Source organism: Pantoea sp. A4 (genome assembly GCF_000295955.2).
Lineage (GTDB): Bacteria > Pseudomonadota > Gammaproteobacteria > Enterobacterales > Enterobacteriaceae > Pantoea > Pantoea multigeneris.
Window position 1 is genome coordinate 1 of record NZ_ALXE01000008.1, and the last position, 51,390, is coordinate 51,390.

Here is a 51,390-nt window from a genome sequence, read left to right on the forward strand (position 1 = left end):
AATCTCCTTATTCAGCCGCTGTTCCGTGCTTCTGCGGGCGGTCCCGGAAGCAAAACGCGGCAAACCTTCACAAAATCCGCCCGGGCTGTCAACCGCACCAAAAGTGAGAATTATCTTAAAATCCAGTGGGGTTGATGGCCGCTGTAATCAGGCCGCAGCGATTAATCCCGGAAAGGGAAAAATAGCGACGGGATATGTCGCAAACCCGAGGAAGGGGGTGGGATATGGCAGAAAATAAATACGTCAGGCGCGGTACGGGGGTTTTATGTTACTCGCGATGATTTGTGATCAAGGTCACTAAATAGAGTGTCCGCTGTTTTTCCTGTCGCGCGGATATATCAGCCAAAAAGCTTAATTCCCCACGCGGAATGTCACAACCGCAATCACCTTCCTGGCATAACAGAAAGGCTGCTGATGTATTCCAGCATAAAGAGAAAGGTAATACCGGCGGAGAATTGATAAGAGGAATTTCTCGCTATATTGCCGAACGCGACGATATCGCCAAAATCCGGCTTAATTTGAATCCTAATGATAAAACTGTTTTATGGAAATCGTTGAATTTATACCCAGAATTTTCTTACTTAGTGGGATCGATATGCTATATTCCACGAAAATTCCGACTCCTGTTACTGGGCCTGGGTTATGAACAACTATGACGATTTGCAGCGTTTTAAGGAGAAAACGCAAACTCTGGATATCGCCTTCAAGGATATGTCTGGGCAATCGCAGGAAGCAGAACAGGGCCAGTGGTCTTTGCTGCGGCAATTGACGCCAGCGGAACAGCAGGTTCCGTTTGCCGGACAGCGCATTGATGTGCCGCAACCACAGCCAATCAATATCGAAGCCTTCACGGTGGCCGCACAGCAGGCCAGCTCAGTGCCAGTCTCTTCTGCCCGAGGCAATCTGCTGGAGAGCCTGGCGGCGACACTGCCGTCGGAGAGTGCGCAGCAAGCCCCCGCAGCCGCTCGTTCACTGTTTCCACCACCGCAATCTGCCACACCGGCTCCGGTGGCTGCGCCTGTGCTCAGCGCCATGCCTTTAGCCGCTCCGGCCCAGCCGGTGCCTGTGGAAGCTCCGATTGCGGTGAGTGCGCCGCAACCCGCCATGACAACACCTAACACTGCGCGCGGTGCGTTGTTCCGTTCACGCGTCAGCGAGCCTGTAAGTTTGTCCAAAGAGACATTATTAAAACCGTTACTGGAGAAGATAGCGCTATGCCATTAGTTTGTGTGTGTTCGCCAAAAGGTGGGGTAGGGAAGACCACAGTGGCGGCCAATCTGGCCTGGAGCCTGGCCCGTGCGGGCAGCAAAGTACTGGCGATAGACTTCGACGTGCAGAACGCATTGCGTCTGCATTTCGGCGTGCCGCTCAGTGACGGGCGCGGCTTTGTCGCGCGTTCAGAAGAGCACAGTGACTGGAGCCAGTCGATCCTCACCACCGGCGGCAACATCTTTGTGCTGCCGTATGGTGATGTGACGGAAGAGCAGCGCGAGCGTTTTGAAGATCGCCTGGCCCGTGACCCACACTTCTTGCAGCGCGGCCTGGATACCGTATTACGCTATCCAGGACTGGTGATTATTGCCGACTTCCCGCCAGGGCCGGGTCCGGCCATTAAAGCCATCAGCGCGCTGGCAGATATGCATCTGGTCGTCATGCTAGCGGATACCGCTTCCGTCTCACTGCTGCCGCAAATCGAAAATAACCGCATGATCGGTCAGCCGCTGAATAATAAACACGGACACTATTTTGTCCTGAACCAAAGTGATAACCGTCGCAATATTAATCGTGATGTGACCGCCTTTATGCAACAGCGCCTGGGCGAGCAATTAGTTGGCGTGATTAATCGCGATGAAAGCGTCGGCGAAGCCAATGCGTCGCAGCAGTCCGTTTACGATTTTAGCCCGGCCTCCGCGGCCGCGTTTGATATTGAGCTGATCAGTAAGCGCATTGCCAGTTTATTAAACGTCACCGTGGGCAATGGCGAAGTTCAGGCACCTATTCGCACCAGCCACTATTAACTAACCACGAATCCGTCGGCTTTATAGCGAAGCACGACATATAAAACGTTACGCCTGCGTGACGAACAGCAGCCAGATTGATTCTGGCTGATCGGTTAACCGCGTTTTTTCAGGGTGAACTATGAATAAAATCGGGTTTTACTTGCTCCTGCTGGTGTTAGCACCCGTAGCGGCGGTAATCGTTATTACGCCGATGGATAGCCAGAAACAATATATTTTTGGCCTGATTAGCATTGCGATGATGTTTGCGATGAATTTCAGCAAAAGCCGCCAAATATCCGTGGTGATGGTGATGCTTTCGGCGCTGATGTCAACGCGCTACATCTGGTGGCGTACCACGGAAACGCTGCACTTCAATTCAGAAATTGAAGCCATTCTGGGTATTGCGCTCTATATTGCCGAACTGTATGTCTGGGTGATCCTCATCCTCGGCTTCTTGCAAACCACCTGGCCCCTGAAGCGCACCATCGAACCGCTGCCGGATGATGTCAGCCTGTGGCCCACGGTCGATGTGTATGTGCCCAGTTATAATGAAAGCCTGGATGTGGTGCGTGATACCGTGCTGGCGGCGCAATGTATTGACTACCCGCGAGACAAGCTAAAAATCTACCTGCTGGATGATGGCAAACGCAGCGAGTTTGCGGTGTTCGCGGCGGATGTGGGCGTGGGCTACATCACGCGAGATGATAACCGCCACGCGAAAGCTGGCAATCTTAACCACGCCATGAGCATCACCAAGGGTGAGCTGATCTGCGTGTTTGACTGCGACCACGTTGCCACCCGCACCTTCTTGCAGGCCACCGTCGGGCCGTTCCTGAAAGATCCGAAGCTGGCGCTGATGCAGACGCCGCACTACTTCTACTCTCCCGATCCGTTTGAACGTAACCTGCGCGCTGCGCGCAGCATTCCCAATGAAGGTGCCCTGTTCTATGGCCCGGTGCAGCAGGGGAATGATAACTGGAATGCTACCTTCTTCTGCGGCTCTTGTGCGGTGATTCGCCGTACGGCGCTGGAAGAAGTGGGCGGCTTTGCTACCGAAACCGTGACTGAAGATGCGCACACCGCACTGAAGATGCAGCGCCGTGGCTGGGGTTCAGCGTTTCTCGCGATTCCACTGGCGGCCGGTCTGGCGACTGAGCGTCTGGGCCTGCACGTGATCCAGCGTACCCGCTGGGCGCGAGGCATGACGCAGATTTTCCGCGTTGATAACCCGCTGCTAGGCCGCGGATTGACCTGGCAACAGCGTCTTTGTTACCTCAACGCCATGCTGCACTTCCAGTTTGGCCTGCCGCGCGTCATCTTCCTGGTGGCCCCGCTGGCTTACTTGCTGTTTAACCTCAACATTATTCACTCCTCGGCCTCGTTGATCTTCGCCTATGTGCTGCCGCACCTGGTGATGTCGGTAGGGGTTAACTCGCGGATGAATGGTCGTTTCCGTTACACCTTCTGGGGTGAAATCTACGAAACGGTGATGTGCTTCCACCTGGTGATCCCTACTTTCCTTACCATGCTGTCGCCGAAGCACGGCAAATTCAACGTGACCGATAAGGGCGGATTGCTCGATCAGGGCTTCTTTGATTTCCACATCGTGCGTCCACATGTGATTGTGGCGGTGTTGCTCACTATTGGCATCGTTGCCGGGGTAGTGCGTGCGGTGGCCCATGACTATTTTGGCGTCGATCCCTACGTGATTGCACTCAACGTCGGCTGGGCCTTGTTCAGCCTGATCATTCTGATGGCGGCGATTGCCGTTGCGCGTGAGACCAAACAGGTACGTAAAACCATCCGTATTGATGTGCAGATCCCGGCGATTATTCACTACGCCAGCGGCATCAGTTCACGCACGCAAACCTGCAACCTCTCCATGGGCGGCGCGCAGTTGGATGCGCCAGACAGCCGCCATTTGCAGGATGAAATCGAAGAGATCGATCTGTTGCTGCACTCCGGCACCATCACCATTCCGGTGAGTAAAATCTCCGCCGATGAGCAGACCATTCGCCTGAGTTTTAAAGCAATTCCCCTGGCGCGCCGCCGTGAGCTGGTGCGTGTGGTACTGGCCCGTGCGGATGCCTGGATCCAGCCGCAATACAAACAGGATAACCCGCTGGTTTCCTTAGGAACGCTGGTCCGTACCGTGTTCGAGCTGTTCTGGTTGACCTGGAAAGATCGCCGTACCAAACGCAAAAATGTGACCAAAGAGGATGGCGTGGCATGAAGAAAATGACCCGAACGCTGCTGGTCACTTCGCTGTCCGCAGCGCTGTTCCTCTCACCGGCGTGGGCGGATAGCCCGCCCGATCAGCAACTTGAGCAAGCCGCCGCATCGCTGCCGTGGCAGCCGGGCGCACAGCCAGAAGCGGATGTGCCGCCCCCGGTCACGCTAAATCAGCCGATCAGCAGTGAAATTACCGTGGGCCAGATGGGGCAGACCCAGGGCATTACGCTGGCCGGTAGCCAACTGCAATCCGGTATTGTTTTTACCCTGCCGGGTGATGAGGTGATCACCAATGCGCACCTGAGCCTGACGCTACGCGTCTCACCTGCATTGGCGGCGCACAATACCTCGCTGCAGCTGATGCTGAATGGTCAACCCTTAGGCACCTTGCCGCTGGGTTCCAGTGACAGCGATACCAACAGCTATCAGCTGGATATTCCTGCGGCGATGGTGGTGGCCAGCAATAACCTCAGCTTCAAAGTGAACGATGCCGATAAGCTGGTGTGCGAAAAAGACAGTGCGCAGTACCAGGTCACGATCCTGCCTTCCAGTACGTTGAGTATGGAAGGGCAGCAGTTGAATATCGGCACTGACCTGCGCAATTTCCCGCGCCCGTTCCTTGACCCGCAGCGAATGACAGCCGCCAGCGTCACCATCGGTTTTGGCGATAATCTGTCGCCGGATGCGGTGAGCGCTGCTGCGCTGGTGGCTTCCTGGCTGGGCATTCAGAGTGATTACCGGGGGATTCGTTTCCCGGTGGTGCAGGGACAGTTGCCCGAGAAAAACGGCATTTTGTTTGGGCATCCGGGGGAGAAAATTGGCAACCTGACCTTCCCGCAGCAGGAAGGGCCGGTGTTGCAGTTGGTGGATAACCCCAACAACCCGGTCTACAAACTGCTGCTGGTCAGTGGCCGAGATGACAGCCAGTTACGTCAGGCCGCTTATCGCCTGACCAGCCGTCCTATTGGCAGCGAAGGCAGCCAGTTGGCCGTGCAGCCACAGCCCATCGCTTTCCGTAAACCTTATGATGCGCCGCGTTGGATTAACACCAACCGTCCGGTGCGTCTGAGCGAGCTGCTGCGTAAAGATCAAAGCCTGACCAGTAACGGCATCTGGCATGAACCGCTGCGCGTTAACTTCCGCGCCGCGCCGGATCTGTTCCTGTGGGATGGCGACACCGTGCCGGTGAATCTGCACTATCGCTTCCCGACGGAAAACTGGATCGACGAAGACCACTCCTATCTCAACGTGATGCTTAACGGCACTTTCCTGCGCAACCTGACGGTGAATAAAGTCGGTCTGCTTGAGAGCGCATGGCATCGGCTGGGGGGGGATGCTCGCCAGGAGCGCTATGAGCTGAAGCTCGATCCGTACCTGATCTATGGCGACAACCAGTTAGGGCTCTATTTCAACATTAAACCGCGTGCGGATGCGCCGTGCGGTGTGTTGATGAACAACAACATTAAAAGCCGGATTGAGGATGACTCATGGATTGACCTGAGCCATACCCGTCACTTCAGCATGTTGCCGAACCTCTCCTATTTTGTCGGTGCGTCTTTCCCGTTCACGCGGCTGGCAGACTTCGGCCAGACCGTGCTGCTGCTGCCGGAGAAACCGACGCTGGCGGAGATCGGCACCGTGCTTGATCTGGCTGCGCGTGCCGGTAACTCCACCGGTGCCGCGTTGACGCAAAATCAGGTGCTGTTTGGCCTGCCGAAGGGGGGAACTAACCTCGCTCGCCTGCAACGCAGCGATGTGCTGGCAGTGAGCACCACCAGCAACAGCGCCTTTAACCAGGCGATGCTGCAATCGTCGCCGTTTGAAACCAGTGGTACCACACTGGGGGTAAAAGAGCCGGGCACGCTGGATCGCCTGCGCAGTTGGTTAACCGGCGACTGGTCGCGTCAGCAATTAGATGCCGATCGCTACTTCTCCTCTAATGAGGCGTGGCGCGGGTTTATCAGCTATCGCTCCCCGTGGAACCCGGATCGCCTGGTGGTGATGACGGTGGCAACCAGTGACGAGCAGCTACAGCGGTTGCACAGCGACTTAAGCTCTGCACGCATTAATGCCGGTATTCGTGGCGATGCCGCAGTGATCACCGATGAAAATGGCATTCGCAGCTTCCGCGTGGGGCCACAGTTCCCGAGCGGTGAACTGCCGTGGTACATGCTGGTGGTGTGGTATGCCAACCAGCATTCCGTGCTGTTGGCGCTGGCGGCATTGATCGTCTCCGCACTGGTCGGTGGTAGTACTTTCGCCCTGTTACGTCGCCATGCACGGCGTCGTTTGCACGGCAATGATGATAGCAACAGCGGCAGGAAGTAAGGGTAACACCATGAAAAAAAGACAATTAAGTGCCGGCATTCGTCATGCTCTGCTGCTGGGAGGAGCGCTGGCGTTTACCCAACCGCTATGGGCAGCGGAGAGCAACAATCCTGCGTTGCAGGCGCTGTTCGATCAGGCGGCGTACTGGCACCAGAAAGCCCATGACGATCTGGCGAAAGCCGCGCTGCAAAAAGTGTTAATGGTGGATGCCAATAACGTCCAGGCGCTCTACCTGCTGGCGCTCTACTCGGCGCAGGGCGGAGATAACGTCGCCGCGACGCAGTGGCGCACGCGTTTAGCCGGGGTTTCACCTGGTGACCCGCGTTTAACCGATCTGGATAACGCGCGTCAGCTACAAACCATTCCCCAGGCGCAGTTGGCGCTGGCGCGCCAGCAAGCCCGTAGCGGGAATACCGCCGCTGCACTGCAAAGCTGGCGCAATACCTTTAGCGGCAATACGCCTCCGCCGAGTGTGGCGGCTGAATATTATCTGACGATGGCGGGCGATCGCACCCTGCTACCGCAGGCGGTGGAAGCCCTGCGTCAGTTCTCGGCGCAAAATCCGCAGGACAGCAACGCACGTCTGGCGCTGGGCAAAGCTCTGACCTACCAGGAGTCGACCCGCCGTGAAGGTATTGAGCTACTGGCGGGTATGGCAGATGGCAGCCCGGATGCTGACCGTTCGCTGCGCCAGGCGCTGCTGTGGCTGGGGCCGCAATCTTCTGACGCGGCGCTGTATCAAAACTTCCAGCAGCGTCACCCGGAAGACAGCGCGGTGATGGACTATTACCGTAAAAACGTGGGTGGGGCGGAAAAAGGCGCGGGATTTAACGCGCTGAACAGCGGCAACACCCGCGCGGCGGAAAGCAACTTTGAGAACGTGCTCCAGGCTAACCCGCAGGATGCCGATGCGCTGGCCGGTCTGGGCTATGTCGCTCAGCGCGATGGCCGCTATGCGGAAGCCGCAGACTACCTGCAACGTGCCGCGCAGTTGGGCGGCGCTTCCGGGCCAGAAAGACAAAAACAGGCGGATGATGCGCGCTTCTATGGCCAGCTTGCCAGCGCGCAGCAGGCGCTGAAAAGCGGGAACACCGCGCAGGCGCTGGCGCTGAGTGAGCCACTGACTAAGGCAGAAGGCGAGCAGGGCGTGGCGGCACAGCTGTTCCGCGCCGATGCGTTGCGTCGTAGCAATCAGCTCGATCAGGCCGAGCAAACCTATCGCACGCTGCTGCAAAATAATCCGGATAACCGCAGCGCCAAAGAGGGGCTGTTCTACGTGCTGCGCCAGCAAAATCGTGGCGCGGAAGCGAATACTTTACTCTCCTCGCTGCCGGAAAGCGTGCGCCAAAGCATGGCCCCGCGTGGCGATAGCAGCGACCCGATTCGCGCTAACGCGAAGCGCCAACTGGCGGCAGGCAATAGCGCTGCCGCAATCGCCACCTTGCAACAGGGGCTACAGCGCTACCCTAATGATGGCTGGATGCGCCTCGATCTGGCACGTATCTACCGCGCCCAGGGCAATACCGACCTCGCCGCCAACGTAATGGCGCCAGCGATGCGTCAGGGTGCCAGTAGCAATGAGCTGTATGCAGGCGCGCTGAACGCCAGCGAGAGCGGCGCATGGCAGCAGGCCAGCATGCTGTTGTCGCGCATCCCGCCGCGCGCGCGCAGTAACGATATGCGCCAGTTAGCGCAACGGGTTAACTTCAACCTGCAAATGGCGACCGCCGATCAGTATCTGGCTCAGGGGTCCAACGCGGCAGCAGCCAACACCTTGCGCGCACTGGCACAAACGCCGCCAACCAATCCGGCCGATGCCAGGAACCTGGCACAAAAACTGGCTCAGGCAGGGGATCTCACCAGCGCCGTGGCCGTGGTTCGCGGCAATATGCAGCGTGGCGTGCAGGGCAATGCCGGGGATTATGCCGCGCAGGTGGCAGTGCTTAATCAGGCGGGGTTGACCAGTGAAGCGCAGAATTTCCTCAGCAATCCTGAGTTGCAGGCGCGCAGCACCTCGACGCAGCTGGCGGGGATTCGTAATGGCTACCTGATCAATGAAGTTGATACGCTGCGTGAGCAGAAACAGTACGCCGCCGCCTATGACAAACTGATTGGCGCACTGCAACACGATCCGCAAAACCGCGATCTGATTTTTGCCATGGCGCGGTTGTATCAGTCCGGCAAGATGAACAAGGAAGCTGGGGTGGTTTACAACTACCTGATGACGCAGGACACCCCCACTCAGGATGCACGCGTGGGCGCAATCAACGTTGCGCTGGCGGGCGGCAATGTTGAAGGGGCCAATAGCCTGGCGCGTGACCTGCACAATGACAATTCGCCGGATCGCCTGCTGCTGCTGGCGCGTGTTGCCGAGGCCAATGGCGAACATGCGCAGGCTATGGGCTATCTGCGCACGGCACGCGGCCGTTTAATTGGCCTGCAAGGTGCGCAGACCGGTTCGGTGCCCACCGTCGGCGGCATGACGCTGGCGGATAATCCATTTATTAACCGCAGCACCTCACCCGTGGGGCGTACGCCATCGGCTTATGGTGCAGTGATGCCGTGGCAGCAGCCGCCTTCTGGTCAAAACACGCCCGATGCTGTAGCCAGCAATACACCGGTTTCACAGCAGAGCCAGACCCTGCATCAGATCGACACCATGATGGACGATCTGCGTGATAAAACCGGCACCTGGGTGCAGGGCGAAATGCAGATTCGTGGGCGTGATGGTGAGTCCGGTTTGAGCAAGCTGACGGAAGCGAAAGCGCCACTCACCTTCTCTACCGTGCCGTTTAAAGATGCGCGCTTCTCCTTCACCATGACGCCGGTTTCCCTCACCGCAGGCAGTGCCGCAGGCGATGCATGGCGTCGTTTTGGCACCAACGCGCTGGAACAGGGCAAGGTGGTGGCCGCGGGTGACGCCAAAATTGATGATGTTCCCAGCTCTTCAACCGATTCGCAGTCCGCTTCTGGCGTAGAACTGAACCTTGCGTTGCAGGGCGACAGCTACAAAATCGACCTCGGCAGCACCCCGCTGGGCCAGGATCTCTCTACGCTGGTAGGAGGAATTCAGTGGTCGCCGAAGCTGACTGACTTCCTGACGCTGATCCTCACCGGCGAGCGCCGTGCGGTGACTGACAGCCTGCTCTCCTATGTCGGTACCGAAGATAAAACCACCGGTAAGAAGTGGGGGCGCGTCACTAAAAACGGCGGTAATGCGCTGTTGAGCTATGACAACGGGGATGCCGGTTTCTATGTTGGCGGGGGCGCTTATAGCTACATCGGTGAAAACGTCGCCAGCAACAACGAGATTCAGGGGCTGGCAGGCGCTTACGTGCGTCCGTTCCATGACGACGATCGTGAGCTGAAGGTGGGGATGAGCCTCTCCTGGATGGACTACTCGAAAAACCTCAGCTACTTCAGCTACGGTCAGGGTGGCTACTTCAGCCCGCAAAACTATGCTTCCGTCTCCTTCCCGGTGGATTTCACGCGTAAGTTTGACGACTTGCAGGTGAACATTGGCGGTTCGGTGGGCTATCAGTCTTACAGCCAGGATCGCAGTGCCTACTTCCCGAACGATCCTTCGTTGCAGTCGCAGATGGCGACACTGGCAGCGGCGGGTGACGTGAAAAGTGCTTATTACACCGGCGACAGTAAAAGCGGCATTGGCTACAACCTGCACGCCGGGGCAGATTATAAAATTAACCGCGATTTAAGCATCGGGGGTCAGTTAGGTTACGACACCTTCGGTGACTACAACGAGAGCACAGCACATCTGTGGTTCCGCTATATGTTCGGAGACAATTAATGAGTGAACAACCGGGCTGGTTTGACCTGGTCAGCGTGATGATTGATGGCATGATTGCCAATGCTGGCGAGCAGGAAGCGGGTGATTTCCTGCGTGAAATGGGCGTAACGCTGGCCGCGCGCTATCCTTTGCCGGAGGCGCGCACGGTGCAGGATCTCGAACGCGAGATTAACCTGCTGCTGGCGCGTTTTGGCTGGGGCTTTGCCCAGCTTCAGCCGCAAAGCAATGCGTTGCTGCTGCAGCATCACGCGCTGCCTGCGGGTGGAACAGAGCAGTGGCGTAATGCCATGGCCGCTGTGCTTGCTGGCCTGTATGCGGGCTGGTTACAGGCGCAGGGAGGAAGCGCGGCAGTACCGCTGATGCTGGAACTGAATGACGGCAGTACGCTGCATTTTCGTTATCAATAGGATGTCTGAATGAGACTAAAGCCGTGGTGGCTCCGCGTGGTGTTATGTTGCGTGGTGTGGGTAGTGAGTGCGCAAGCGATGGCCGATGGCTGGAGCAGTTACAAAAGCCGTTTTCTTACCCCGGACGGGCGGATTATCGATACCGCTAACAACAACGTCAGCCACACGGAAGGGCAGGGCTACGGAATGCTGCTGGCGGTTGCGTACAACGATCGCGCCACTTTTCAGCAGCTCTGGACGTGGACCCGCACTCATCTGCGTAATCCACAGAATGACCTGTTCTACTGGCGCTACACCCCTAACGTCACCAATCCGGTGGCGGATAAGAATGATGCCAGCGATGGCGATGTGTTGATCGCCTGGGCATTGCAGCGGGCAGCGCAAAAGTGGCAGGTAAGCGACTATCAGCAGGCTTCCGATCAGATCCAAAAGGCGATTGTGAAGCAGACGGTGATTGAGTTTGCTGGGCGCACGGTGATGCTGCCAGCGGCGCAGGGGTTTAATAAAACCAGCTATATTGTGCTCAACCCGTCCTATTTCCTGTTTGCCGCCTGGGAGGATTTTGCCCGGCACAGCCATTTGCAGGTGTGGACCCGGCTGATTGATGACGGGATGAGCCTGCTGGATGCGATGCATTTTGGCAACACCGCGCTTCCGCTGGACTGGGTAGCCTTGAACGCCGATGGTTCGGTGGCCCCGGCGCTGGGCTATCCACCGCGCTTTAGCTACGATGCGATTCGCATTCCGCTTAATGTCTGGTGGTACGATCCGCAAAGCCTGCGACTGGTGCCGTTCCAGCAGGTGTGGCAGCGTTATGGCCGCCTCAGCACGCCCGCCTGGTTTGATGTGTTAGCCAATACGTCAGCCCCGTACAATATGGATGGCGGTTTGCTGGCCATACGCGACCTGACGCTGAATGCCAGCGATAACCTCGGTGATACCCTGTCCGCAAACCAAAACTACTTTTCTGCCAGCCTGCAACTGTTGGTTTATCTGGCCCGACAGGCACATGCGTCTGATTCTTAATCTGCACTGCCCGGCATTTTGGCCGGGCAAAGTCGGTAAAAAAAACGGTTTCAGGGATATACTTAGCAAGACTTTTCCTGTCTGATAGCTGACCCGGAAGCTGGAGAATATTTTGCGTGTAAGTCGCTCCTTAACGATAAAGCAGATGGCGGTGGTTTCCGCTATTGCGCTGATCACCATCTCAATTTTTATCGTCGTACAGCTCTTTCATTTTGTGCAGCAGCGCAGGATTGATTACGCTCAGCAGATGGAAAATATCGCCCATACGGTACGTCAGCCACTGTCTGAAGCAGTCTTAAAGGCGGATATTCCCCAGGCCGAACATATTCTTAACTCCCTTAAGCCCGCAGGCATTCTTTCGCGCGCTGATGTGGTGCTACCCACGGCTTTCCAGGCGCTGCACGCTGATTTTTCACCGGAAAAACCGGTGCCACAGCTGGTCTCCCGCCTGTTTGAACTGCCGGTGCAAATTACGCTGCCGCTTTACTCCGTGGAACATACCGGCTTGCCGAAACCGCTGGCCTATCTGGTGCTACAGGCGGATTCCACCCGGGTCTATCAGTTTATCCTGAGCACGCTCTCCACCATGATCACCACCTATCTGCTCCTGGCACTGGTGCTGTCGGTGGCGATCAGCTGGTGCATCAATCGGCTGATGGTGCATCCGCTGCGGGACATCGCCAGAGAGTTGCAGGAGTTGCCTCCGCAGGCGATTCTGGCGCACAAGCTGACGCTGCCGCCAGGACACCGTGACGATGAGCTGGGCATGTTGATTCGCAGCTATAACCGCAATCAGCAAGTGGTGGAATCGGTCCATGACGAGATGAGCCGCCTGACCACCCACTACCCGGTGACCGACTTGCCCAACCGGGCGCTGTTCCTGGCACTGCTCGATCAGTATCACCAGCAAAGCCGTCGTGACTTTGGCTTGATGGTGATTCGCATTGAAACGCTGCTGGAAGCCAATGGCGTGGTGAGCAACGACCAGCGCGAGACGTTAACGCTGACGCTGGCGGAAAAAATTCGTTCGCAGCTCGACGGACACACGCTGTTGGCGCAAACCAGCCCCAGTGATTTCGTTCTGCTGATGAAACGCGCGAATACCCCGTTCCGCGCCATGCGTCTGGCAAGAAGCCTGATGATTCGCCTGAATCAGCCCGTAGCGTTGCAGCAATTGCAGCTGCGGCCAAACGTCAGTATCGGCTTAGGGTTAAACAATGGGCCTGATTTGGCCGCCAGCGAACTCTTACGGCGTGCCACTTCCGCCATGATGTCTGCCCGTCATCAGGGTAAAAATCAGGTGCTGTTCTTCGATCCGGCATTAACGGAGAAAGCTCAGAAGCGGCTGACCCAGGAGCACGATATTTTACAGGGTCTGCATGACGACCACTTCCGGCTCTACCTCCAGCCACAGATTGATATGCGCACGGGCGAGCTGGTAGGCGCTGAAGCCTTACTGCGCATGCGTCAGCCCGATGGCAGCTATGGCCTGTCAGAAGAGTTTATTGCCAGCGCCGAAGAGATCGGGGTGATCTCCGCCATTGGGCGCTGGGTGTTTGAAGAGTCCTGCCGGATTCTGGCGGGGTGGCAGAAGCAGGGCATTACGCTGCCACTCAGCGTCAACATCTCGGCGGTGCAGCTCCGTGACAACAGCATGGTGGCGCATCTACAAGGATTATTACAACAGCACCGTATTCAGCCGGGCAGTTTTGTGCTGGAAGTGACAGAAACCGCCAAAATTGGTGATACCGCTCAGGCGCTCTCGCTGCTGCGCAGCCTGCAACAGTCAGGTGTGATGGTCGCGTTGGACGATTTTGGTATCGGCTACTCAAACCTTAATTATCTGCAACACTTTAAGTCTCTGCCGGTCGACAAACTTAAGATGGATCGAAGTTTCGTTGCCGAGCTTCCCGAGGATGACACCATGCTGAAGGTGGTGGTCGCGATTGCTGAAATCCTTCAGCTTGAGATCATTGCCGAAGGTGTGGAGACCCACGAACAGCGTGACTGGCTTCTGGCACGCGGGGTGCGCGTGGCGCAGGGGTATCTCTATTCTGAGGCACTACCGCTGGATCGCTTCAATCCCGAATGGCTGGATAACCGTTTCCGCCCTAAAAAGTAACCTTAGTTACTGATTAGCCTAGATAAATTTGTAAATAATGCTTGTGCTGAAGCGAGTCAGCTCATACTCTGGTCTTTCCCTCTCACTAAGTGGGTGTAACCAGGTATTAATTTTATCTGATAAGTGCTATGACTTGGTTACCAATAATATCCTGGATATTCGGTGCCACCTGATATGCGTGCCCGATGTTCATCTTTTTTCTGACGTGGGCGTCGTGATATGAAAAGTTCGTTGTTTAAAAGTCTCTATTTTCAGGTGATCGTCGCCATCCTTATCGGTGTACTGCTCGGCCATTACTACCCCGATCTCGCTACTCAAATGAAACCGCTGGGCGATGGCTTCGTCAAACTGATTAAAATGATCATAGCCCCGGTAATTTTCTGTACGGTGGTTACCGGTATTGCTGGCATGGAGAGCATGAAGGCGGTGGGCCGCACCGGAGCGGTGGCGCTGCTCTACTTTGAAGTGGTCAGTACCATTGCGCTGATCATTGGTCTGGTGGTGGTAAACGTTCTGCAGCCAGGTGCAGGCATGAACGTAGACCCGGCAACGCTGGATGCCAAAGCGGTCGCTATGTACGCTCAGCAGGCAGAGCAGCAGGGTGTGGTTGCCTTCCTGTTGGATGTGATCCCGAACAGCGTCATCGGTGCTTTTGCCAGCGGTAACATCCTGCAAGTGCTGCTGTTTGCTGTGCTGTTTGGTTTCTCACTGCACCGTATCGGCAATGCTGGCACCATCATGTTTAACGTGATTGAGAGTTTTTCTCGCGTTATTTTCGGCATCATCAACATGGTTATGCGCCTTGCGCCACTGGGTGCATTCGGTGCGATGGCGTTCACCATTGGTAAATATGGCGTAGGTTCTCTGGTCCAGCTCGGCCAGCTGATCGTCTGCTTCTATATTACCTGTGTGCTGTTCGTGGTGGTGGTGCTGGGGCTGATTGCCCGTGTTGCTGGCTTCAATATCTTCCGCTTTATTGCCTACATTAAAGAAGAGTTATTGATTGTATTAGGCACCTCCTCTTCGGAGTCAGCGTTGCCACGTATGCTGGATAAGATGGAGCGTCTGGGCTGTAAGAAATCGGTGGTGGGGTTAGTTATCCCAACCGGTTACTCCTTTAACCTCGATGGCACCTCCATCTACCTGACGATGGCGGCGGTGTTTATTGCACAGGCGACCAACGCCCACATGGACATCATGCATCAGATTACCCTGCTGGTGGTGTTGCTGCTCTCCTCAAAAGGCGCAGCCGGGGTAACCGGAAGTGGCTTTATCGTGCTGGCAGCCACGCTTTCTGCGGTTGGGCATTTACCGGTCGCGGGTCTGGCGCTGATTCTGGGTATCGATCGCTTTATGTCAGAAGCGCGTGCCTTGACCAACCTGGTGGGTAACGGCGTTGCGACCGTTGTGGTAGCAAAATGGGTCGGTCAGTTGGATGAAAAGCAGCTGAACGACACGCTGACCCATAAAAATAAGCAAAACTCTTTGTCATAAACGAAAAATTAATCGATAAAACCCATTAATTGCCGTGAAATGCCCGCTGTCACTTGCCCTGACAGCGGGCATTTGCATAATAAACCCCTCGATTTTTTTTGATGTTTTTTCACTTTGTTGCGTGACATCCTGGCCGCGCTGTGGTCAAAGACTCTGTGACTAGCTGCGTTTATGGCTGGCAGCGGAGGATACGTGCCAGTGATGACAACTTTTTATTGCTTTGAGTAGGGGTTCACATGCAGGGCACCAGAATGCGGCTTTTGGTTGGTGGGGTAGTGCTGGCTGTAACCAGCTTTGGTCTTCAGGCAGAAACGCTCCAACCCGATCCCGCGTGGCAGCAAGGGAAACTGGAAAACGGCCTCAACTGGCAGTTACTGACAACGCCGCAACGTCCTAGCGATCGTGTCGAAGTGCGCATGGTGGTGAATACCGGCTCGCTGATGGAAAGTTCCCAGCAAACCGGCTTTAGCCATTTGATAAGCCGCATGGCGATGGTGCATAACGGCGCGCTCGATCCTAACGAGCAGCGCGCACTCTGGCAGCAGGCGATGAATCCGGTGCGGGCACTGCCCCCGGTCATCACCTCTTATGATTACACACAGTACAACCTCAGCCTGCCCAATAACCGCCCAGAGTTACTCAAGGAAGCCTTGAAGTGGCTGGCCGCGACCGCAGGTGGCATGACCATCAATGACCAGGTAGTCAATACGGCCCTCAGCGCTTCAGACGCTACCGTGACCTCGCCTGCCAATACCCAGGATATCTGGTGGCGCTATCGCCTGAAAGGCTCGGCGCTATTAGCCCATGACCCGGCGACGGCACCGCGCGCGCCGGTCGATTTAACCCAGCTGACGCAGTTCTACCAGCAGTGGTACACCCCAGACGCGATCACGCTTTACGTGGTGGGAAATGTGGATAACCGCAGCCTGGCGGAGCAAATCACCAAGGTGTTCTCTCCGCTCCAGGGCAAACGGACGACACCATCGCCAATGCCGACGCTGTCCCCGCTGCCACAACAGCCGGTGAACCTGGTGGCTGATACCCGCGCACAGGATCGTCTGGCCATTGTGTGGGATGCCGCCTGGCAGCCGATTCGCGATTCGCAAAACCTGCAACACTACTGGCAGGGCGATTTAGCGCGTGAAGCGCTGTTCTGGCACCTGCAACGTGCCCTGGGCGATAGCAAAGCGCAGGGTGCGCAGCTCGGGTTTGATTGCCGAGTGTTATACCAGCGTGCGCAGTGTGCGATTAATCTGGACAGCCGCAATGATGTGCTGGAACACAACCTGAAGCTGGTGGCAGATGAGCTGGCGCATGTGCGTGACAATGGCCTGCCACAGGATGAGTTTGATGCGCTGATGGCGCAAAAACTGCTGGAACTGAACAAGCTGTTTGCCACCTACGCCCGCACGGATACCGATATTCTGGTCGGTCAACGCTTACGCTCGCAGCAAAATGGCGTGGTGGATATTGCGCCTGAGCAGTATCAAAAGCTGCGCCAGGCGTTCCTGGCTAGCCTGACGCGTGACCAACTGAATCAGGAACTGCATCAGCAGTTGACCCAACCCTTGACGCTGATCCTGACTCAGCCACAGGGTGAAGCTGAAATCAACGTGCAGCTGCTTCAGGCTGACTGGAACAAGGTCATGGCACCCCCTGTCGTGGCAGAGAGCAGCAGCGATGCCCCCACGGCTGCACCCGCCGCCGCCGTTAACTGATCTCCCCCCTGCGCGATGCACTCAGCATCGCGCGTTATCGTCTGCTATCAATGACCCGGTTCTGTCTTGCTGACAAAACCGGTCATAAAGTTATCTGTAAAAACGCCGATACCTTCCGCTGGACCGCCGATTCAGGCTCTCGCCACTAACCAGGAAAAGACCATGGTGATGAAGGATTTTAGTCTCCGGCAACCCTCGTCAAATGACGATATACCACCGCAGGGCAGCGCGCGTTACTGGCAGCAATGTCAGCGGCTCTATACTTTCCAGCCGATATATCAGGTCTCTGGCAAGCTGTTAGCCATTGAGCTATTAACGGCAGTGACCCATCCTGCCGCACCGGAGCAGCGCCTCTCTCCGGAGCACTATTTTGGCGCTTTAGAGATTGGCCAGCGGCTCGATGTCGTGTTTGATCAGCTGTCACAACTGGCGCAGTGGGGCGCTTTCTTCCGTGGCGGCGAGGTGGTGGCATCGGTCAACATTGACGGGCCAACCCTGATGGCGATTCAGGGGCATACGGCTATCCGTCGTCTGATTGCCCGCCTACCGTGGGTACGTTTCGAATTGACCGAGCACCATGTGTTGCCGCAGGAAGAGATGGTGGCGCAGATGCCGGAACTCGGCCCGCTGTGGCTGGATGACTTTGGCTCAGGCATGGCGAACTTCTCCGCCCTGACGGAGCTGAAATATGACTACATCAAGCTGTCACGGGAGCTTTTCATCCTGCTGCGCAAGACCGAAGAGGGGCGTAATCTGTTTTCCATGCTACTGGCGCTGATCAACCGTTATTGCAATGGCGTGATTGTTGAAGGGGTCGAAACGGAAGAAGAGTGGCAGATGGTACGTGCTTCACCCGCGATGGCGGCACAGGGCTATTACTTCTCACGACCGGTGCCTTTCTCGGAGTTAACCCGGCTCGCGATGCAGCTCCCCTGACCATTGCCGCTCACTCGTCTATCTTTAAACAGACAGAACAAGGCGAGGAGGGGTGCAATGTCGCGGACGAGGAAGATTTTCAGCTGGATCATCGGGATTTTTTTGTTGCTGGTTGTGGTGATTGTGGTTTTCATCGCCACATTTGACTGGAATCGCCTGAAGCCAACCATCAACCAAAAAGTCTCCGCTGAGCTAAATCGCCAGTTTGCCATTCGCGGCGATCTCGGCGTTGCCTGGGAGCGTCACCGTGATGAGCCTGGCTGGCGTCAGTGGGTGCCGTGGCCGCATGTGCATGCGGAAGATATTGTGCTCGGTAATCCGCCGGAGATTGGCGAGGTGACGATGGTGCATCTGGAACGTGTTGATGCCACGCTTGCGCCACTGGCACTGCTGCATAAGCAGGTCTATTTACCCTGGATCAAGCTGCAACAGCCGGATGCGCGTCTGATTCAAACCGCAGATAAAAAAAATAACTGGACCTTCACCCTCGCCAGCAGCGGCGATGCTAAGGCATCTGCACCTTCTGCGTGGAGTTTCCGTCTGGATAATATTCTGTTCGACCAGGGGGTTATTCGCTATCGCGATGCCATCAACAAAGCGGATGTGACGGTAAAAGTGAATCCGCTCGGGAAACCCGTGCCTTATGCTCAGGTTGCCGGAGGGGACGATCAGCAAAAGGGCGCGGGTGATTTCGTGTTTGGCTGGCAGGCTCAGGGGCGCTACAACAACCAGCCGCTGAGCGGCAGCGGTAAAATCGGCGGAATGCTGTCGTTACGCAGCCAGACTACGCCATTCCCGGTGCAGGCCGATGTCCGCAATGGCACCACCCGTGTGCAGCTGAGCGGTGGGGTGCAAGACCCGTTGAATCTCGGCGGTTTGAATGTCCGCCTCCGTTTCTCCGGTGATACGCTGGCAAATCTGTATGGCTTAACCGGCGTATTGCTGCCGGATACTCCTCCTTACGAAACCGATGGGCACCTGATCGCTAAATTTAACGGCAAAAATGGCCCGGTGTTCCAGTACCAGAAATTCAACGGCCATATTGGTGACAGCGATATTCACGGCTCATTGACCTACAGCCAGGTAAAACCGCGCCCCACGCTCACCGGTGAACTGAGTTCGCAACAGCTACGCATGGCTGACCTTGGCCCGTTGATCGGGGTTAACTCCGGCAAAGGCAGCGAAAAAACCGAGCAGGCCAAGGCGCAGCGTGGCGAGAGAAGTACTCAACCCGCAGATCGCGTCTTGCCGCATGATAAGTTTGATACCAAAAGCTGGCAGGTGATGGATGCGGATGTGAAGTTCAGCGGTAAGCGCATTGAACACAGTAGTTCGCTGCCGTTAAGCGATCTTTATACCCATTTACAGCTAAAAAATGGCGATTTACGCCTCGACCCGCTGCGCTTTGGTATGGCGGGTGGGACGTTAAACAGCACGATTCATCTGGAAGGTGATCGTAGCCCAATGCGTGGACAGGCAGAATTGCACGTGCGCAAACTGCAACTGCGTCAGCTGTTCCCTGATGTGCAGGCAATGCAAAAAAGCCTTGGTCAGATCAACGGAGATGCCAGCCTGAGCGGCAACGGTAACTCCGTGGCTGACCTGCTTGGCACCAGTAACGGCAACATGAAACTGTTGATGAACGACGGCCTGATCAGCCGCAGCCTGATGGAAATTGCCGGGCTAAATGTCGGTAACTATCTGGTAGGGAAACTGTTTGGGGATGATGAGGTACGGATCAATTGCGCAGCCACCGATGTGAAACTGCAAAACGGGCTGGCAACGCCAAACCTGTTTGTGTTCGACACGGAAAATGCCGTGATTAACATCAGCGGTACCGCCAATTTCGCCAGCGAACGGCTCGATCTCTCCATTGACCCGGAGAGCAAAGGCATTCGTATTGTCACCCTGCGTTCGCCACTCTATGTGCGTGGCACGTTTAAAAATCCGGATGCGGGGGTGAAAGCCGGGCCACTGATTGCCCGTGGTGCGGCGGCTGTGGCGTTGGGTGCGGTAGTCGCACCGGCTGCCGCCCTGCTGGCGCTGATCTCTCCCAGCGACAGTGACGACAACCAGTGCAGCAAGATACTGCAACAGATGAAAAGCCAGCGCTAATCAGTTGCGGTACAGCACCTTAATGATGTGATAACCAAAGGCGGTTTTCACCGGTCCAAATGGCGTGATTAACGGACAGGTGAAGACCGCTTTATCAAACGCTGGCACCATTTGTCCCTGACGGAACTCACCCAAATCACCGCCGTTGCGGCCTGAAGGGCAAGTAGAGTGCTTTTTGGCTAATTCCTGGAAGTTAGCCCCTTTTGCCAGCTGTGCTAACAGGTCGTTAGCCTGTGCTTCCTCTTTCACCAGGATGTGTAAAGCCGCTGCGGTTTTCGCCATGATAAATCTCTCTCGTGTATACTGAGCCGCTATTATCCCACTCCTTTCCCCGATTATTGAGCGATTTCTGTTATGCGTTTAAACCCAGGCCAACAGCGTGCCGTTGAATTTGTTACCGGGCCATGTCTGGTGCTGGCTGGAGCCGGTTCCGGCAAGACTCGCGTAATCACCAATAAAATCGCCCATCTGATCCGGGAGTGCGGCTATCAGGCGCGCCATATTGCGGCCGTGACCTTTACCAATAAAGCATCGCGCGAGATGAAAGAGCGTGTGGCGCAGACGCTGGGGCGTAAAGAGGCGCGCGGCCTGTTGATCTCCACCTTCCACACCCTGGGCCTGGAGATCATCAAGCGTGAAACCGCCGCGCTGGGGATGAAATCAAACTTCTCCCTGTTTGACGATCAGGACCAGCTTGGCCTGCTCAAAGAGCTGACCAAAACCTGGCTGGAAGAAGACAAGACGCTGCTACAGCAGCTGATTTCCACCATCTCCAACTGGAAAAATGACCTGATCGATCCGCCGGGTGCCGCCGCGCTGGCACGTTCCGAACGGGATAATATTTTTGCGCACTGCTACGCGCTGTACGATCAGCATCTGAAAGCCTGTAATGTGCTGGATTTCGACGATCTGATCCTGCTGCCCACGCTGCTCCTGCAACGTAATGAAGCAGTGCGCGAACGCTGGCAACAGCGTATTCGCTACCTGTTAGTGGATGAATACCAGGACACCAACACCAGCCAGTATGAGTTAGTCAAGCTCCTGGTGGGCAGCCGCGCGCGTTTTACCGTGGTGGGCGATGATGACCAGTCGATCTACTCATGGCGCGGTGCACGACCGCAAAACCTGGTGTTATTGCAGCAGGATTTTCCCGCGCTGGAAGTGGTGAAACTGGAACAGAATTACCGCTCTTCCCAGCGTATTCTGAAAGCCGCCAATATCCTGATTGCCAATAATCCGCATGTGTTTGAAAAACGCCTGTTCTCCGAGCTGGGTCTGGGGAATGAGCTGAAAGTGATCACCGCGAACAATGAAGATCATGAAGCGGAACGCGTCACCGGCGAGCTGATTGCCCATCACTTCATGAACAAAACCCAGTACAAGGATTACGCGATTCTCTATCGCGGCAATCACCAGTCGCGAGTGTTCGAAAAGCTGCTGATGCAGAACCGCATTCCTTATCGTATCTCTGGCGGAACGTCGTTTTTCTCCCGCCCGGAGATTAAAGATCTGCTGGCCTACCTGCGCGTTCTGACTAACCCGGACGATGACAGTGCCTTTTTGCGTATTGTGAATACGCCACGGCGTGAAATCGGCCCGGCGACGCTGCAAAAGCTGGGGGAGTGGGCCAACCTGCGCAACAAAAGTTTGTTTAACAGCAGCTTTGATGTGGGGCTGGGACAAACCCTGACCGGACGTGGGCTGGAACACCTACAGCGTTTCACGCACTGGATGCAGGAAGTGATGCAACTGGCGGAACGCGAGCCGGTGAGTGCAGTGCGCGATCTGATTCGCGGGATTGATTACGAAAGCTGGCTGTATGAAACCTCAACCAGCACCAAAGCGGCCGAAATGCGCATGAAAAACGTCAATCTGCTGTTCCAGTGGATGACGGAGATGCTGGAAGGCAGCGACCTGGAAGAGCCGATGACGCTGACTCAGGTGGTTACGCGCTTTACGCTGCGCGACATGATGGAACGTGGCGAGAGTGACGAAGATATGGATCAGGTCCAGCTGATGACGCTGCATGCCTCCAAGGGGCTGGAGTTCCCTTACGTCTATCTGGTGGGGATGGAAGAGGGGCTGCTGCCACACCAAAGCAGCATTGATGAGAACAATATCGAAGAAGAGCGACGTCTGGCTTATGTGGGTATTACCCGCGCGCAGAAAGAGCTGACGTTTACGCTGTGCCGCGAGCGTCGACAATACGGCGAGCTGATTCGCCCTGAGCCAAGCCGCTTCCTGATGGAGCTGCCACAGGATGATGTGAGCTGGGAAACGGAACGCAAAGTGGTAAGCGCCGAAGAGCGCATGAAAACCGGCCAGAGCCGGGTTGCCGGCCTCCGCGCGATGCTGGATAAAGCCAAAAAAAGCTGATCTGTCAGCGCGCCTGACTACCCGTGGCCTTTTCCTGAAATAAACCGTAATGCAAATTTACGCCAGGCTGATATTTGTAATTACGGGGCAGGGAAAGGCGCGGCATCCTGATGATTTAATTCACGAAAATTTATGTCTTTTTCTCACGCCGCCAGTAAAAAAACAGCGGTGCGTCAGGTTGTCGAAAAAAGCCGCATTGTAATTAATAATCATTCGCAATAGAGTGCATCTCCTCTGTTTTAGCACTTTCACCACGGAAGGCGATTCCAATGATTAGGCAGATGTTTAAGCGCTCGCTGTTGAGTTCTCTGATTGCGGGCAGTCTCGCAATACCCGCCGTTCAGGCGGCAGATTCCAGCCAGAAACCCACGACAAAGCAGCCAGAAAAGCCGCAAACCCAGCAGCCCATGGCGCTGTCAGATAAGAAGAGCAGCAGTGATAACACGCTGTTAGTCACCGCTCGCGAGCAAACCTTGCAGGCTCCCGGCGTTTCCATCATCGACAGCGAAGCGATAAAAAAGCATCCGATTCAGCGTGATGTGGCGGAGATTATTCGCACCATGCCCGGCGTGAACCTGACCGGTAACTCCAGCAGCGGCCAGCGTGGCAATAATCGTCAGATTGATATTCGCGGGATGGGACCGGAAAACACCCTGATTCTGGTGGACGGCATGCCCGTCAGCAGCCGTAACTCCGTGCGATATGGCTGGCGTGGCGAGCGTGATACCCGTGGCGACAGCAACTGGGTGCCGCCCGAAATGATTGACCGCATTGAGGTGATCCGTGGCCCGGCAGCGGCGCTGTACGGTAACGGAGCGATGGGCGGCGTCGTGAATATCATCACCAAGCCCACCACCCAGGCGTGGCACGGTAATTTTAACAGCTACTACAATGTGCCGGAGCATAAGCAGGAAGGGGCAACCAAACGCTATAACGCCAGTATTGGTGGTGCCTTAACCGATAATCTCACCATGCGGATTTACGGCAACTGGAGTAAAACCCAGGCCGACGGACAAGATATTAATGACGGCCATTCAGCTGAGCGTACCGGTAAATATGCCGGGATGGTGCCAGCCGGACGTGAGGGCGTGATTAATAAAAATATTAACAGCGTGCTGCGCTGGGAATTTTTGCCGCGCCAGGCGCTGGAGCTGGATGCCGGATATAGCCGCCAGGGCAACCTGTATGCCGGAGATACGCAAAATACCAACAGCAGCATGTTAGTCAAAGAGAATTACGGTAAAGAAACCAATATTATTTATCGCCAGACGCTGTCGTTGAAATATACCGGTGCATGGGATAACGGCGTTACCACCAATAATTACATCCAGTTTGAAAAAACCCGCAACACGCGCCTGAACGAAGGCTTGTCTGGCGGCCTGGAGGGCTTATTCAGCACCACGGATGAAGGGTTCTCCACCATCGTGCTGAATGACACCAACCTGCATTCAGACGTGAATATTCCGCTGGATTTTGGTGTTAATCAGACGCTGACCTTCGGGGCGGAGATGAATCATCAGTCGATGAAGGATCCCGCCTCCAATACGGTGACCACCACCTCTGATGTGCCAGGCGCGGCCAGTAGCGATCGCAGTAAATACAGTTCAGCAGACATCTACGGCTTCTATACCGAAGATAATATGGATCTGACCGATACCACGCGTCTGACGCCGGGGCTGCGCTTCAACTATCAGACCCTGTCCGGCAGCAACTGGAGCCCGGCGCTGAATCTTTCTCAGGATCTGGGCAGTGACTTCACGCTGAAGCTCGGAATTGCCCGAGCGTGGAAAGCGCCTAACCTCTATCAGACTAACCCCAATTACCTGCTCTACAGCAGCGGTAACGGCTGCTATGACACCGGCAGCAGCTGCTATCTGCAAGGGAATAAGGATCTGAAAGCGGAGACCAGCGTTAACAAAGAGATCGGTATTGAGTACAACCATGCAGGCGTACAGGCTGGCCTGACCTGGTATCGCAATGATTACCGCAACAAGATTACGGCGGGAACCACCTCTGATTACTACAATGGCACCTCCAACGTGTATCAGTGGACCAACGTGCCAAAAGCGGTGATTCAGGGGCTGGAAGGGACGTTTAATTTCCCTCTCAGCGACAGCCTGACGATGAACAACAACTTTACCTACATCATTGATGATGAGAACAAAAGCACCGGGGATTACCTGACGCTGATCCCGAAATTTACCATCAATTCAACGCTCGACTGGCAGGCGACAGAGGCGCTGGCGGTGCAGGGCACCATGACCTGGTATGGTAAGCAGAAAGCCAATCGCTATGAGGCCAGCGGCGCGAAAACCACCGGCAGTGAAACCTGGGCAGTGCAGCCTTATGCGGTGTTTGGCGTCAGTGCGGTGTACAGCATTAACAAGGATGTGGATCTGACCGCAGGGATTGATAACCTGTTAGACGAGCGCCACTTCCGTGAGGGCAACTCGTTGACCTCCGGCTCCAGCGGGACTTATGCCTACGGCGCTGGTGCGCGTACCTATAATGAGTCGGGCCGCACGTATTATATGGAACTGGGTCTGCATTTCTGATTGATCGAAAGCAGGCAACAGGCTGTAGGGAGACGCTCTCCCCGCAGCCTGTTTTGCGTTCTGAACCGCAGCACTATCAGGGAGATTAAGGCAGTGAGAGAGAGGTTATTCCACAGTAAGACCCTGCGCCTGGCGCTACAGCTAAGTGTATTTACCGCTTCACTTTTCGCGGCGGGTAGCAGTTTTGCCCGGCCGGATATGACCCCGCTGGGGCCTAATATCGCGGACAAAGGCTCTGCGTTTTACCATTTCACTGTGAACACCTTTGACTCCGTAGACGGTCAGCGCCACTACAAAGTCTGGACCGCGATCCCGGATAAACCCGCGCCAGCGGCAGGCTATCCCCTGTTGTATATGCTGGATGGCAATGCCGTGATGGATCGCCTTTCCGATAGCCTCCTGCAAAAGCTTTCTCAGCAAAATCCGCCGGTATTGGTGGTGGTGGGGTATCAGACCGATGAACCTTTTGCCCTGAGCGCGCGTGCCTATGATGATACGCCGCCCGTCAGCATGGCTGGCAGCCTGTGCCAACAGCAGGCGACGCGCGGCAGGCCCTGCGGCGGCGGTCTGATTTTCCGCCAGCTGTTAGAGCAGACCATTGCGCCGCAGGCGGAAAAAGGGCTGAAGATTGACAGCCATCAGCGCGGGATTTGGGGACACTCGCTGGGCGGTCTGTATGTGCTGGATAGCTGGCGCAGCTCCAGCCTGTTTAACCGCTACTACGCGACCAGCCCGTCTCTGAACCGGGATTACATCGGGATGCTGGATGAGATGGCGCAGATTGATCCGCGCAAAGTGTGCCATAAGCAGCTGATCTTTATGGAAGGTAGCCCGATTCCAGGCAAGAACAAAGCGGGTGCGGTGGCGGATGCAGTCAGCCGGGTACATGCCACTCTACCGGCGTTACGCAGCCGTGGCCTTGCCGTGGCGGATTGGTCGTTTCCTGAGTTGAACCATGGCGAGATGTTTAACGCCGGTTTCCAGCGTGCGCTGTTTGATATGGCGGCACCAGACAAAACGTTGCCTGCGGCAAACTGCCCGCCTTAAGGGATACAAGGCGTGGCACCGGTTGTGCCACGCCTTTTCCTTCAGATTATACCGCTAGCGTTGCGGCATCTTTGTCAGCACCTGCGCCGTTACTGTCCCGCCACAATCTGGCATACAGGCCGTTGGCTTTCAGCAATTCATCATGCGTACCGTATTCACTGATCTGGCCACGATCCAGCACCGCAATCGCATCGCAGCGGCAGGCGGTGGTGAGCCGGTGTGCCACGACCAGCGCAGTTCGCCCATGCTGATGGGCTCCGGTAATCAATGAATTCAGCACCGTCTCTTCGGAGGCGCGATCCAGCCGCGAGGTGGCTTCATCGAGCAGCATCACGTGTGCGTTTGCCAACTGCGCCCGCGCCAGAGCCAGTAGCTGGCGCTTACCGGCTGGTAAGTCGGCACCGCCATTGTTGACCGGTGTTGAGAAACCTTGCGGCAGGGCACGCACCGTATCCAGTAAGCCCGCCTGACGTGCGGCATTCTCTACCTCCGCGTTGCTGCTTTCTGGCCGCGCATAGCGAATGTTTCCGGCGATATCACCGCTGAACAACGCGACCTCCTGCTCTACCAGCCCAATTTGGGCCCGGTAATCTGCCAGCGGCAGATCGCTAATGGCGCGTTCGCCAATGCGAATCTTGCCCTCGGTCAGTGGATAGAGGCCAGAAAGGAGCTTGATCAGGGTGGATTTCCCCGCACCGCTACGCCCGACAATCGCCACGACCGAACCGGCAGGTATCGACAGATTCAACTGATTCAGTGCGGGCTCGCTGCTGCCAGGATAGTGATAGCTAATCTGTTCCAGTGTCAGCCCGCCTTGCAGAACGTGACTGCTCGCCTGCGGCGTAGGATCAAGGTTCTCTGTGCCTGGCGTTGCCAGCAGCTCATCAATATGGCGAGCACTGGCTGAAGCCTGCTGGTAGGAGTCCACGATACCCGAGAGCGTTTGCACCGGACCGTAAAACTGCCCCAACAGCAGGAAGAAGGCGGCCAGCACACCTGCGGTCATCTGCCCCTCGGCAACACGAGAAGCGCCAACCAGCAGCACCGCTGCGTAAGCGGCTTCGGTACAGAAGGTGAGGAAAGGGAAGTAAACCGCGAGATACTTCTGTGCTTTCACTCGCGTAGCCCGGAAACGATCGGAGAGGGTGCGCAGTTTTGCTGCTTCGGCCCCTTGTTGTCCGTGCGACTGCACCACGCGCAGGCCAGAAACTTTCTCCTGTAATGTGCTGTTAACTTTGCCGATTTCTACTCGTGCCTGCGCATACGCCGGTGAACTAAGGCGACGGTAGATCAGCGTCGCGATGATGACTACCGGGATGCCACCCAGCGCCACCAGCGCCAGCACCGGGTCGAGCCAGAACATCGCGACGGCAATCGCCACCATGGTGATCAGGCTGGTGGCAGTACCGGCAAGGCCATTCTGTAAAAAACGCGCCAGCGCGTCGACATCCACCGTCATGCGGGTCAGTCGGCTATCGACATTTTTCTCATGGTAGGGCAAACCGAGACGCAGTAACTGGCCGAAGCTGCGTAAACGAACGGTGTGTTGCACGCTTTCGGCGGCGCGGGTTGAAACCACGGTTTGCAGTGAATAGCAGCACCAACTGACAACCATCAGGCCCAGTGCCAGCGCGGCACAGCTGATGATAGTGGTGAGATCGCCCGCAGAGACGCCACTGTCGATGCCCCGTTTCAGCAGCAGCAGAACGCCAACGCTGGAAGCGGAATCCAGGGCGATGAGCAGCGCAGCGACGATGAACATCCAGCTCACTGGCCGGAGCAGTGACGCAACGCGGCGGCCTTTGCCTGCCAGCGCAGCCTGCACTGCCGGTTCTGGCACTTCGCTCATGCGATTGCGAAAGCCCGTTGTTGCGGATGCCGTCTTTTCCTGCGCGGGTTGGGTTGCCGCCGTCGGCCACAGGTCGATAACGCTCTCCTGCGGCTTTTCGAGGAATTCACCGCTGCCCGACATCAGGGCACGGAATGTCGGACAGCGCTGTTCCAGCTCCGCCTGGCTGCCGATATCCACAATGCGCCCCTGCTCCAGTACCACAATTTTACTGGCCAGTTGCAGGGTTGAACGGCGGCGGGCAATCACCAGTAACATGTGCTGTTCATCGGCATAACGTCCCAGTGCTGCGTTGATTTCGGACTCGGTGCCAGCATCGACGGCGGAGGTGGTGTCATCCAGAATCAGCAGGTTAGGGGCAGTTAGCAGCGCCCGCGCCAGGGCAATACGCTGACGCTGCCCGCCGGAAAGATTACTGGCGCGCTCCGTCAGTGGCGTTTTGAACCCTTTCGGCAAGGCCGAGATAAACCCTGTTGCGCCCGCGGCATCTGCTGCGGCCTGAATACTCTGTTCGGTGGCTTCGGGATGGCCATAGGCAATATTCTCTGCCACGGTCCCTGCAAACAGGAAGGTGTCTTCAAAGACCACACCCACGCGACGGCGCAGGGCATCTAAACGCAGATCGGCCAGATTTTGCTGGCCCTGGTCAGTATCTAACAGCAGGCGTCCGCTGGTGGGATCGTAGAAACGTGCCAGCAGCATCAACAGGGTGGATTTACCCGAACCGGAGGCACCCACCACGGCGAGGGTTTCGCCCGCCTGGATGGAGAACGAGACATCCTGCAAGACCTCTTTTTTTCCGCCGCTGTAGTGGAAGCCCACCTGTTCCAGCGTCAGGCCGGTGACCTGACCGGCGACAGTTTGCGTGCCATCCTGCATTTGCGGTTGGGTATCGATCAGGGTGAAAACCCGTTCCACCGAAGCGCGGGTGCGTTGCACAATCACCAGATAGGAAGCCAGTACGCGGGTCGGACCGGTCAGCATGGCGAGGAAGCTGGCAAAGGCCACAAAGGTGCCGAGATCGATGCGCCCGTTCATGACGGACCAGCCGCCAAAGCTTAACAGGACGATCTGGCCCAGAATCGGCAGTGCCAGCATGGTTGCGCCCGGCATCGCCTGCGAAATTGCGGCACCGATGCGCACCCGCACAATGCGACGTGACTGACGATCGAGCCATTTCAGCTCGCGCAGTTCCGCCACGCAGGATTTCACAATGGAGATCTGTTGCAGCACCTCGCGCATGTGTTCGGTCATTTGCGCCAGATTGTCTGAGGCCTGGCCCATCTGGGCAAAGACCCGGCGACGGGCATGCAGCGCGGTATAGGCCAGTGCCGCGAGTACGGCAATCACGATCACCGTCATAGAAGGTGACATCCACAGCATGACACCGAGGCCGACAACATAATAGGTCAGTACCGCCAGCGGGACCGGGCTCATCTGCATCATGATATGCATCTGTTGCAGATCGCTGTTGGTACGTGAGATCACCTGGCCGGTGCGCAGGGCATCCTGACCGGCACCGTCGAGGTTTTGAATACTGTCAAAGGCGCGGCCACGCAGGGTGTGCTGCACCCAGAGCGACAGCTCTCCGGCATAGCCGCGACGCACATAGTTGCCGATAAAATCGAACAGGGCGATAAGCAGTAAGCCCGCCGCCAGCCACGGGAGTTGAGCAGGATTACCGGCCATCGCATCGTTAACCGCCTGGCGTGTCAGGAGCGGCGTTAAGGCGGCGAAAAGAATCGTCGAGACGGAAGCCAGCACCACAATCAGGCTTAACTTCTTTCGTTCCCAGCAAACGCCAGCCAGGCGAACCATCCAGGAGCGCGTAGGCGGTTGAGATTGAGCAGTGGGCATTAAGCCTCCTTTTCTGCAAGCAAACGATGCCTGCTAAGTCGCAGGCATCAAGTTAAAAAGGTGAGGCGCAGGCAGGCGGTGAGTTCCTTTCCCGCTACAGCGCTGCGCTATCACGGGTCTTACTTCACCAGGGCAACCAACTGTTCGGCGACTTTGGCTGGCGTAGCCTGTGCCGCCATCTCTGCCGCCACCTGCTGTGAGGAGGTGCGCAGCGCATCGCTACTCAGGAAGCTGTTGATCAAATCACTGGTTAACCCCTGTTCTCCCGGCACGATGCCGCAGCCGCGATCAACCACCGCCTGGGCATTTACCGGACGGTCTGCTCCCTGGCCAAAGACGATCTGAGGAATGCCAGCATGCAGCGCCGTGAGCGTATTGCCCGCCCCGCCGTGATGGATAAAGCCATCTGCGCCGTTGAGGAAGGCACCCATAGGGATCCAGTCCACCAACCGCACATTGGTGGGCAGGTTTCTCAGTTCCGCTCGTGCATTGGCATTAAGGTGCAGGATGATTTCGGCATCCACTTCGTGCGCCGAATCCATGACCCAGGAGATCAGGTCCAGCCCGTCTACCATGGGTTTGACGGTGCCGAGGCTCACCAGCAGGCGCTTTTGTCCGGGCGTCCGGTCCCACCATTTTTCCCATACGGCACCGCCGTTGTAGGGCACGTACTGCATCGGGATAATCGGCTCGCCGTCATTTTCCGTGATGCTCATGCTAGGGGGCGTTACATCAATCCACGCCAGATCGCGCGGTGTTTCCGTCACGCCATGGCGTGCATAGGCATCAGAGAGGGATTTGGTCACCCCTTTCACGTGCCAGGGTTTATGGGCAAAACCCACGGTTTGCATGACGACGGGAATGTTGTATTTCGCCGCAATCAGGGGACCAACGACACCCAATGGCGGATAGACGATGAGATCGGGCTTCCACTCACCGGCAAAATCCATCAGCCGGTCAGCCATCTCCTCACTAAAAAAGGAGAAATTGCCCATCTTAGTCCCGACGTTTTTTTCCTTACGCAGGTTTTCGCGACGGCGATAGTCCGCTTCTGAGTCGAAGCCGGGTGCCGCATCAAACGTGACCAGGCCCGCTTCAGCCGCTTTTTGGGCGAACTTTCCGGCGCTGGCAATAACCACTTCATGCCCGTTGGCGCGAAAGCCTTGGGCGAGGGAGAGCACAGGGTACAACAGACCATAAAGGGGTGGGCCTACAAACAGAATACGCATGAGAAAATCCCTCTCCTGCCATAAGTGATGAAACCCCCTGTTCCAGACGAATAAGGGATCCCCTGTCGGGCGACCATATGGAGCTTATCGGTGCTGTATCCTCTGTAAGGTGCTGGGATATTGTATTCAGAACCTGATCGCCGTTATTAACGTAAGCTATTTATTCCATTGTCGGATGTGCGTAACAAATATAAAAGACAGCACTTTCCTGTGAATGATGTGTGCTACACCTCCGCCAGGAAATAACGGTACAAATTATATTGTTATATATTTTAGGAATTTCCTCAGGTTATACGCTGTAGAGATCTAATATCTACATGCCACCCTTTTTGCATGAATAATCCTGTGATATAGCGCATCCCCTCTGTTACAGGAACAGAAGTTTACGATGGATATAGTTACGGTAAAGAATAACTCACGCTCTTAGTATTTCAGCACGCAGCAGTGCTGCGATTAACCTGAAAGGGAATCGAATGAGAGTTATATGCCTGAAGCCCGGCATTGAGCTTCGATAAATACGCTAGCACAGGAAATGATGAGGTGTAAAATATATATTAATAGTTGTAATGTAACATTTGTAAATTAACCCATGTAATTACTCTGGTTACTCAGTAGTGCTATTTATTTTGTGGTTTTTATCATTTCTGGAATTATTTGAATTTCTGATATAGTTTATTATCCATTGATCAAATCATTACAGAAATAACCCTGTTTATATTATGGATTGCCAGAAATGAGAAACGCGCCACTTTTATCTTCCCACGATGCCACCGCACGCATTTGTCAGCAACTGGCCGCGCGAAGCGTAAACGACGTTGTTCAGTTTTGGCAGGATGTCGCGCAGGTGGACGTGCCGTTAATCGCCGCTAACGGCCCCACAGAGGAGGTGCGTGAGGTCACATTTCTCTGGCGATCCGCCGCGTCGCTACAGGGGGTTTATGTTTTTTTAAATCGCATCACTGACAAACAGCAGGTGGCCAGGGGCATGATGTCGCAGATCCCCGGCAGCGATATCTGGACGCTGACGCTGCATCTCCCGGCAACCTATCGTGGCACTTATACCCTGACAGAGATCCCACTCGGTACGGAAGCAGACGTGATTGCCCAGTTGGGTGGGCGGCATACGCCGTTTGTTGGTCAGTTTGATCCCCTGAATAAACGGGCGCATATCAACGTACGGGGTCAGGCGCAGGAGTCTATTCTGGCGCTGGATCGCGCACCGGAGCAGGCTGAATGGCACGATGCACCGAATGCTCATCGCGGTATGTTGGTGACCTCCTGGCAGCAGGTGGCCGGGAAGCAGCGGCGCGTACGCCTGTATTTACCGGATGTCGCCAGTTCAACCCCGCTGGGGTTGCTGGTGCTGACCGACAGTGAAAAATGGATTGATCACGTGGGCGTGTTGGGGGCGCTGGATAGCGCATACGACAGTGGCCGTATCGGTGCCACAGCCGTGCTGGGGATTGATAATCTGGATGATAGCGATCGTGCCACCCTGCTCGGCGGCGATCCTGCGCTGGTACGGGAGATTGCACAGCGTCTGATACCCCAGGTGTGGGGCGATCATCCCGATCGTCGCTGGGCAGGGCGCAGTAAAACGATCCTTGCGGGGCAGAGCCTCGGTGGTGTCACTGCGCTGTTGGCCGCCCTGTATGCGCCAGAGGTGTTTGGTTGTGTGCTCAGCCACTCTCCTTCGCTGTGGTGGACGCCAGACAAGGGGCGGCGACCGCTGATGTTCAGCGAGAAAGACGCGTCATGGGTGAGCGAACATGTGCTGGCGAGGGTGCCACAGACGGTACGAGTCCAGCTGTGCGTAGGATCACTGGAAGGCGTGATGGTGCCGCATGTTGAGCAACTCTATCAACGGCTGCAAGCGGCAGGCGTGGAGAGTGATTTGACGATTTACACCGGCGGGCATGATTTTGCCTGGTGGCGTGGCGCACTGCTGGACGGGCTGGCAGCGTTAGAAAAATCGCTTTAAGCCCGACCACAGTTCACTTTGCTGCGACGGTTCAGGAAATGGTCAGTAACCAGTGTACATAGGACTGGTAGTGACTCTCCTGGTCCAGCAGCTCTGCCCGCAGCGGATGTGCTTCCAGCCAGCCAGCCGGTAATGTGACGTGTAGCGTTTCATCATCGGCGTTGAGGCGAACGGCGGGTAGCGTATCGTCGCGACGGCGGCTGGAGAAAATAATCGCCAGTCGAAGTAGGCGGCATAAACGTTCTGCCTGACGTGGCGGCAACGCATTTTGCTGAGTGAGTAGCGCCAGGTCGATATTGCCGCTTTGGTTTTGCAGCAGACAGGCGAGCAGTTTTTTCTGTGCGGGAGTAAAACCAGGCAAATCGAGATAGCGAATCAGATAGGCGGCGTGCTGAGGGGCTTGGCGGAAATCAACGCTCAGGCCAATTTCGTGCAACATACAGGCGCTGAGAAGCAGATCCCGACATCGACGATCCAGCTTCCACGGCGTACTCACCTGGCGGAAAAAGCTCTCTGCCAATTGGTGAACGCGTGAAGCTTGCTCGCTATCGATGCTGAACCGGCGCTGGACGTTAGCTAACGTACGGCTACGGATATCGCGATCGATAGGGAGATGCAACATGCCGTAAACCAGCCCTTCACGCAGCGCTCCACCGGCGAGCGTCATGCTCTCGATGTTCAGCTCCTGGAAAATGGCGATCAGAATCGACAGCCCGCTCGGGAACACCAGCGCACGCTCTAATGTCAGCCCTTCAATTTCCAGCTCTTCCAGTTTGCCGCATTGAATCGCACGTTGCTTCAGCTGTTGCAGCTTGCTCAACGTAATGCGTTCGTCCATGCCCTGTGCAACCATGATCTCTTGCAGTGCCTGGACGGTGCCGGATGCACCCACGCACACATCCCAGTGCTGCTCACGCAAGCGCGAGACGACCGGGGCAATCATCGCCCGTGCGGCCTCTTCTGCCTGGGCAAAATTCTCTTTTGCCAGATGGCGATCGCTAAAGTAGCGTTCCAGCCAGGTGACACAGCCCATGGAAAGGCTAAACAGCACCGAGGCGTGGGCACCATCTCCCGTTGCCAGTTCTGTACTGCCTCCGCCGATATCCACCACCAGGCGTTTATCGGAACCGCCGGTTGTGTGGGCTACGCCCTGATAAATCAGGCGAGCTTCTTCCTCACCGCTGATGACGTTAATGTCACAGCCAAGAATTTCTCGTGCGGCACTGAGGAAAGTTTCGGCGTTGGTTGCCAGTCGCAGTGTGGCGGTTGCCACCACGCGAATCTGTTCTGGGGGAATATCTTGCAACTGCTCAGAAAACAGCCGTAAACATTGCCAGCCGCGCGCCATTGCTTCCGCAGAGAGCTGACTACTCTTATCCAGACCGGCCGCCAGGCGAACTTTACGTTTAATTCGCGCGACAGTCTGGATACTTCCGGACACTTCGCGCACCACCAACATATGAAAGCTGTTTGAGCCTAAATCAATCGCAGCATAAAGTGACGATGCGCTTAGCATAGTAGAGTTAACTCGGGCGTTTACGGTTATTGTTGCGCGGAGCTCCGCGACGGTTCGCGTTATTACCACTACGGCGTGGGCCGTTAGAGCGGTTACGCGTCAGGCGTTTCGGTGGCGGCAGATCGCTCATCAGAGCATCACTGTTGTACTTGCTCACCGGAATGCTGTGCCCGATATACTCTTCAATGGCTGGCAGATTCAGCGCGTACTCTTCACACGCAAGGCTGATTGAGTGACCACTTGCCCCGGCGCGGCCGGTACGTCCGATACGGTGAACGTAATCTTCACGGTCATCCGGCAGGTCGTAGTTGAAGACGTGTGTTACCGCAGGAATATGCAGACCACGTGCCGCGACATCGGTTGCGACCAGAATATCCACATCACCTTTGGTGAAGTCATCAAGGATGCGCAGGCGTTTCTTCTGAGCGACGTCCCCGGTCAGTAACCCGACGCGGTGACCATCAGCGGCCAGGTGGCCCCAGATATCTTCACAGCGGTGTTTGGTGTTAGCGAACACGATTGCGCGATCTGGCCACTCTTCTTCCAACAGGGTCTGTAACAGACGCATTTTCTCTTCATTGGAAGGGTAGAACAGCTCTTCTTTGATGCGGTGGCCGGTTTTCTGCTCAGGCTCCACTTCCACATACTCGGCGTTGTTCATGTGCTCGAACGCCAGTTCGCGTACACGCCAGGAGAGGGTGGCAGAGAACAACATGCTGAGACGCTGTGTTGCCGGCGGCATGCGGCGGAACAACCAACGGATATCTTTAATGAAACCGAGATCGAACATGCGATCGGCTTCATCTAATACGATGACCTGAATGGCACCGAGGTTGATGTGATTCTGCTTGGCGTAATCAATCAGACGTCCGGTGGTGCCCACCAGAATATCTACGCCACTTTCGAGCACTTTAAGCTGTTTGTCATAGCCATCGCCACCATAAGCGAGGCCGAGTTTCAGCCCGGTAGCTTGCGCCAGCGGTTCTGCATCAGCATGGATCTGCACCGCGAGTTCGCGGGTTGGAGCCATAATTAAAGCGCGTGGCTGGTTCACCTGACGCCCTTCAGGCGCAGGATGAGAGAGAAGATGATGAAACGTTGACGTCAAAAACGCCATCGTTTTCCCGGTACCGGTTTGCGCCTGACCCGCAACGTCACGCGCAGCAAGCGTGATTGGCAGTGCTAACGCCTGAATAGGCGTACAGTTATGAAATCCTTTTTTATCAAGGGCTTCCACTACTTTTGCGTGCAGGGCGAAGTCGGAAAACTTCTGTTCGGTTAAGTGTGTTTTGCTCATAGTGTGGTAGAATATCAGCTTAGTATCGCTTTACGAAAGCGTATCCAATGAAATAAAGTCAAGCAACGTTGGTAAAATTTACGCCAATTCGCCAGGCATAATCTTGTGGAGTTAAACATGAGCAGCGATAAAATTGTTCACCTGTCCGATGACCGCTTCGAAGCCGAAGTTCTGAAAGCTGACGGTGTAACACTGGTCGACTTCTGGGCTGAGTGGTGTGGTCCTTGCAAAATGATCGCCCCTATCCTTGATGAAGTTGCTGAAGAGTACGAAGGTAAGCTTTCTGTTGCTAAGCTGAACATCGATGAGAACCCGGCAACTGCACCTAAGTACGGCATCCGTGGTATTCCTACCCTGCTGCTGTTCAAAGGCGGTGAAGTCATCGCAACTAAAGTAGGCGCCCTGTCTAAAGGCCAGCTGAAAGATTTCCTGAACGCCAACCTGGCTTAATCTGCCGGGCTAACGTCTGGTGATAGCGATTTTTTTCGCCATCACTAGACGTTCCTACTGTAGCGTGCTAAGTTACTTTTACTGCCATACGCACTTACCTGTAGTTAGCATCTAAAGCATTCCTTTGTTAAACCGGACAACGCGAAAGATACGTGACGTGTTTGACAATCTGACGGTTAGCATCTTTATAGGCACACCGTTTCTATCGTCTCTTCGGTTCCAGTCGCTTACGTCTGACGATGTTCGTCGAGAAGACCAGAAACAGCGCCATTAACAGGCATGGATTTCGCGCCATACCATTCCACGAAAAACATTTCGAGAATTACCCCGAGTTTAAGAACCCATCACTATGAATCTTACCGAATTAAAGAACACGCCGGTTTCTGAGCTGATTACCCTCGGCGAAAATATGGGGCTGGAAAACCAGGCGCGTATGCGCAAGCAGGATATTATTTTCTCTATCCTGAAGCAGCATGCGAAAAGTGGCGAAGACATCTTCGGTGATGGTGTGCTGGAGATACTACAGGACGGTTTTGGCTTCCTCCGTTCTGGAGACAGCTCTTACCTCGCCGGTCCTGATGATATCTACGTTTCTCCTAGCCAAATCCGCCGTTTTAACCTCCGCACTGGTGACACCATCTCTGGTAAAATCCGCCCGCCAAAAGAAGGTGAGCGTTATTTTGCCCTGCTGAAGGTTAATGAAGTCAACTACGACAAGCCGGAAAACTCGCGCAATAAAATTCTGTTTGAAAACCTGACGCCACTGCATGCAAATAATCGTATGCGTATGGAGCGCGGTAACGGTTCAACAGAAGATCTGACCGCTCGCGTACTGGACCTGGCAGCGCCAATTGGTCGTGGTCAGCGTGGTCTGATCGTGGCACCGCCAAAAGCGGGTAAAACCATGCTGCTGCAAAACATTGCGCAGAGCATTGCCTATAACTACCCAGACTGCGTACTGATGGTACTGCTGATTGACGAACGTCCGGAAGAAGTCACCGAGATGCAGCGTCTGGTGAAAGGCGAAGTTATCGCGTCTACTTTCGATGAGCCTGCGTCTCGCCACGTTCAGGTGGCAGAAATGGTGATTGAGAAGGCTAAGCGCCTGGTTGAGCATAAGAAAGACGTTATCATTCTGCTCGACTCCATCACCCGTCTGGCGCGTGCCTACAACACCGTAGTTCCTGCCTCTGGTAAGGTTCTGACCGGTGGTGTTGATGCTAACGCCCTGCACCGTCCAAAGCGCTTCTTCGGTGCTGCACGTAACGTAGAAGAGGGCGGCAGCCTGACCATTATCGCCACCGCGCTGGTTGATACTGGTTCGAAAATGGATGAAGTGATTTACGAAGAATTTAAAGGTACAGGTAACATGGAACTGCACCTGTCACGTAAAATCGCCGAAAAACGTGTCTTCCCGGCTATCGACTACAACCGCTCTGGTACTCGTAAAGAAGAGCTGTTGACCTCCCAGGAAGAGCTGCAGAAGATGTGGATCCTGCGCAAAATCATCCATCCAATGGGTGAAATCGACGCGATGGAGTTCCTCATCAACAAGCTGGCGATGACCAAAACCAACGACGACTTCTTCGACATGATGAAGCGTTCCTGATTCGGAATTAACTCAGCACATTCTCTGAGTGTAAATCTGACAGTAAATTGACTTAACGCCACGTCTTAACGTGGCGTTTTTCATTGGTGGACTATAGGATTAACGCTGACAGGAGAATTTATAAAGACTGTAACAGAATAGGGTGAAAAATAAGCAATCGATCCCCTCTGGCGCAGAATTCGGACTCTGGATAAGCGGCAAGCTGCCGGACTTTGCCTATTATTATCCATAATCAGAGCTGAGAGCGTTTAATGTGAATTTACTCACGATGAGTACTGAATTGGGCTTAACGTTCCTTTTTTCGTTAGTGTTTCTGTTTTTTGCCCGCAAAGCTGCCAAAAAAATTGGGCTTGTTGATACCCCCAACTCGCGTAAGCGACATAATGGGGCCATTCCGCTTGTCGGCGGCATCTCGGTCTATGCCGGGATCTGTTTCACATTTGCGTTTACCAACTACTACATCCCCCACGTTACGCTCTACCTGATTTGCTCCGGGCTGCTGGTGCTGGTGGGCGCGCTGGATGACCGTTTTGATATCAGCGTAAAAATTCGCGCTGTGGCCCAGGCGGTGGTAGCCATTGCGATGATGGTCGGGGCGAAACTCTATCTGCTAAGCCTGGGCTTTATCATCGGCCCGGTGGAACTGATCGTCGGGCCTTTTGGCTATGCCTTGACGCTGTTTGCCGTTTGGGCGGCGATCAACGCCTTCAATATGGTGGATGGGATTGATGGCCTGCTGGGTGGACTCTCTTCCGTTACCTTTGCGGCCATGGGCATTATTCTCTACTTCGATGGGCAGTACAGCCTGGCGATGTGGTGCTTTGCCATGATCGCCGCCACCATTCCCTACATTTTACTCAATCTTGGTTTCCTGGGACGCCGCTATAAAGTGTTTATGGGCGATGCAGGCAGCACCATGATTGGCTTCACCATTATCTGGATCTTACTGGAGACGACGCAGGGGCTCAGCCACCCGATTACGCCAGTGACGGCGCTGTGGTTGATCGCCATTCCATTAATGGACATGGTCGCCATTATGTATCGCCGCTTGCGTAAGGGTATGAGTCCGTTTTCCGCCGATCGGCAGCATATTCACCACCTTATTATGCGCGCGGGCTTTACCTCTCGTCAGGCGTTTGTCCTGATCACCGTAGCAGCAGCGCTGTTGGCGGGGATCGGCGTGCTGGGTGAATACCTCGCTTTTATACCGGAATGGGTGATGCTGGTGCTGTTTTTGGGCGCCTTCATGCTGTACGGCTATTGCATCAAGCACGCATGGCGCGTTGCTCGTCTCATCCGTCGTCTTAAACGACGCCTGAATCATGCCAATGGTATGAAGAAAAAATTACCCTAAAAATTCCTGAAAAGGATGAAGTGATGACCTCTGTGGATGTAGAAAACGAACTGGATATTCGTGGCTTGTGCTGTGCACTGTGGCGCGGAAAATTGTGGATTGTGGTGTTGGCAGTGCTGTTTGCTGTTGTTGCCTGGAGTGCTGCGCTGTTTATGAAACAGGCATGGAGTACGACTGCGACGACCGATCGCCCCACGGTAAATATGTTAGGTAATTACTATGGGCAGCAGCAGTTCCTGAATAATCTGGATGCACGCAGCAATACGTTAAGCCTGAGTACACCTGCTCCGACTATCATGGATGAGGTGTATCAGGAGTTCATTACCCAGCTTGCCTCCTGGGATACACGGCGTGATTTCTGGTTGCAGACCGACTACTACAAAAGTCGTAAGTCGGGCAATAACCACAAAGACGCGGCACTGCTGAACGAGTTAATCAGCAATATTATTTACACGCCAGCCGATGCGGCACACAACACGCGGGATAACATCAAGCTGGTGGCAGAGTCTGCAACCGACGCGAATAACCTGCTGCGACAATATGTTGCCTGGTCCAGCGAGCGGGCGGCTCGCCATCTGAATGATGAGCTGAACGGTGCGTGGCAAGCCAGAAGTGCGCTATTGCAGTCGCAGGTGGAACGCCAGGATCGCGTAGCCCAGGCGGTATTTCAGCGGCGGGAGCATCTGCTTGAACAGGCCGTAAAGATTGCCAGTCAGCAGGGGATCCGCGAAAACCGTAGCGGAACAGCACAGTTGAGTGATAATGACCTGTTCATGCTGGGTGAACCGGCTCTGCGGGCACAGCTTGAAGATTTGCAGGCCAGCGGGCCTGATTACGATATCACTTATGATCAGAACCGGGCGATGCTGGCTTCACTTCAGGCCGGTTCAGGACTGGATAAACTGTTCCAGACCTATCGCTACTTGCGCACCCCCGAAGAGCCGGTGACCAGAGACAGTCCTCGCACCTTGTTTATGGCTATTTTATGGGGCGCTGTGGGTGCTCTGATCGGGTCTGGCGTTGCGCTGGCGCGCCGCGCGCGTTTTGTTTCCACCCCTCGTCGTTAAGAGAGCGCATGTGAAAGTTCTGACCGTTTTTGGAACCCGACCAGAAGCCATCAAAATGGCCCCTCTGGTGAAAGCGCTGGCGCAGGATGCTGCGTTCGAATCGCGTTTATGTGTCACTGCGCAGCACCGTGAAATGCTCGATCAGGTATTACGTCTTTTCGAGCTTCAGCCAGACTACGACCTGAATATTATGCGTCCCGAACAGGGGCTGACAGAAATTACCTGTCGTATCCTGCAGGGGATGAAAAGCGTGTTTGCCGAATTTCGCCCCGACGTGGTGTTAGTTCATGGCGACACCACGACCACGCTGGCCGCGAGCCTGGCTGCATTTTATCACCAGATCCCGGTGGGACACGTCGAAGCCGGGCTGCGCACTGGCGATTTGGCTTCACCGTGGCCGGAAGAGGGCAACCGTCGGCTGACGGGAAATCTTGCCCGGTTCCATTTTGCACCTACCACCCGCTCGCGCCAGAATCTGCTCAATGAAAACATTTCAGCCAGCCAGATCGAGGTGACGGGCAATACGGTGATTGACGCGCTGCTGTGGGTGCGTGACCGCGTATTAAATGACAGCGAGCTGAATAACCAACTCAGCGCGCGCTATCCGTTCCTCGATGCGCAGAAAAAATTGATTCTGGTTACGGGCCATCGTCGCGAAAGTTTTGGCGGTGGCTTTGAGCGTATCTGCACGGCGCTGGCGCAGATTGCGCGGCAGCATCCGCAGGCGCAAATCGTCTATCCGGTACACCTTAATCCCAAGGTTAGCGAGCCCGTGAATCGCATACTGAGCGGCATCGACAATATCATCCTGATCGAACCCCAAGAGTATCTGCCGTTTGTCTGGTTAATGAACCGTGCCTGGATCATCCTGACCGATTCTGGCGGCATTCAGGAAGAGGCGCCTTCGCTGGGGAAACCGGTGTTGGTGATGCGCGATACCACGGAAAGGCCCGAAGCCGTCGATGCCGGAACGGTGCGCCTTGTAGGTACGGATATTGAAAAAATCGTAAATGAAGTCAGTACATTGCTGACGGATGAAGCGGTGTGGCAGGCCATGAGCCATGCCCACAATCCTTATGGCGACGGCAGCGCCTGCGCAAAGATTTTACATGCACTGAAAACGTCTGGATTACAACATGACCTTTAACACCATCTCCGTTATCGGACTGGGTTACATTGGGCTGCCTACCGCAGCCATTTTTGCCTCTCAAGGGAAACGCGTTGTTGGCGTTGATGTTAATGCCCACGCAGTAGAAACCATTAATCGCGGTGACATTCATATCGTCGAACCGGAACTGGACGCGGTAGTGAAAACCGCCGTACAGCAAGGTTTGCTGCGGGCTACCTTAACGCCAGAAGCGGCAGACGCGTTTTTGATCGCGGTGCCGACGCCATTTATGACCGACCACCAACCCGATTTGCGCTACGTTAAAGCCGCCGCCGAGTCGATTGCGCCAGTGCTCAAAGCTGGTGATTTAGTGATCCTGGAATCCACTTCTCCGGTGGGTTCGACCGAGCAGATGGCGACGTGGCTGGCCGCTGCGCGCCCGGATCTGCGTTTTCCACAGCAGGGTGAGCAGCCCGATATCTTTATCGCCTACTGCCCTGAACGGGTATTGCCTGGGCAGATCATGCTTGAGCTGGTGAAAAACGATCGGGTGATTGGCGGCATGACGCCAGAGTGCTCGGCACGTGCCAGTGCGCTGTACCGTATTTTCCTGCAAGGTGAGTGCGTGGAAACCAACGCCCGCACCGCTGAAATGTGCAAACTCACCGAAAACAGCTTCCGCGACGTCAACATCGCTTTTGCCAACGAGCTGTCACTGATTTGTGCAGAGCAGGACATTAACGTGTGGGAGCTGATTGCGCTGGCCAATCGCCATCCGCGCGTTAACATTCTCCAACCGGGTCCCGGCGTGGGCGGTCACTGCATTGCGGTTGATCCGTGGTTTATCGTGGCACAAAACCCACAACAGGCGCGTCTCATCCGCACCGCGCGGGAAGTCAACGATGCCAAACCTCACTGGGTGCTGGACCAGGTGAAAAAAACCGTGGCGGATTGCCTGACGCAGAGCAACAAACGCGCCAGTGAAGTCACTATTGCCTGCTTTGGTTTAGCTTTTAAGCCCAATATTGACGACCTCCGTGAAAGCCCGGCTATGGAAGTGGCGCAGCTGATTGCCGAATGGCATCAGGGCAGTAACTGGGTGGTAGAACCGCATATTAGCCAGCTCCCCGCTGAACTGGGTAACAGCCAACTGGTGGATACGCAACAGGCGCTGGAACAGGCCGATATCCTGGTAATGTTGGTAGATCATCAGGCGTTTCGCGCCATTGATGGCGGCCAGCTAGTGCAACAATGGATTGTTGACACTAAAGGAGTCTGGCGATGAAGCAATTTTTAATTACGGGTGGCGCGGGGTTTATTGGCTCCGCATTGGTACGCTATCTGATTAACCACACGGAACATCGCGTGGTGGTGGTAGATAAACTCACCTATGCAGGTAATCTCAGTTCGCTGAGCAGCGTCAGTGCGCATCCACGCTTTGCCTTTGAGCAGGTGGATATCTGCGATCGCGCTGAGTTAGATCGCGTGCTCCAGCACTATCAGCCCGATTGTTTGATGCACCTGGCGGCAGAGAGTCATGTCGATCGCTCGATTGACGGGCCCGTGGCGTTTATTGAAACCAATATTCTCGGTACTTTTCATCTGCTCGAAGCCACGCGCCATTACTGGAGCCAGCTCGCAGAAACCCGTAAAAGTGCATTTATTTTCCACCACATTTCCACCGATGAAGTGTTTGGCGATCTGCATGACGAGCAGAGTTTCTTCACTGAAACCACCCCTTACGCTCCCAGCAGCCCCTATTCGGCGTCGAAAGCCGGCAGCGATCACCTGGTGCGAGCCTGGCTGCGTACTTACGGCTTACCCACCATTATCACCAACTGTTCAAACAACTACGGGCCGTACCATTTCCCGGAAAAGTTGATCCCTCTGACCATTATTAATGCGCTGGCGGGCAGGCCATTGCCGGTGTATGGCAACGGGCAGCAAATCCGTGACTGGCTATTTGTGGAAGACCACGCCCGGGCGCTGTACTGCGTGGTGAGCAGCGGAAAAGTGGGGGAGACCTATAATATTGGTGGGCACAATGAACGACGCAATCTGGACGTCGTTGAAACGCTGTGCGACTTGCTGGACGAACTGGCTGAAGATCGCCGCCCTGCTGGCATCGCCAGTTACCGTGAGCTGATCACCTTTGTGACGGACAGACCCGGCCACGATCAGCGCTATGCCATTGATGCCAGCAAAATTGAGCGTGAGCTTGGCTGGACGCCCGAAGAGACCTTCGAAAGCGGTATGCGCAGCACGGTGAGCTGGTTCCTCAACCATGAAAGCTGGTGGCGTAATATTCTGGATGGCAGCTATCGCGCTGAGCGCCTCGGCCTCGCTGCCCGTCAGTAAGGAGTTTTCATGAACGGTATTATCCTTGCAGGCGGCAGTGGCACGCGGCTGCATCCGATCACCCGTGCCATCTCCAAGCAGCTGTTGCCGGTGTACGACAAGCCGATGATCTACTATCCGCTGTCGGTGCTGATGCTGGCCGGCATTCGCGATATTTTGCTGATTACCACGCCGCAGGATCGCAGTGACTTTGAGCGTCTGCTGGGCGACGGTAGCGAATTTGGTGTGCGCCTGAGCTACGCCGAGCAACCCAGCCCAGACGGGCTGGCGCAGGCTTTTATCATTGGCGAATCTTTTATTGGCGATGATAGCTGCTGCCTGGTGCTGGGCGATAACCTCTATTTTGGCCAGGGGTTTAGTCCAAAACTCAAAAAAGTGGCGGCCCGCACCCAGGGGGCGACCGTGTTTGGCTATCAGGTGATGGACCCCGAACGATTTGGCGTGGTGGAGTTTGATGACGACTTCAATGCGATCTCAATAGAAGAGAAACCCACGAAGCCTCGTTCACGCTGGGCCGTAACCGGGCTCTATTTCTATGATAACCGGGTGGTGGAGTTCGCTAAACAGGTCAAACCTTCGGAGCGGGGCGAGCTGGAGATCACTGCGATTAATCAGATGTATCTTGAGCGCGGCGAACTGGCGGTGGAACTGTTGGGGCGCGGCTTTGCCTGGCTTGACACTGGCACCCATGACAGCCTGATCGAAGCGAGCATGTTTGTGCAGACGGTAGAGAATCGCCAGGGGTTCAAAATTGCCTGTCTGGAAGAGATTGCCTGGCGCAATGGCTGGTTGAGTGACGATCAGCTACGTGCGGCGGGAGAAGCGTTAATCAAAACTGGCTACGGTCAGTATCTGTTGGATCTGTTGCATGTCCGTCCACGTCAATATTAATCCCCTTCACTGGGAACAGGACTTTTTTGGCCTGAACAGTGCCCGTCTGGATCTGGATGGCGAGATGCCGCTGGCCGAAGCGCTGGCAGCACCCTATGCGCTATTACAGGTTAAAGTCCCTGCCGATCGCAGCACAACCCTCGATGTACTCAGTCAACATGGCTTTCACCTGGTGGAAGGGGAAGCGGATTTTTGCCTGACCATCGCGGCGACAGAACGGCAAAGTGGCATTCGTATCGCGCGTGAAAGCCAGATTCCGCTGCTGCGTAGCGCGGCGGCAGAGGTCTTTAGCCAGAGCCGTTTTCGTGCGCCGTGGTTCAGTGCCGATGCCAGCAGCCGTTTTTATGCCCAGTGGGTGGAAAATGCCGTGCGTGGCACCTTCGATCATCAATGTCTGCTGGCGAGCGATGAGCAGGGCAATCTGCTGGGATTTGTCTCGCTCCGTGAACAGTCCGGTGAGGGTCGCATCGGTTTACTGGCCGTGATGCCTGATGCACGCGGCAATGGCTTGGGTGAACGCTTACTGCTGGCTGCGGCGGACTGGTGCCGGGTCAGACGATTATCGCACTTGCGTGTTGCAACACAGCTCAGCAACCTCGCGGCAATGCGCCTTTATTCACGCAGTGGGGCGCGGCTGGAAAGCACCGCCTACTGGCTCTACAGGAAAAATCATGATTCCATTTAATGCGCCACCCATTGTCGGTAGCGAAAGCGAATATATGCAGTCAGCCATGGCGAGCGGCAAGCTGTGTGGTGACGGTGGCTTTACTCGTCGCTGTCAGCAGTGGCTTGAACATCGTTGTGGCAGCAAGAAAGTGTTGCTGACGCCATCCTGCACCGCTTCGTTAGAGATGGCCGCAATCCTGATCAATATTCAGCCCGGTGATGAAGTGATCATGCCGAGCTACACCTTTGTTTCCACCGCCAATGCGTTTGTACTTCGGGGGGCGACCATCGTCTTTGTGGACGTTCGTCCTGATACGCTCAATATTGATGAAACCCTGATTGAAGCCGCGATTACCGAAAAAACGCGCGCGATTGTCCCTGTCCACTATGCGGGCGTGGCCTGTGAAATGGACACCATTCTGGCATTGGCCAACAAGTACAACCTGTTTGTGATTGAAGATGCCGCTCAGGGGGTGATGTCGCGCTATAAAGGCCGTCCTCTTGGCACCCTGGGCCATATTGGCTGCTTTAGCTTCCATGAAACCAAAAACTACACGGCTGGAGGGGAAGGCGGCGCAACCTTGATTAATGACGGCAGCCTGATTGAGCGCGCAGAGATCATCCGTGAGAAAGGGACCAACCGCAGCCAGTTCTTCCGTGGTCAGGTGGATAAATATACCTGGCGTGATATTGGCTCCAGCTACCTGATGGCCGATTTACAAGCGGCTTACCTCTGGGCACAGCTGGAAGTGGCGGACCGTATTAATCAGCAGCGACTGCGTTTGTGGCAGCGTTACTATGATGCGCTGCAACCGCTGGCGGCCGAGGGGCGGATCACGCTGCCGGTGGTGCCAGACGGGTGCGACCATAATGCGCATATGTTCTACATTAAGCTGCGCGACCAGGCTGACCGCCAGGCGTTGATCAACTGGATGAAAGAGGCGGAGATCCTCGCGGTGTTCCACTATATTCCGCTGCATTCGTCACCCGCAGGGCTGGAGTTTGGCCGCCTGCATGGCGAAGACCGCTTCACGACCGTAGAGAGCGAGCGTCTGCTGCGGTTACCGCTGTTTTATAACCTGTCAGACAATAATCAGACCACGGTGATTAACTCGTTGCTGAGTTTCTTTTCCTGATGTCGCTGGCGAAAGCCTCGGTGTGGACGGCGGCCTCCACACTGGTAAAGATTGTTGCAGGTCTGGTGGTCGTCAAGCTGTTGGCCGTCAGTTTTGGCCCGGAAGGGGTAGGTCAGGCGGGTAACTTTCGCCAGCTGGTGACCGTGTTGGGCGTACTGGCGGGCGCGGGTATCTTTAATGGCGTTACCGCCAGCGTAGCGCAGTACCAACAGCAACCGGAGCAACTGCGCGCGTTGACGGGAACGGCATCGGCGATGGTACTGGGTTTCTCGACGCTGCTGGCGCTGGTGTTTATTCTCGCCGCCGGCCCGATAAGCCAGGCGCTGTTTGGTCATGATGGCTACCAACAGGTGATTCGCATTCTGGCGTTTCTGCAGCTGGGCATCGCCTGGGCCAATCTGACGTTAGCGTTGATCAAAGGCTTCCGCGATGCTCGCGGTAACGCCCTGGCGCTGATTGTCGGCAGTCTTATCGGCGTATTGGGGTATCTGCTCTGCTGGTGGCTGGGCGGCTACGCTGGCGCTCTGGTAGGGCTGGCACTGGTGCCTGCGTTACTGGCGCTCCCCGCCATGCTACTGCTTAGGCGCCGTATTCCGTTGCCTCTGTCCTGGCTGAAACCCTGCTGGCATAGCGGCATGGCACGTAGCCTGGCAAAATATACGCTGATGGCGTTAATCACCTCGGCGACGATACCGCTGGCATGGATGATGATGCGAAACTTGCTGGCGGCTCACGCTGGCTGGGCGCAGGTGGGCTTGTGGCAGGCGGTGACCAGTATCTCGGATGCCTATCTCCAGTTTATTACGGCGACCTTTAGCGTCTGGCTCCTGCCTACGCTGGCACGGCTACAGCATAAGCGGGATATCGCTGTAGAGATTGGCCGGGCACTGCGCTTTGTTATTCCTGCGGTAGCGGCAGCCAGCCTTTTAGTCTGGCTCCTGCGTGATGTGGCTATCTGGCTGCTATTTTCAGACCGTTTTACCGCCATGCGTGACCTGTTCGTCTGGCAGTTAAGCGGTGATGTGTTTAAAGTAGCAGCCTATGTTTTCGGTTATCTGGTGATTGCGAAAGCCTCTTTGCGCTTTTATTTGCTCACTGAGATCAGCCAGTTTGCGCTGTTGACCGGTTTTTCACGCTGGTTGATTCCATTGCATGGCGCTACGGGGGCTGCTCAGGCCTACATGGCGACCTATATCTGCTACTTTGCCCTTTGTTGCGGCACTTTTGCCCTCTATTGCCGAAAAAAATGACTGTAATTCATGTTTTAGGGGCTGATATTCCCCACCATAACCAGACTGTACTGCGCTTCTTTAATGATGTGCTTAGTGAAGCTCAGCCGAGTGCTGCGCCCCGCCGCTTTATGGTGGTGAGCCGCGAGCCACAGAGCCTGTTAAGCTTCCCAGCGCTGGATATTGAAATTTTTGCCAGTAAAAAAGATCTGGCGCAGACGTTGATTGCGCGTGCCCGCGAGCGCCAACAGCGCTTCTTCTGCCACGGTCAGTTTAATCCGTGGATTTGGCTGGCGCTGCTGAGTGGCAAGATTCAGCGTGGGCAGCTGTTGTGGCACGTTTGGGGGGCCGATCTGTATGAAGATTCGCGCAGCCTGAAGTTCCGCCTGTTTTATCTGCTGCGTCGTCGCGCTCAGGGCCGTGTTGCACATGTTTTTGCCACCCAAGGCGATCGGCTCTATTACCAACAACGACATCCGAAGGTAGAGACTTCACTGCTCTATTTCCCGACGAAAATGCCTGCGGTCGCCCCACAGATGCAGGCTCGACAGGGGCCGCTGACCATTCTGTTAGGGAACTCTGGCGATGCCAGTAACCGACATATTGCCGGGCTGGAGGCCATTCATGCCCAGTTTGGCAGTGAGGTCAGGGTTGAAGTCCCGCTTGGCTACCCGCCAAATAATCACGCGTATATTGAGGAAGTGGCGGCGGCTGCACAGCGCCTGTTCCCGCTGGGCCAGGTTAACCTGCTGCGTGACAAGCTGGCCTTTGATGACTATCTGCAGCTGCTGGCGCGTTGTCAGCTGGGTTATTTCATGTTTGAACGCCAGCAGGGTATTGGCACGCTCTGTCTGCTGATTCAGGCGCATATTCCGTTCGTACTCCAGCGCAAAAACCCCTTCTGGAACGACCTTGCGGCGCAGAATCTTCCGCTGCTGTTCAGTGATGAAGCCTTAACCCCCGCGCGTATTGCCGAAGCTCAGCAACAGCTGGCGGTGTGCGATCAGCAACAGATTGCGTTTTTTGCCCCAGGCTATCTTGCGGGTTGGCGTCATGTTTTAGCGTTGTGTGAAGGAGAATCATCATGAGCCTGATGCAGTTTATTGGCCTGTTGGTGGTTTATCTGCTCTCGCTGGGGTTCATTCTGACCCTGACATGGCGTGAATTTAAACGGGTGCGCTTTAATTTCCACCTGTTTTTCACCCTGTTGTTTCTGCTGACCTTCTACTTTGGCTTCCCGCTCACCAGCGTGCTGGTGTTCCGTTTCAACGTCAACGTTGTCCCTGCGGTGAATCTGCTCGAGGCGTTACTGGGTGCAACGGCGTTCTATGCCATCTATTACGTCAGCTATAAAGTCCGGCTCCGGCCCGCAGTGGCGGCACCCCCTCGTCCGTGGTTGCAGATGAATCGCGTAGAGACTCACCTGACCTGTGTGCTGCTGGCATTAGTGGCTATTGGCACGGTAACGGTCTTCTTTATGCATAACGGACTGCTGCTGTTCCGCCTCACGGCATACAACCAAATCTTCTCCAGCGAAGTCTCTGGTGTGGCATTGAAGCGCTTTTTCTACTTCTTTATTCCCGCCATGCTGGTGGTCTACTTCCTGAAGCCGACCTGGAAGAACTGGCTGATGTTCCTGGCGGTCACCGTTGCCTTCGGCCTGCTAACCTATGCCCTGGTGGGCGGTACGCGTGCCAATATCATCATCGCTTTTGCGCTGTTTTTGTTTATCGGGATTACCCGAGGCTGGATCACGCTGTGGATGCTGCTGTTTGCAGGCGTGATGGCGGTGGGTGGCATGTTCTGGCTGGCGCTACGGCGCTACAACCTGGACGTGATGGGGGAAGAAGCGGTTTATACCTTCCTCTATCTGACGCGTGACACCTTCTCGCCGTGGGAGAATCTGGGCCTGCTGCTGGAGAATTATCATAAAATTCACTTCCAGGGCATCGCTCCGATGTGGCGGGATTTTTATGTCTTCATTCCCAGCTGGCTATGGCATGACCGGCCTTCAACGGTGCTGAACACGGCGAACTATTTCACCTGGGATGTGCTGGATAATCACTCTGGCCTGGCCATCTCACCGACCTTACTAGGTTCACTGGTGGTGATGGGCGGCGTGTTTGCGATTCCACTGGGTGCCGTTTTTGTCGGGATGATAATGAAAGGCTTTGATGCGCTGTATCAGCGCGGTCGTGAAGAGAGCAACCGCTATAGCGGAGCCATTCTGCAAAGTTTTTGCTTTGGTGCGGTGTTTAATATGATCGTGCTGGCGCGTGAGGGGCTGGATGCCTTTGGCTCACGAGTGGTGTTTTTTGCCGTGATCTTCGGGGCTTGTGTGTTGGTGGCTAAGCTACTTTACTGGCTGCTGGATTACGCGGGTGTCATTCGTGTGCGAGCAACGGCGATAACTCTGCCCGTCGCCAGCGCGGCAACTCATGAAAAAAATGGATAACCATGACGACCTCTTTTGAAAAACCACGCTTTAGTATTCGTGGCGTGGCGTTGTACGGCTTTCAAAGTACCGCGGCTTTTCTGGATTTTCTGTTGCCTGGGGAGCAGGTACGCAGTGGCACGTTGGTAGCGATCAACGCTGAAAAGGTGCTGACCGCTGAGCGAGACAGTGAAGTGAAAGGGCTGCTGGATCACGCGGAGTTTAAGTATCCCGATGGCATCAGCATTGTGCGCTCTATTCGCAAAAAATATCCCGAGGCGCAGATTGCCCGCATAGCCGGAGCGGATTTGTGGGAAGCGCTGATGGCAAGGGCAGGAGAGCGCGGTATTCCGGTGTTTCTGATTGGCGGCAAGCCTGCGGTGCTGGATGCCACATGCGACAAACTCCGTCAGCAGTGGGGCGTCAATATTGTCGGCACGCAGGATGGCTACTTTGCTGCTGAAGAGCGCGAAGCCCTGTTTGCCCGCATTGCTGCCAGTGGTGCGCAGATTGTTACGGTAGCGCTGGGCTCGCCGCGTCAGGAGCTGCTGATGCGTGATTGCCAGCAGTATGCGCCCGATGTGCTGTATATGGGCGTGGGCGGAACGTACGATGCTTTTACTGGCCATGTGAAGCGCGCACCGAAAATCTGGCAGAAAATGGGGCTGGAGTGGCTCTACCGTCTGATTCAGCAACCCAGTCGCTGGCGCAGGCAGATAAAGCTACTGAAATATCTTGGCTACCATTTGCGTGGCGAACTGTGATTTTGTCGCTTATTTCAGCAATCACGGCCGCTAACGGTGGGTTTGTGTACGGTTTCGCGACGAAGTGCGCAAACTCTGAGCATACGCGATTTTTTTATAAAAAAGCACTGGACAGGATCGCCCCGAGTCCTTAGTATGCACATCCGCAACGGCGCTACGCGCCCGTAGCTCAGCTGGATAGAGCGCTGCCCTCCGGAGGCAGAGGTCTCAGGTTCGAATCCTGTCGGGCGCGCCATTAACTTGGGCGCATGAGCTTCGGTGGTAAGATTTACCGCGTTAGGCAGTGATTAGTAAGCAGTAATGTTTACGCACCAGAATTATGGTGGCTATAGCTCAGTTGGTAGAGCCCTGGATTGTGATTCCAGTTGTCGTGGGTTCGAGTCCCATTAGCCACCCCAAATTTTGCTGGACATGCGATGGTGGCGGAATTG

Annotated in this window: 35 protein-coding genes and 2 tRNA genes; 32 read left to right on the top strand and 5 right to left on the bottom strand. The window is 55.5% G+C overall.

Annotation, left to right across the window (positions count from 1 at the left end; genetic code table 11):
- The first annotated feature begins 642 nt into the window (after window positions 1–642).
- The 12 genes from bcsO to B880_RS0101955 all read left to right on the top strand — a co-directional run bounded on the left by bcsO (window position 643) and on the right by B880_RS0101955 (window position 20,186).
- Complete coding sequence (gene bcsO, locus B880_RS0101900) at window positions 643–1,224, top strand: cellulose biosynthesis protein BcsO (protein WP_017345695.1); 582 nt, start codon at window positions 643–645, stop codon at window positions 1,222–1,224.
- Window positions 1,215–2,018: a cellulose biosynthesis protein BcsQ gene (gene bcsQ, locus B880_RS0101905; RefSeq protein WP_026042370.1), complete on the top strand. Its 804-nt coding sequence runs from the start codon at window positions 1,215–1,217 to the stop codon at window positions 2,016–2,018. Before bcsO ends, bcsQ begins: the two co-directional genes overlap by 10 nt.
- Window positions 2,019–2,139: 121 nt before the next feature.
- Window positions 2,140–4,233: a UDP-forming cellulose synthase catalytic subunit gene (gene bcsA, locus B880_RS0101910; protein ID WP_017345697.1), complete on the top strand. Its 2,094-nt coding sequence runs from the start codon at window positions 2,140–2,142 to the stop codon at window positions 4,231–4,233.
- On the top strand, window positions 4,230–6,560 hold the full coding sequence (gene bcsB, locus B880_RS0101915; RefSeq protein WP_017345698.1) for a cellulose biosynthesis cyclic di-GMP-binding regulatory protein BcsB: 2,331 nt from the start codon (window positions 4,230–4,232) through the stop codon (window positions 6,558–6,560). Before bcsA ends, bcsB begins: the two co-directional genes overlap by 4 nt.
- 10 nt (window positions 6,561–6,570) lie before the next feature.
- Window positions 6,571–10,368 carry a cellulose biosynthesis protein BcsC gene (locus B880_RS0101920; protein ID WP_017345699.1) on the top strand — a complete coding sequence of 1,266 codons (3,798 nt, stop codon included), beginning with the start codon at window positions 6,571–6,573 and terminating at the stop codon, window positions 10,366–10,368.
- Window positions 10,368–10,775 (top strand): cellulose biosynthesis protein BcsD, encoded by a 408-nt coding sequence (bcsD, locus tag B880_RS0101925; protein WP_017345700.1) that lies wholly within the window; start codon window positions 10,368–10,370, stop codon window positions 10,773–10,775. Before B880_RS0101920 ends, bcsD begins: the two co-directional genes overlap by 1 nt.
- Window positions 10,776–10,784: 9 nt before the next feature.
- Window positions 10,785–11,801, top strand: coding sequence for a glycosyl hydrolase family 8 (locus tag B880_RS0101930; RefSeq protein WP_026042371.1), 1,017 nt, complete (start codon window positions 10,785–10,787; stop codon window positions 11,799–11,801).
- A 112-nt stretch (window positions 11,802–11,913) separates the two neighbouring features.
- Window positions 11,914–13,923: a biofilm formation regulator HmsP gene (gene hmsP / locus B880_RS0101935; RefSeq protein WP_026042372.1), complete on the top strand. Its 2,010-nt coding sequence runs from the start codon at window positions 11,914–11,916 to the stop codon at window positions 13,921–13,923.
- Window positions 13,924–14,142: 219 nt separating this feature from the next.
- Window positions 14,143–15,417 (top strand): dicarboxylate/amino acid:cation symporter, encoded by a 1,275-nt coding sequence (locus B880_RS0101940; protein ID WP_017345703.1) that lies wholly within the window; start codon window positions 14,143–14,145, stop codon window positions 15,415–15,417.
- A gap of 236 nt (window positions 15,418–15,653) precedes the next feature.
- On the top strand, window positions 15,654–17,135 hold the full coding sequence (locus B880_RS0101945) for a M16 family metallopeptidase (protein WP_026042373.1): 1,482 nt from the start codon (window positions 15,654–15,656) through the stop codon (window positions 17,133–17,135).
- 162 nt (window positions 17,136–17,297) lie between these two features.
- Window positions 17,298–18,071: a cyclic-guanylate-specific phosphodiesterase gene (pdeH, locus tag B880_RS0101950; RefSeq protein ID WP_017345705.1), complete on the top strand. Its 774-nt coding sequence runs from the start codon at window positions 17,298–17,300 to the stop codon at window positions 18,069–18,071.
- A gap of 57 nt (window positions 18,072–18,128) precedes the next feature.
- Entirely contained in the window at window positions 18,129–20,186 is a 2,058-nt protein-coding gene (locus tag B880_RS0101955; protein ID WP_017345706.1) for an AsmA family protein, read from the top strand.
- On the opposite strand, the gene ppiC is transcribed toward B880_RS0101955, so the two are convergent.
- Window positions 20,187–20,468, bottom strand: coding sequence for a peptidylprolyl isomerase PpiC (ppiC, locus tag B880_RS0101960; protein WP_017345707.1), 282 nt, complete (start codon window positions 20,466–20,468; stop codon window positions 20,187–20,189).
- Window positions 20,469–20,540: 72 nt separating this feature from the next.
- Here ppiC and rep point away from each other — a divergent pair, with 72 nt between their 5' ends.
- The 3 genes from rep to B880_RS0101980 all read left to right on the top strand — a co-directional run bounded on the left by rep (window position 20,541) and on the right by B880_RS0101980 (window position 26,164).
- Window positions 20,541–22,562, top strand: a complete 2,022-nt coding sequence (gene rep / locus B880_RS0101965; RefSeq protein ID WP_017345708.1) for a DNA helicase Rep — start codon at window positions 20,541–20,543, stop codon at window positions 22,560–22,562.
- 269 nt (window positions 22,563–22,831) lie between these two features.
- The gene (locus B880_RS0101975) at window positions 22,832–25,117 is read left to right on the top strand and encodes a TonB-dependent siderophore receptor (protein ID WP_017345709.1); all 2,286 of its coding nucleotides are present in this window, start codon (window positions 22,832–22,834) and stop codon (window positions 25,115–25,117) included.
- Between the two features lie 93 nt (window positions 25,118–25,210).
- The gene (locus tag B880_RS0101980; protein ID WP_071524360.1) at window positions 25,211–26,164 is read left to right on the top strand and encodes an alpha/beta hydrolase; all 954 of its coding nucleotides are present in this window, start codon (window positions 25,211–25,213) and stop codon (window positions 26,162–26,164) included.
- Between the two features lie 46 nt (window positions 26,165–26,210).
- Here the strand turns inward: B880_RS0101980 and iroC are convergent, their stop codons facing one another.
- Window positions 26,211–29,870: a salmochelin/enterobactin export ABC transporter IroC gene (gene iroC / locus B880_RS0101985; protein ID WP_017345711.1), complete on the bottom strand. Its 3,660-nt coding sequence runs from the start codon at window positions 29,868–29,870 to the stop codon at window positions 26,211–26,213.
- A 119-nt stretch (window positions 29,871–29,989) separates the two neighbouring features.
- A complete protein-coding gene (locus tag B880_RS0101990) occupies window positions 29,990–31,099 on the bottom strand; it encodes a glycosyltransferase (RefSeq protein ID WP_017345712.1) in 1,110 nt (369 codons plus the stop codon).
- Window positions 31,100–31,832: 733 nt separating this feature from the next.
- On the opposite strand from B880_RS0101990, the gene B880_RS0101995 reads away from it, so the two are divergent.
- Window positions 31,833–33,080 (top strand): alpha/beta hydrolase-fold protein, encoded by a 1,248-nt coding sequence (locus B880_RS0101995; protein WP_017345713.1) that lies wholly within the window; start codon window positions 31,833–31,835, stop codon window positions 33,078–33,080.
- 31 nt (window positions 33,081–33,111) lie between these two features.
- On the opposite strand, the gene gppA is transcribed toward B880_RS0101995, so the two are convergent.
- Both gppA and rhlB read right to left on the bottom strand, forming a co-directional pair.
- On the bottom strand, window positions 33,112–34,596 hold the full coding sequence (gppA, locus tag B880_RS0102000; protein ID WP_026042375.1) for a guanosine-5'-triphosphate,3'-diphosphate diphosphatase: 1,485 nt from the start codon (window positions 34,594–34,596) through the stop codon (window positions 33,112–33,114).
- A 7-nt stretch (window positions 34,597–34,603) separates the two neighbouring features.
- Window positions 34,604–35,893: an ATP-dependent RNA helicase RhlB gene (gene rhlB / locus B880_RS0102005; protein WP_017345715.1), complete on the bottom strand. Its 1,290-nt coding sequence runs from the start codon at window positions 35,891–35,893 to the stop codon at window positions 34,604–34,606.
- A gap of 117 nt (window positions 35,894–36,010) precedes the next feature.
- Between rhlB and trxA the strand changes: the two genes are divergently transcribed.
- From trxA to B880_RS0102085, 16 genes are all read left to right on the top strand, one after another.
- Window positions 36,011–36,343 carry a thioredoxin TrxA gene (trxA, locus tag B880_RS0102010; protein WP_017345716.1) on the top strand — a complete coding sequence of 111 codons (333 nt, stop codon included), beginning with the start codon at window positions 36,011–36,013 and terminating at the stop codon, window positions 36,341–36,343.
- A 349-nt stretch (window positions 36,344–36,692) separates the two neighbouring features.
- Window positions 36,693–37,952, top strand: coding sequence for a transcription termination factor Rho (gene rho, locus B880_RS0102015; RefSeq protein WP_017345717.1), 1,260 nt, complete (start codon window positions 36,693–36,695; stop codon window positions 37,950–37,952).
- Window positions 37,953–38,220: 268 nt separating this feature from the next.
- Entirely contained in the window at window positions 38,221–39,306 is a 1,086-nt protein-coding gene (gene wecA, locus B880_RS0102020; RefSeq protein WP_017345718.1) for a UDP-N-acetylglucosamine--undecaprenyl-phosphate N-acetylglucosaminephosphotransferase, read from the top strand.
- Window positions 39,307–39,329: 23 nt separating this feature from the next.
- Window positions 39,330–40,373 carry an ECA polysaccharide chain length modulation protein gene (gene wzzE, locus B880_RS0102025; RefSeq protein ID WP_017345719.1) on the top strand — a complete coding sequence of 348 codons (1,044 nt, stop codon included), beginning with the start codon at window positions 39,330–39,332 and terminating at the stop codon, window positions 40,371–40,373.
- Window positions 40,374–40,383: 10 nt separating this feature from the next.
- Window positions 40,384–41,520: a non-hydrolyzing UDP-N-acetylglucosamine 2-epimerase gene (gene wecB / locus B880_RS0102030; RefSeq protein WP_026042376.1), complete on the top strand. Its 1,137-nt coding sequence runs from the start codon at window positions 40,384–40,386 to the stop codon at window positions 41,518–41,520.
- A complete protein-coding gene (gene wecC / locus B880_RS0102035) occupies window positions 41,510–42,766 on the top strand; it encodes a UDP-N-acetyl-D-mannosamine dehydrogenase (protein ID WP_017345721.1) in 1,257 nt (418 codons plus the stop codon). The genes wecB and wecC overlap by 11 nt, the downstream gene beginning before the upstream one ends.
- Entirely contained in the window at window positions 42,763–43,839 is a 1,077-nt protein-coding gene (gene rfbB / locus B880_RS0102040; RefSeq protein ID WP_017345722.1) for a dTDP-glucose 4,6-dehydratase, read from the top strand. The genes wecC and rfbB overlap by 4 nt, the downstream gene beginning before the upstream one ends.
- A 9-nt stretch (window positions 43,840–43,848) precedes the next feature.
- Window positions 43,849–44,730, top strand: a complete 882-nt coding sequence (gene rfbA, locus B880_RS0102045) for a glucose-1-phosphate thymidylyltransferase RfbA (protein WP_017345723.1) — start codon at window positions 43,849–43,851, stop codon at window positions 44,728–44,730.
- Window positions 44,708–45,415: a dTDP-4-amino-4,6-dideoxy-D-galactose acyltransferase gene (gene rffC, locus B880_RS0102050; RefSeq protein WP_017345724.1), complete on the top strand. Its 708-nt coding sequence runs from the start codon at window positions 44,708–44,710 to the stop codon at window positions 45,413–45,415. Before rfbA ends, rffC begins: the two co-directional genes overlap by 23 nt.
- On the top strand, window positions 45,402–46,532 hold the full coding sequence (gene rffA, locus B880_RS0102055; protein ID WP_017345725.1) for a dTDP-4-amino-4,6-dideoxygalactose transaminase: 1,131 nt from the start codon (window positions 45,402–45,404) through the stop codon (window positions 46,530–46,532). The genes rffC and rffA overlap by 14 nt, the downstream gene beginning before the upstream one ends.
- Window positions 46,532–47,782 (top strand): lipid III flippase WzxE, encoded by a 1,251-nt coding sequence (wzxE, locus tag B880_RS0102060; RefSeq protein ID WP_017345726.1) that lies wholly within the window; start codon window positions 46,532–46,534, stop codon window positions 47,780–47,782. The genes rffA and wzxE overlap by 1 nt, the downstream gene beginning before the upstream one ends.
- A complete protein-coding gene (locus B880_RS0102065) occupies window positions 47,779–48,849 on the top strand; it encodes a TDP-N-acetylfucosamine:lipid II N-acetylfucosaminyltransferase (protein ID WP_017345727.1) in 1,071 nt (356 codons plus the stop codon). Before wzxE ends, B880_RS0102065 begins: the two co-directional genes overlap by 4 nt.
- The gene (gene wzyE / locus B880_RS0102070) at window positions 48,846–50,216 is read left to right on the top strand and encodes an ECA oligosaccharide polymerase (protein WP_017345728.1); all 1,371 of its coding nucleotides are present in this window, start codon (window positions 48,846–48,848) and stop codon (window positions 50,214–50,216) included. Before B880_RS0102065 ends, wzyE begins: the two co-directional genes overlap by 4 nt.
- 2 nt (window positions 50,217–50,218) lie before the next feature.
- Complete coding sequence (gene wecG / locus B880_RS0102075; RefSeq protein ID WP_017345729.1) at window positions 50,219–50,959, top strand: lipopolysaccharide N-acetylmannosaminouronosyltransferase; 741 nt, start codon at window positions 50,219–50,221, stop codon at window positions 50,957–50,959.
- Between the two features lie 158 nt (window positions 50,960–51,117).
- Window positions 51,118–51,194 (top strand) — tRNA-Arg (locus tag B880_RS0102080).
- An 87-nt stretch (window positions 51,195–51,281) separates the two neighbouring features.
- Window positions 51,282–51,357, top strand: a tRNA-His gene (locus B880_RS0102085).
- Window positions 51,358–51,390: the final 33 nt, after the last annotated feature.

What these genes read in the sequence shown, in the direction of transcription:
- wecA (WP_017345718.1), top strand. Translation starts at nt 38,221, where the DNA reads ATGAGTACTGAATTGGGCTTAACGTTCCTTTTTTCGTTAGTGTTTCTG.
- pdeH (WP_017345705.1), top strand. Translation starts at nt 17,298, where the DNA reads ATGGTGATGAAGGATTTTAGTCTCCGGCAACCCTCGTCAAATGACGAT.
- B880_RS0101920 (WP_017345699.1), top strand. Translation starts at nt 6,571, where the DNA reads ATGAAAAAAAGACAATTAAGTGCCGGCATTCGTCATGCTCTGCTGCTG.
- gppA (WP_026042375.1), bottom strand. Translation starts at nt 34,596, where the DNA reads ATGCTAAGCGCATCGTCACTTTATGCTGCGATTGATTTAGGCTCAAAC.
- rffA (WP_017345725.1), top strand. Translation starts at nt 45,402, where the DNA reads ATGATTCCATTTAATGCGCCACCCATTGTCGGTAGCGAAAGCGAATAT.
- wecG (WP_017345729.1), top strand. Translation starts at nt 50,219, where the DNA reads ATGACGACCTCTTTTGAAAAACCACGCTTTAGTATTCGTGGCGTGGCG.
- bcsD (WP_017345700.1), top strand. Translation starts at nt 10,368, where the DNA reads ATGAGTGAACAACCGGGCTGGTTTGACCTGGTCAGCGTGATGATTGAT.
- rfbA (WP_017345723.1), top strand. Translation starts at nt 43,849, where the DNA reads ATGAACGGTATTATCCTTGCAGGCGGCAGTGGCACGCGGCTGCATCCG.
- wecC (WP_017345721.1), top strand. Translation starts at nt 41,510, where the DNA reads ATGACCTTTAACACCATCTCCGTTATCGGACTGGGTTACATTGGGCTG.
- wzzE (WP_017345719.1), top strand. Translation starts at nt 39,330, where the DNA reads ATGACCTCTGTGGATGTAGAAAACGAACTGGATATTCGTGGCTTGTGC.
- B880_RS0101990 (WP_017345712.1), bottom strand. Translation starts at nt 31,099, where the DNA reads ATGCGTATTCTGTTTGTAGGCCCACCCCTTTATGGTCTGTTGTACCCT.
- wzyE (WP_017345728.1), top strand. Translation starts at nt 48,846, where the DNA reads ATGAGCCTGATGCAGTTTATTGGCCTGTTGGTGGTTTATCTGCTCTCG.
- B880_RS0102065 (WP_017345727.1), top strand. Translation starts at nt 47,779, where the DNA reads ATGACTGTAATTCATGTTTTAGGGGCTGATATTCCCCACCATAACCAG.
- B880_RS0101955 (WP_017345706.1), top strand. Translation starts at nt 18,129, where the DNA reads ATGTCGCGGACGAGGAAGATTTTCAGCTGGATCATCGGGATTTTTTTG.
- B880_RS0101940 (WP_017345703.1), top strand. Translation starts at nt 14,143, where the DNA reads ATGAAAAGTTCGTTGTTTAAAAGTCTCTATTTTCAGGTGATCGTCGCC.
- ppiC (WP_017345707.1), bottom strand. Translation starts at nt 20,468, where the DNA reads ATGGCGAAAACCGCAGCGGCTTTACACATCCTGGTGAAAGAGGAAGCA.
- B880_RS0101930 (WP_026042371.1), top strand. Translation starts at nt 10,785, where the DNA reads ATGAGACTAAAGCCGTGGTGGCTCCGCGTGGTGTTATGTTGCGTGGTG.
- rffC (WP_017345724.1), top strand. Translation starts at nt 44,708, where the DNA reads ATGTCCGTCCACGTCAATATTAATCCCCTTCACTGGGAACAGGACTTT.
- iroC (WP_017345711.1), bottom strand. Translation starts at nt 29,870, where the DNA reads ATGCCCACTGCTCAATCTCAACCGCCTACGCGCTCCTGGATGGTTCGC.
- wzxE (WP_017345726.1), top strand. Translation starts at nt 46,532, where the DNA reads ATGTCGCTGGCGAAAGCCTCGGTGTGGACGGCGGCCTCCACACTGGTA.
- B880_RS0101975 (WP_017345709.1), top strand. Translation starts at nt 22,832, where the DNA reads ATGATTAGGCAGATGTTTAAGCGCTCGCTGTTGAGTTCTCTGATTGCG.
- rho (WP_017345717.1), top strand. Translation starts at nt 36,693, where the DNA reads ATGAATCTTACCGAATTAAAGAACACGCCGGTTTCTGAGCTGATTACC.
- bcsB (WP_017345698.1), top strand. Translation starts at nt 4,230, where the DNA reads ATGAAGAAAATGACCCGAACGCTGCTGGTCACTTCGCTGTCCGCAGCG.
- B880_RS0101945 (WP_026042373.1), top strand. Translation starts at nt 15,654, where the DNA reads ATGCAGGGCACCAGAATGCGGCTTTTGGTTGGTGGGGTAGTGCTGGCT.
- rfbB (WP_017345722.1), top strand. Translation starts at nt 42,763, where the DNA reads ATGAAGCAATTTTTAATTACGGGTGGCGCGGGGTTTATTGGCTCCGCA.
- B880_RS0101995 (WP_017345713.1), top strand. Translation starts at nt 31,833, where the DNA reads ATGAGAAACGCGCCACTTTTATCTTCCCACGATGCCACCGCACGCATT.
- rhlB (WP_017345715.1), bottom strand. Translation starts at nt 35,893, where the DNA reads ATGAGCAAAACACACTTAACCGAACAGAAGTTTTCCGACTTCGCCCTG.
- bcsO (WP_017345695.1), top strand. Translation starts at nt 643, where the DNA reads ATGAACAACTATGACGATTTGCAGCGTTTTAAGGAGAAAACGCAAACT.
- trxA (WP_017345716.1), top strand. Translation starts at nt 36,011, where the DNA reads ATGAGCAGCGATAAAATTGTTCACCTGTCCGATGACCGCTTCGAAGCC.
- rep (WP_017345708.1), top strand. Translation starts at nt 20,541, where the DNA reads ATGCGTTTAAACCCAGGCCAACAGCGTGCCGTTGAATTTGTTACCGGG.
- bcsQ (WP_026042370.1), top strand. Translation starts at nt 1,215, where the DNA reads ATGCCATTAGTTTGTGTGTGTTCGCCAAAAGGTGGGGTAGGGAAGACC.
- bcsA (WP_017345697.1), top strand. Translation starts at nt 2,140, where the DNA reads ATGAATAAAATCGGGTTTTACTTGCTCCTGCTGGTGTTAGCACCCGTA.